This window comes from Neobacillus sp. NPDC097160 (genome assembly GCF_044762155.1).
Classification (GTDB): Bacteria; Bacillota; Bacilli; order Bacillales; family Cytobacillaceae; genus Neobacillus.
Window position 1 is genome coordinate 1 of sequence record NZ_JBIWDU010000029.1, and the last position, 51505, is coordinate 51505.

53 protein-coding genes and 2 rRNA genes are annotated in these 51505 nt (G+C 41.1%); 1 reads left to right on the plus strand and 54 read right to left on the minus strand.

What is annotated here, in order from left to right; translation table 11 throughout:
* The 43 genes from ACIQXV_RS27420 to metG form a co-directional block, all read right to left on the minus strand.
* Window positions 1–81 (minus strand): 16S ribosomal RNA (locus tag ACIQXV_RS27420); the annotation flags it as partial.
* 349 nt (window positions 82–430) lie between these two features.
* Window positions 431–1930, minus strand: a complete 1500-nt coding sequence (gene lysS / locus ACIQXV_RS27425; RefSeq protein WP_402964856.1) for a lysine--tRNA ligase — start codon at window positions 1928–1930, stop codon at window positions 431–433.
* A 182-nt stretch (window positions 1931–2112) separates the two neighbouring features.
* Window positions 2113–3114, minus strand: coding sequence for a tRNA dihydrouridine synthase DusB (dusB, locus tag ACIQXV_RS27430; protein WP_402964859.1), 1002 nt, complete (start codon window positions 3112–3114; stop codon window positions 2113–2115).
* Between the two features lie 67 nt (window positions 3115–3181).
* Window positions 3182–3388, minus strand: coding sequence for a helix-turn-helix domain-containing protein (locus tag ACIQXV_RS27435; protein ID WP_402964862.1), 207 nt, complete (start codon window positions 3386–3388; stop codon window positions 3182–3184).
* Window positions 3340–3867, minus strand: coding sequence for a 2-amino-4-hydroxy-6-hydroxymethyldihydropteridine diphosphokinase (gene folK / locus ACIQXV_RS27440; RefSeq protein ID WP_402964866.1), 528 nt, complete (start codon window positions 3865–3867; stop codon window positions 3340–3342). The genes ACIQXV_RS27435 and folK overlap by 49 nt, the downstream gene beginning before the upstream one ends.
* 2 nt (window positions 3868–3869) lie before the next feature.
* A complete protein-coding gene (gene folB / locus ACIQXV_RS27445; RefSeq protein ID WP_402964869.1) occupies window positions 3870–4229 on the minus strand; it encodes a dihydroneopterin aldolase in 360 nt (119 codons plus the stop codon).
* Window positions 4222–5064, minus strand: coding sequence for a dihydropteroate synthase (gene folP / locus ACIQXV_RS27450; RefSeq protein WP_402964872.1), 843 nt, complete (start codon window positions 5062–5064; stop codon window positions 4222–4224). Before folP ends, folB begins: the two co-directional genes overlap by 8 nt.
* Before the next feature lie 109 nt (window positions 5065–5173).
* A complete protein-coding gene (gene cysK, locus ACIQXV_RS27455) occupies window positions 5174–6103 on the minus strand; it encodes a cysteine synthase A (protein WP_402964875.1) in 930 nt (309 codons plus the stop codon).
* Window positions 6104–6271: 168 nt separating this feature from the next.
* Window positions 6272–7171, minus strand: coding sequence for a peptidyl-prolyl cis-trans isomerase (locus ACIQXV_RS27460; RefSeq protein ID WP_402964878.1), 900 nt, complete (start codon window positions 7169–7171; stop codon window positions 6272–6274).
* A 24-nt stretch (window positions 7172–7195) separates the two neighbouring features.
* Complete coding sequence (gene hslO, locus ACIQXV_RS27465) at window positions 7196–8074, minus strand: Hsp33 family molecular chaperone HslO (RefSeq protein ID WP_402964880.1); 879 nt, start codon at window positions 8072–8074, stop codon at window positions 7196–7198.
* 330 nt (window positions 8075–8404) lie between these two features.
* Complete coding sequence (locus ACIQXV_RS27470) at window positions 8405–9172, minus strand: type III pantothenate kinase (RefSeq protein WP_402964883.1); 768 nt, start codon at window positions 9170–9172, stop codon at window positions 8405–8407.
* Between the two features lie 108 nt (window positions 9173–9280).
* A complete protein-coding gene (gene ftsH, locus ACIQXV_RS27475) occupies window positions 9281–11239 on the minus strand; it encodes an ATP-dependent zinc metalloprotease FtsH (RefSeq protein WP_402964885.1) in 1959 nt (652 codons plus the stop codon).
* Between the two features lie 140 nt (window positions 11240–11379).
* Window positions 11380–11925 carry a hypoxanthine phosphoribosyltransferase gene (hpt, locus tag ACIQXV_RS27480; protein WP_402964977.1) on the minus strand — a complete coding sequence of 182 codons (546 nt, stop codon included), beginning with the start codon at window positions 11923–11925 and terminating at the stop codon, window positions 11380–11382.
* A gap of 31 nt (window positions 11926–11956) precedes the next feature.
* On the minus strand, window positions 11957–13342 hold the full coding sequence (gene tilS / locus ACIQXV_RS27485) for a tRNA lysidine(34) synthetase TilS (RefSeq protein WP_402964888.1): 1386 nt from the start codon (window positions 13340–13342) through the stop codon (window positions 11957–11959).
* 214 nt (window positions 13343–13556) lie between these two features.
* Window positions 13557–14573 (minus strand): protein kinase domain-containing protein, encoded by a 1017-nt coding sequence (locus tag ACIQXV_RS27490; protein ID WP_402964979.1) that lies wholly within the window; start codon window positions 14571–14573, stop codon window positions 13557–13559.
* Complete coding sequence (locus tag ACIQXV_RS27495) at window positions 14542–15279, minus strand: VWA domain-containing protein (protein ID WP_402964891.1); 738 nt, start codon at window positions 15277–15279, stop codon at window positions 14542–14544. The genes ACIQXV_RS27490 and ACIQXV_RS27495 overlap by 32 nt, the downstream gene beginning before the upstream one ends.
* A 94-nt stretch (window positions 15280–15373) precedes the next feature.
* Window positions 15374–17842: a stage II sporulation protein E gene (gene spoIIE / locus ACIQXV_RS27500; RefSeq protein ID WP_402964893.1), complete on the minus strand. Its 2469-nt coding sequence runs from the start codon at window positions 17840–17842 to the stop codon at window positions 15374–15376.
* A 292-nt stretch (window positions 17843–18134) separates the two neighbouring features.
* Window positions 18135–18572 carry a S1 domain-containing RNA-binding protein gene (locus tag ACIQXV_RS27505; protein WP_402964896.1) on the minus strand — a complete coding sequence of 146 codons (438 nt, stop codon included), beginning with the start codon at window positions 18570–18572 and terminating at the stop codon, window positions 18135–18137.
* Between the two features lie 95 nt (window positions 18573–18667).
* The gene (locus ACIQXV_RS27510) at window positions 18668–19051 is read right to left on the minus strand and encodes an FtsB family cell division protein (RefSeq protein WP_402964899.1); all 384 of its coding nucleotides are present in this window, start codon (window positions 19049–19051) and stop codon (window positions 18668–18670) included.
* A gap of 14 nt (window positions 19052–19065) precedes the next feature.
* Window positions 19066–19698: a spore cortex biosynthesis protein YabQ gene (yabQ, locus tag ACIQXV_RS27515; protein ID WP_402964902.1), complete on the minus strand. Its 633-nt coding sequence runs from the start codon at window positions 19696–19698 to the stop codon at window positions 19066–19068.
* The gene (yabP, locus tag ACIQXV_RS27520) at window positions 19695–19997 is read right to left on the minus strand and encodes a sporulation protein YabP (protein WP_402964904.1); all 303 of its coding nucleotides are present in this window, start codon (window positions 19995–19997) and stop codon (window positions 19695–19697) included. The genes yabQ and yabP overlap by 4 nt, the downstream gene beginning before the upstream one ends.
* Before the next feature lie 144 nt (window positions 19998–20141).
* Window positions 20142–20408, minus strand: a complete 267-nt coding sequence (locus ACIQXV_RS27525) for an RNA-binding S4 domain-containing protein (RefSeq protein WP_066094539.1) — start codon at window positions 20406–20408, stop codon at window positions 20142–20144.
* A 19-nt stretch (window positions 20409–20427) separates the two neighbouring features.
* Complete coding sequence (gene yabN / locus ACIQXV_RS27530; protein ID WP_402964907.1) at window positions 20428–21903, minus strand: bifunctional methyltransferase/pyrophosphohydrolase YabN; 1476 nt, start codon at window positions 21901–21903, stop codon at window positions 20428–20430.
* Window positions 21904–21907: 4 nt separating this feature from the next.
* Window positions 21908–23521: a putative polysaccharide biosynthesis protein gene (locus ACIQXV_RS27535; RefSeq protein WP_402964910.1), complete on the minus strand. Its 1614-nt coding sequence runs from the start codon at window positions 23519–23521 to the stop codon at window positions 21908–21910.
* Window positions 23522–23611: 90 nt separating this feature from the next.
* Window positions 23612–24148: a stage V sporulation protein T gene (spoVT, locus tag ACIQXV_RS27540; protein ID WP_402964982.1), complete on the minus strand. Its 537-nt coding sequence runs from the start codon at window positions 24146–24148 to the stop codon at window positions 23612–23614.
* Window positions 24149–24371: 223 nt separating this feature from the next.
* Window positions 24372–27908: a transcription-repair coupling factor gene (mfd, locus tag ACIQXV_RS27545; RefSeq protein ID WP_402964913.1), complete on the minus strand. Its 3537-nt coding sequence runs from the start codon at window positions 27906–27908 to the stop codon at window positions 24372–24374.
* 97 nt (window positions 27909–28005) lie between these two features.
* A complete protein-coding gene (gene fin / locus ACIQXV_RS27550) occupies window positions 28006–28236 on the minus strand; it encodes an anti-sigma-F factor Fin (protein WP_402964916.1) in 231 nt (76 codons plus the stop codon).
* Between the two features lie 157 nt (window positions 28237–28393).
* Window positions 28394–28954, minus strand: a complete 561-nt coding sequence (gene pth / locus ACIQXV_RS27555) for an aminoacyl-tRNA hydrolase (RefSeq protein ID WP_402964986.1) — start codon at window positions 28952–28954, stop codon at window positions 28394–28396.
* Between the two features lie 138 nt (window positions 28955–29092).
* Window positions 29093–29722 carry a 50S ribosomal protein L25/general stress protein Ctc gene (locus tag ACIQXV_RS27560; protein WP_402964918.1) on the minus strand — a complete coding sequence of 210 codons (630 nt, stop codon included), beginning with the start codon at window positions 29720–29722 and terminating at the stop codon, window positions 29093–29095.
* Window positions 29723–29792: 70 nt separating this feature from the next.
* Window positions 29793–30749 (minus strand): ribose-phosphate diphosphokinase, encoded by a 957-nt coding sequence (locus tag ACIQXV_RS27565; RefSeq protein WP_402964921.1) that lies wholly within the window; start codon window positions 30747–30749, stop codon window positions 29793–29795.
* Between the two features lie 23 nt (window positions 30750–30772).
* The gene (glmU, locus tag ACIQXV_RS27570) at window positions 30773–32146 is read right to left on the minus strand and encodes a bifunctional UDP-N-acetylglucosamine diphosphorylase/glucosamine-1-phosphate N-acetyltransferase GlmU (RefSeq protein ID WP_402964923.1); all 1374 of its coding nucleotides are present in this window, start codon (window positions 32144–32146) and stop codon (window positions 30773–30775) included.
* 240 nt (window positions 32147–32386) lie between these two features.
* Window positions 32387–32677, minus strand: a complete 291-nt coding sequence (gene spoVG / locus ACIQXV_RS27575; RefSeq protein WP_003347151.1) for a septation regulator SpoVG — start codon at window positions 32675–32677, stop codon at window positions 32387–32389.
* Between the two features lie 200 nt (window positions 32678–32877).
* A complete protein-coding gene (gene ridA, locus ACIQXV_RS27580; protein WP_402964926.1) occupies window positions 32878–33252 on the minus strand; it encodes a 2-iminobutanoate/2-iminopropanoate deaminase in 375 nt (124 codons plus the stop codon).
* A gap of 1 nt (window position 33253) precedes the next feature.
* On the minus strand, window positions 33254–34081 hold the full coding sequence (purR, locus tag ACIQXV_RS27585; protein ID WP_402964929.1) for a pur operon repressor: 828 nt from the start codon (window positions 34079–34081) through the stop codon (window positions 33254–33256).
* Between the two features lie 55 nt (window positions 34082–34136).
* Window positions 34137–35006, minus strand: coding sequence for a 4-(cytidine 5'-diphospho)-2-C-methyl-D-erythritol kinase (gene ispE / locus ACIQXV_RS27590; RefSeq protein ID WP_402964932.1), 870 nt, complete (start codon window positions 35004–35006; stop codon window positions 34137–34139).
* A gap of 233 nt (window positions 35007–35239) precedes the next feature.
* Window positions 35240–35425 carry a small, acid-soluble spore protein, alpha/beta type gene (locus ACIQXV_RS27595; protein WP_007084179.1) on the minus strand — a complete coding sequence of 62 codons (186 nt, stop codon included), beginning with the start codon at window positions 35423–35425 and terminating at the stop codon, window positions 35240–35242.
* 129 nt (window positions 35426–35554) lie between these two features.
* Window positions 35555–35818: a biofilm formation stimulator Veg gene (gene veg, locus ACIQXV_RS27600; RefSeq protein WP_007084178.1), complete on the minus strand. Its 264-nt coding sequence runs from the start codon at window positions 35816–35818 to the stop codon at window positions 35555–35557.
* A 202-nt stretch (window positions 35819–36020) separates the two neighbouring features.
* Entirely contained in the window at window positions 36021–36905 is an 885-nt protein-coding gene (gene yabG / locus ACIQXV_RS27605) for a sporulation peptidase YabG (protein WP_402964936.1), read from the minus strand.
* A 146-nt stretch (window positions 36906–37051) separates the two neighbouring features.
* Window positions 37052–37930 (minus strand): 16S rRNA (adenine(1518)-N(6)/adenine(1519)-N(6))-dimethyltransferase RsmA, encoded by an 879-nt coding sequence (gene rsmA / locus ACIQXV_RS27610; RefSeq protein ID WP_402964939.1) that lies wholly within the window; start codon window positions 37928–37930, stop codon window positions 37052–37054.
* A complete protein-coding gene (gene rnmV, locus ACIQXV_RS27615; RefSeq protein ID WP_402964941.1) occupies window positions 37923–38483 on the minus strand; it encodes a ribonuclease M5 in 561 nt (186 codons plus the stop codon). Before rnmV ends, rsmA begins: the two co-directional genes overlap by 8 nt.
* 206 nt (window positions 38484–38689) lie before the next feature.
* A complete protein-coding gene (locus ACIQXV_RS27620) occupies window positions 38690–39871 on the minus strand; it encodes a ubiquitin-like domain-containing protein (RefSeq protein WP_402964944.1) in 1182 nt (393 codons plus the stop codon).
* Between the two features lie 237 nt (window positions 39872–40108).
* Window positions 40109–40876 carry a TatD family hydrolase gene (locus tag ACIQXV_RS27625; protein ID WP_402964947.1) on the minus strand — a complete coding sequence of 256 codons (768 nt, stop codon included), beginning with the start codon at window positions 40874–40876 and terminating at the stop codon, window positions 40109–40111.
* Between the two features lie 342 nt (window positions 40877–41218).
* Entirely contained in the window at window positions 41219–43174 is a 1956-nt protein-coding gene (metG, locus tag ACIQXV_RS27630) for a methionine--tRNA ligase (RefSeq protein WP_402964949.1), read from the minus strand.
* Window positions 43175–43654: 480 nt separating this feature from the next.
* On the opposite strand from metG, the gene ACIQXV_RS27635 reads away from it, so the two are divergent.
* Window positions 43655–43939 (plus strand): transition state genes transcriptional regulator AbrB, encoded by a 285-nt coding sequence (locus tag ACIQXV_RS27635; RefSeq protein ID WP_402964952.1) that lies wholly within the window; start codon window positions 43655–43657, stop codon window positions 43937–43939.
* 37 nt (window positions 43940–43976) lie between these two features.
* Here the strand turns inward: ACIQXV_RS27635 and rsmI are convergent, their stop codons facing one another.
* The 11 genes from rsmI to rrf form a co-directional block, all read right to left on the minus strand.
* A complete protein-coding gene (gene rsmI / locus ACIQXV_RS27640; protein WP_402964989.1) occupies window positions 43977–44858 on the minus strand; it encodes a 16S rRNA (cytidine(1402)-2'-O)-methyltransferase in 882 nt (293 codons plus the stop codon).
* Window positions 44836–45123 carry a GIY-YIG nuclease family protein gene (locus ACIQXV_RS27645; RefSeq protein WP_402964955.1) on the minus strand — a complete coding sequence of 96 codons (288 nt, stop codon included), beginning with the start codon at window positions 45121–45123 and terminating at the stop codon, window positions 44836–44838. The genes rsmI and ACIQXV_RS27645 overlap by 23 nt, the downstream gene beginning before the upstream one ends.
* The gene (locus ACIQXV_RS27650; RefSeq protein WP_402964991.1) at window positions 45113–45850 is read right to left on the minus strand and encodes a tRNA1(Val) (adenine(37)-N6)-methyltransferase; all 738 of its coding nucleotides are present in this window, start codon (window positions 45848–45850) and stop codon (window positions 45113–45115) included. Before ACIQXV_RS27650 ends, ACIQXV_RS27645 begins: the two co-directional genes overlap by 11 nt.
* Window positions 45851–45913: 63 nt before the next feature.
* Window positions 45914–46297, minus strand: coding sequence for a DNA replication initiation control protein YabA (gene yabA / locus ACIQXV_RS27655; protein WP_402964957.1), 384 nt, complete (start codon window positions 46295–46297; stop codon window positions 45914–45916).
* Window positions 46298–46310: 13 nt separating this feature from the next.
* Window positions 46311–47138 (minus strand): PSP1 domain-containing protein, encoded by an 828-nt coding sequence (locus ACIQXV_RS27660; protein WP_402964960.1) that lies wholly within the window; start codon window positions 47136–47138, stop codon window positions 46311–46313.
* Window positions 47131–48138 carry a DNA polymerase III subunit delta' gene (gene holB / locus ACIQXV_RS27665; protein ID WP_402964963.1) on the minus strand — a complete coding sequence of 336 codons (1008 nt, stop codon included), beginning with the start codon at window positions 48136–48138 and terminating at the stop codon, window positions 47131–47133. Before holB ends, ACIQXV_RS27660 begins: the two co-directional genes overlap by 8 nt.
* Before the next feature lie 38 nt (window positions 48139–48176).
* Window positions 48177–48506, minus strand: coding sequence for a cyclic-di-AMP receptor (locus tag ACIQXV_RS27670; RefSeq protein ID WP_402964966.1), 330 nt, complete (start codon window positions 48504–48506; stop codon window positions 48177–48179).
* Window positions 48507–48635: 129 nt separating this feature from the next.
* On the minus strand, window positions 48636–49268 hold the full coding sequence (gene tmk, locus ACIQXV_RS27675) for a dTMP kinase (protein ID WP_402964969.1): 633 nt from the start codon (window positions 49266–49268) through the stop codon (window positions 48636–48638).
* 30 nt (window positions 49269–49298) lie between these two features.
* Window positions 49299–50738, minus strand: a complete 1440-nt coding sequence (locus ACIQXV_RS27680; protein ID WP_402964971.1) for an aminotransferase class I/II-fold pyridoxal phosphate-dependent enzyme — start codon at window positions 50736–50738, stop codon at window positions 49299–49301.
* 92 nt (window positions 50739–50830) lie between these two features.
* Window positions 50831–51034, minus strand: a complete 204-nt coding sequence (locus tag ACIQXV_RS27685; RefSeq protein WP_402964974.1) for a sigma factor G inhibitor Gin — start codon at window positions 51032–51034, stop codon at window positions 50831–50833.
* A 377-nt stretch (window positions 51035–51411) separates the two neighbouring features.
* Window positions 51412–51505: ribosomal RNA gene (rrf, locus tag ACIQXV_RS27690) — 5S ribosomal RNA — on the minus strand; the annotation flags it as partial.

Genomic DNA, 51505 nt, shown 5'->3' on the forward strand with positions numbered 1-51505 from the left:
GCTCCCAAAGATTCGCTCGACTTGCATGTATTAGGCACGCCGCCAGCGTTCGTCCTGAGCCAGGATCAAACTCTCCAAGAAAGTTGATTAGCTCAAAAAAGTTACGTTGGCTTAGCTTCATAAGAAGCTAATAATTTATTGTTTGTTGACGTTTTTGTTTGTTTAGTTTTCAAAGAACAATTTCTCAATCGCTCAAAAGCGACTTTTACATCTTACCAAGTTATCAACTAAAAGTCAACAACTTTTTTTATTTCTTTTTTTCAACTAAGCTACTGTCTCGCAGCAACAGATATTAATATACCACCATTAAAGACTACATGCAATAGCTTTTTATTCTTTTTTTGCAAAGTGTTCAAAATACAAATATTCGAAAATTTCTTTTATGAATATACGAAAAAAGTGCCGGCAGTCCCGGCACTTTTTTCATCTATTAACGATGGCGCATTAACGGGAATAATAGTACGTCTCTAATTGATGGGGAATTCGTTAACAACATAACTAAACGGTCAATTCCGATTCCCAATCCCCCTGTAGGAGGCATACCATACTCTAATGCTTCAACGAAGTCCTCGTCCATCATATGGGCTTCATCATTACCTTGTTCACGTTCCTTTAACTGTGCTTCGAAGCGTTCTCTTTGATCAATTGGATCATTAAGTTCTGTAAATGCGTTAGCATGCTCACGAGCCACGATGAACAGCTCAAAGCGGTCGGTGAAACGTGGATCCTCATTATTTTTCTTTGCAAGCGGCGAAATCTCCACTGGATGTCCATAAATAAAGGTTGGCTGAATTAACTTTTCCTCAATCTTTTGCTCGAAGAACTCATTAACGATATGGCCATAAAGCATATTATTATTAACTTCTACCCCGTGCTCTTTTGCAAGTGCGCGAGCTTCCTCTACGCTCATCTCTTTCCAGAAATCTACGCCAGTGTATTCTTTAATGGCGTCAACCATATGAAGTCTTTTCCATTCTGGTTTAAGGTCTACTTCATATTCACCATACTGGATCGTTGTAGTTCCCACTACTTCTTCCGCAATGTGCGCAATTAAGTTTTCTGTAAGGCTCATGATGTCACGATAATCTGCATATGCTTCGTATAGTTCGATCATGGTAAACTCAGGGTTGTGACGTGTAGAAACACCCTCGTTTCTGAATACCCGGCCAATTTCATATACTTTTTCGAGCCCGCCGACAATCAGGCGTTTTAGGTGAAGCTCAATTGCAATTCGCATATATAATTGCATATCGAGCGCGTTATGATGTGTAATAAATGGTCTTGCTGACGCACCGCCGGCAATGGAATGCATCATCGGTGTTTCAACCTCTAAATAACCATGATCATCTAAATAGCGGCGCATGGCCTGAATAATCCGGCTGCGGGCAATAAAGGTTTCCTTACTCTCTTGGCTCATGATTAAATCTAGGTAACGTTGGCGGTACCGCTGTTCAACATCCTTTAAACCGTGGAATTTATCCGGAAGCGGACGTAGTGCCTTCGTTAAAAATTCAAAGTTTTCAACCTTTACGGATAACTCGCCTACTTTTGTTTTAAATAAAGTTCCAGATACCCCAATGATGTCTCCTAAATCAGCAGAATCAAATACTTTATACTGTTCATCGCCAATTGCATCCTGGCGGACATACACTTGGATTTGACCTTGCAGGTCTTGAATGTGAGCAAACCCAGCCTTACCTTTTCCGCGCTTGGTCATAATTCGTCCGGCTAGAGTCACCGAAACATTTTTTCCCTCGATCTCTTCCTTTTCTAACTCTCCATATTTTTCGACTAATTCCATTGTGCTGTGTGAACGCTCAAACCGTTTACCAAATGGATCGAGGCCATTCTCGCGCATTGTGTTCATTTTATCGCGTCTGACCCTTATTTGATCATTTAATTCTTCCTGACTCAACACTATCAACTCCATTAATTTCTTAATTATGTAAACTCGCGCATAATTATTTTTTTACATACTATATTATTTTACACAAACTTGACAGTTCAGACATCAAAAAAGTATTTATATAGAATAAAAACTGCCAGTTATCCCACTGGCAGCTCTTTTAGTAAACATCGTTAGTATAGAAAAGGAAGCTGCGAAAGTCAAACTTAGCCAACAATTGCCTGGTCTTGTTCCTTTTCTTCTACCTCAATGACCAAATCTTTTAACAGTGTAACCAGTTGTTCTCTTGTATCGCATTCGTTGATGGCATTTCGCACTATTGCGTTACCGGGTACCCCTTTTAAATACCAAGCAGCATGTTTGCGCATTTCGCGGACTGCGATGTCTTCATTTTTCAATGCAATCAAACGATCAAGGTGAAGGATGCAGACATCCATTTTTTCACGAACAGATGGCTCTGCCATTAATTTACCTGTTTCTAAATATTGCACCGTACGGTAAATCATCCACGGGTTCCCTAAAGCAGCTCTCCCAATCATGACACCATCAACACCGGTTTCATCAAGCATCCTTTTGGCATCCTGTGGTGTTTGGACGTCACCATTACCAATAACCGGAATGGTAACGGATTGCTTTACCTCACGGATAATATCCCAGTTTGCTTTTCCTTCATACATTTGCACACGGGTACGTCCGTGAAGAGCAACGGCTTTTCCACCTGCGCGCTCAACAGCCTGGGCATTTTTCACAGCAAAAATATGCTCTTCATCCCAGCCCATCCGCATTTTTACAGTTACCGGCTTTTCCACCTCAGCCACAACCGCGGAAACCATTTCATAGATCTTATTAGGATCTAGAAGCCATTTGGCACCGGCATCACATTTTGTGATTTTCGGCACGGGGCAGCCCATATTGATATCAATAATATCGGCATTGGTATTTTGATCAACGAATTTCGCAGCTTCCACTAGTGTTTCTTTTTCACCGCCGAAAATTTGCAGGCTTAACGGTTTTTCACGCTCATCAATATAGAGCATATTCATGGTTTTTTCATTCTTAAAAACGATTCCCTTGTCACTTACCATTTCTGCACAAACTAAACCTGCGCCAAACTCTTTTACCGTAAGACGGAATGCAGAGTTACAGACACCAGCCATCGGTGCCAAAACAACGGGATTCTTTATTTCAATATCGCCAATTTTCAACATACAGCGTATACCTCCAATTCCTGCACCCAGACTTGTGTATAGCAGTAAACCGGGTCCTTCACTCTTCTTATTCTTTTGGTGCTAAATCATCTATACTTATTCTCAAGGAATGAGCAATTCTCTCAAGTAAATCCCCTGCAGGCAGACGATTCCCTCTTTCAATCTCTCCTAAAATTGATACCGATACACCTAATTCCCTCGAAAAGCCCTCCTGTGTGTAACCCTTTAGCTTTCGATAGGCGCGAATACGTCTTCCCCATTTTTCCGCTTCCATATTCGGACTCCTTCTCTATCTGGTAGTTCGTTCAACAATATGTTAAGAGGTTTTTCCAACCCATGGATCTTATGATTAGGATCGATCTCTACTAACGGCACCATGACAAACGCCCGCTCTGCCATCCTTGGATGTGGAACGGTAAGCTTCTCCGTTTCAATATTTTCTTGGTTAAATGTGAGAATGTCAAGGTCTATCGTCCTTGGTCCCCACCTTATTTCCCTTTTCCTCCCAAGCTCCAGCTCCGTTTCAAGGCATAGTTCTAACAGCTCCGTTGCACTTAACGCCGTCTGGATCTCGATTACCATATTCAAAAATAAATCCTGATCTTCATAGCCAACCGGATCTGTTTCATAAACGGAGGAGTAATTTACCAATTTTATTTCTGGATTTCCTGTTAATAGTTTTATCGCACTCGTTATATTATCATAACGGTTTCCGATATTTGAGCCAAGGGCAATAAATGCACTGTTTTCCACTATTATCTACTCCTTGTAATTTCTACAGCAACTGACTGGTAATGGCCGGGAATCGGCGGGTCTGGCTTAATGACCTTTACCGTAACATCAAATATGAGAGAGAATTCGCTCAGAATGGCTGCAGCAATTTTTTCCGCAACAGCTTCCACAAGCTTATACGGCTTCCCTTCAACAATTTCTTTGCATACACCGTACAGCTCTCCATAATTGACTGAGTGTTCTAGTTCATCGGTTTCACCGGCTTTTCTCAAATCGATGGAAACAGATAAATCCACAGCAAACCGCTGACCTAGCCGTGTTTCTTCCTGAAAAACACCATGGTATCCATAAAACTCCATCCGATTGACATATATTCTATCCAATCATGACACCCTTTCCCATCATTGCATCCATCATTTTCGCCATCCTGCTCATTTCCTTAACATCGTGAATCCGGACGATTTGGCAGCCCTTTTGAACGCCATAGCAAACAGTTGCTCCTGTCCCTTCCATTCTTTCATCAACTGGGAGATTTAATGCTTGTCCGATCATTGTTTTTCGGGATGTCCCTAAGAGGACAGGATACCCGAGCATGACCAGCTTATCTAAGTTTTGCATCATGAGCAGATTTTCGTGATAGTCCTTGGCAAAGCCGATGCCCGGATCTAGAATGATATTCTCCTCCTTCACACCTGCCTTTTTCACAATGGCGATGCTTTCAAAAAGATCATTCATCACGTCCCGGATGAATACCTGATAATTTCGGTCGGGACGGTTATGCATCAAGACAATTGGTACATTGTACTCCGCTGCGACTCGTCCCATCTGTTCATCCGCTTTTGCTCCCCATATATCATTGATAATATGAGCCCCGGCTTCGATCGCCTGCTTTGCCACCTCAGCTTTATATGTATCAATCGAAATTGGTAATGGAACATGTTCGGAAATGGCCTTTATCACAGGGATTACCCGCTCAAGTTCTTCCTCAAGCGAAACTGCGGCAAAGCCAGGGCGTGTTGATTCGCCGCCGACATCAATGATATCCGCACCGTTTGCCGCCATTTCCTTTGCATGTTCAATCGCACGTTCGATTCGATTAAATTTGCCGCCATCCGAAAAGGAATCTGGCGTAGCATTTAAAATTCCCATTACAATTGTTTTTTTCGTAAAGTCCAAGGTATATGGGCCGCACTGAATTTGTTCTTGAGCTGATCTCATTCCATATTCCCCCCCATGGTTGTTTTCACTTATTTTATCATATATGAAACAAAGAAGTGTTTACAAAAAAAAGAAGCCCGGCAACTAATGCCAAAGCCTCAATTTATTTTTATTCCACATCATATTGGTATAGTGGTGTACTTAAATAACGTTCGCCGTTATCAGGAATAATTGCAAGCACCTTTTTACCTTTTCCTAATTCCTTTGCCACCTTTAAGGCTGCAGAAATAGCTGCCCCTGAGGAAATTCCGCCAAGGATTCCCTCTTCTCTTGCAGCACGGCGAGATGCTTCAAATGCTTCTTCCGCACCAATTTGAATCACTTCATCATAAATGCTTGTATTCAAGGTATCAGGGATAAATCCTGCACCAAGTCCTTGAAGTTTATGTGGGCCAGGTTTGCCGCCTGACAGTACGGCTGAATCCTTTGGTTCAACAGCATAAATCTTCACTTCAGGGAACGTTTCACGGAGGACACTTCCTGCACCGGAAATGGTACCACCCGTTCCAATTCCTGATACAAATGCGTCCAACTGGTCCATTTGCTCAACGATTTCCTTACCTGTTGTTCTTCTATGCACCTCTGGGTTAGCTTCGTTCTTGAATTGCTGTGGTAAGAAATAACCATGTTCCTTAACAAGCTCTTCTGCTTTCGCAATTGCACCCTTCATTCCTTCTGGCCCTGGTGTTAACACAAGCTCAGCTCCGTAAGCACGAAGCAGGTTTCTTCTTTCCAAGCTCATTGTCTCCGGCATAACAAAGACTGCGTTGTATCCTTTTGCAGCGGCAATCATCGCTAGTCCGATGCCTGTATTTCCACTTGTCGGCTCAATAATAGTATCTACACCTGGTTTGATGAGACCTTGTTCCTCAGCGGCTTCAATCATCGCTAATGCGATACGATCCTTCACACTGCTTCCAGGATTAAAATATTCAAGCTTCAAATAAACCTCTGCACTGTTTTCATCTACTAATCGGTTTAACTTCACAATCGGTGTTTGACCGACTAATTCAGCAACTGAATTTGCTACACGAACCATAAGGGCACCCCTATTCCGAGTATTTTTATTGGATATATCGAATTTACCAGTTTTATACTTGTTTTGTCAATCCCTTTGCATTAGGAATTTTGTGAAATTTTTGTAAATAAAAATGTGGAAGCACTGTAGCTGGACAATAAGAAAAGCACAGAAACATTTTCTGTACTTCTAGTTTGCCTTTTTATTGTCACCGTAAAACCATTCTACCTTTGTCTCATCCCAAAAGGTTGCAGCAGAAGCTGGCGTTTTCATCTGCTCAAGAGCAATTTGCCGGCGAATTTCCTCTTTCACATCATCATAAGAATAACTTTTCCCGCTTACTTTCCCTTCGAGTTTTAAGAGAGCATACCCTTGCTTAACCTTAAAGGGTTTACTAAAGGCTCCCTTTTTTAATTTTTTAGCCGTTTCAATATATTGCGTAGGATACCGCTCATCCTCTTCGCTAATATAGCCAATATCGCCGCCCTCGTTAGCTGAAAACTCCTCGATGGAACGTTCCATTGCGAGTGTGGAAAAACTTGAACCATGGGCTAGCTCCTTAGAAGCCTTACTTGCCTCTTCCTTTGTTTTTACAATGATATGCGATAAATGATAGGCAGCAGGCACATTGAAAAGATGTTTATTTTTATCATAATAGCTTTTCAATTCTTTATTCGAAACCACTACGTCTTTTGTCAAAAGCTCTTCCAACAGAAGACTGTTCCGAATTTGTTCCTTCCACTTCTTCTCATTTTGAATTTTTTTTGAACTAAAGGAATTATAGGTGGTTTGGAGCATTCTATATTCACGCTCAACATCTTGATCGGAAATTTTTATCTTATATTTTGCCGCCATTTCCACTATGACCTTTTGATCAATCATTTCCTTTAAGACGTCTTTTCCATATCTGGTTTCTAATTCATTAAGCCATTCCTGCCGTGTGATTGCCTTTTCCCCCACTGTCGCAACGGCCTCTTCATTCACCGCCGCACCGCCTGCCTCGTCAGTTCTTGAAAGGAAAAAGGCCACAGTTAAGCAATTAAGCATAATAAGGGCCGCAATAACCATCCAAAGTTGCTTCTTCCCCAACCTTTTCTCCCCCGACAAAGACATTTATTTTGCTTCCCTTTTTAGCTCTTCTAATTCTTCCTTGGAAAATAGATACTTTTCATTGCAGAAGTGACAGTGTGCCTCGGCCTGTCCATCTTCTTCAATCATAGCGGTTATTTCAGCCGCACCTAATCCGGCAATCGCATTGGCAAATCGTTCTTTAGAGCAGTTACACTGGAAGCTTACCGGCATTGTTTCTAGTACCTTAACTTGCTCTTTCCCAAACAGCACTTCAAGGATTTGCTCAGGTGTTAGACCGCGTTCGATTAACGTAGAAATAGGCTCAATTGTTTTTAACCGTTCCTCCAGTTTTGAAATGATTAAATCAGGTGTGCCAGGCATTAATTGAAAAATAAACCCGCCTGCAGCCAAAATGGTATCATCCGGATTCACCAAAACACCAACACCCACAGAAGAAGGTACCTGCTCAGATGTAGCGAAATAATAGGTAAAGTCTTCTCCTAATTCACCAGATACGAGTGGAACTTGGCCGGAAAAAAAGTCACGCAGCCCGATATCCTTAACGACAGCTAACAGACCATCTGTTCCAACCGCTCGGCGGACATCAAGCTTCCCATTTTCTGTTGATTCGAAATCAACCTCCGGGTTGGTCACATAACCGCGGACCTCGCCTTTGGCGTTACTATCCACAACAATAGGGCCAATTGGGCCGCCGCCGTTAATTTTAATCGTAAGTTTATCTTCACCCTTAAGCATCGCCCCCATCATGACCCCTGCGGTCATCGTGCGGCCTAGTGCCGCTGAAGCGGTCCGCCATGTTTGATGACGGCGCTGTGCTTCGCTAATCGTTTCTGTCGTGCGAACTGCATAAGCACGAATATTTCCATCATAGGCAAGTGCCTTAACTAAATAATCCTTCATCGTAAAACTCCCTTCTAGCTGTATCCGAATTGTCTAACTGCAGCCCCTGGACATGGCGCTTCTGCTTTTCTTATTGTCCAGCTACAGCGCCTAGGGGCTCGGGGTCATAAGCCAATCCGTCAAGAAGGTTAAAGAACAACCTTCTCGCCTGCTCGTCTTATGCCTGTCGCCCCTGGACAAGGCGCTTCCGCTTTTCTTATTGTCCAGCTACAGCGCCTAGGGGCTCGGGGTCATAAGCCAATCCGTCAAGAAGGTTAAAGAACAACCTTCTCGCCGGCTCGTCTTATGCCTGTCGCCCCTGGACAAGGCGCTTCTGCTTTTCTAATTAGCTTATCCCATATTTCGTTTATAGATAAGCTGCAGACCTTTTAAAGTTAAAAATGGGTCGACTACATCAATGACTGTTGATTCTTGAGCAATTAATGGCGCAAGCCCGCCTGTAGCAATAACAGTTGGCTTCTTCCCACCTTGGTCCATCATTCTTTTGACAATGCCCTCTACTTGTCCAACATACCCATAGACAATACCCGCCTGCATCGCAGCGACTGTATTTTTGCCAATAACCCCTTCAGGGCGGGCAATCTCGATCCGCGGCAGTTTGGCGGCTCTGGAATATAGGGCCTCAGTTGAAATCCCGATTCCAGGGGCAATCGCACCACCCATATATTGGCGCTCCTCATTCACATAACAATAAGTTGTGGCCGTTCCGAAATCGACAATAATTAGCGGACTTCCATATTCGTGAATGGCCGCAACAGCGTTGACAATTCGGTCAGCACCCACTTCTCTTGGGTTTTCATATTTAATATTAAGTCCCGTTTTTATGCCTGGTCCGACCACGAGAGGCTTAATATGGAAGTACTTTTGACACATTCTTTCCAAGGCAAACATTATTGGCGGCACAACGGAAGAAATAATAATCCCGTCAATATCTGAAAAAGTAAGACCAGAATGATCAAACAATGCTTTTATGCTCATGCCAAACTCATCTTCTGTGCGGTTTCGGCTCGTTTCTACCCGCCAATGGTATTTCAGTTCATCACCTTTATAAACACCTAAAACAATATTGGTATTTCCCACATCGAATACGAAAATCAAATCTATCACTCGCTTTATCGATTTTTCTTTTTTAACATGGCAACATCATACCATAAATCGTATATGTGTGAAAAAAAGAGCGCTTCACAGGAAGCACTCTTTCATCATTTACTTATAATCAATTTCATCAGAAGGTTTATCTAAAAAGGATTTCTCTTCTTTTTCGCCCTCATCCTTTTTTGTGTTGATGTTTACCTTCACATCATCTTTTTTCTTTGGTCCAATCTTCACAGCATCTAAGTGGAGAGATGGGTCTGGCATATGGCCATGTTCAACCAAGTATTTGATCTGTTCCGCAACGAGCGTTTCTACCTCAAGAAGAGTGGTTGCAATTAGATTCAGCTTATCGCGATTTTCAGTAAGAATCTTTCTAGCTCTTTCGTAACATTCTTTAATAATGGTTTGAATTTCCAAGTCGATTTCATAAGCAATCGCATCGGAATAATTTTGCTCATTATGCAGGTCACGGCCTAAGAAAACCTGACCGCCTTGCGGCTGACCGAACTGTAATGGTCCTAGTTTATCACTCATCCCGTATTCAGTTACCATTTTACGGGCAATGCCTGTAGCACGTTGGAAGTCATTATGAGCGCCCGTACTTACTTCACCAAAGACAATCTCTTCAGCAACACGGCCGCCTAACAAACCAACAATTTTATCAAGCAATTCAGGCTTCGTCATAAAGTAACGGTCTTCCCTAGGAAGCATAACAGCATATCCGCCTGCTTGACCGCGTGGAACGATGGTAACTTTGTGAACCATATCAGCTTCATCAAGTACTAAACCAATCACCGTATGGCCGCCCTCATGGAAAGCAACAATATTCCGTTCTTTTTCCGAAATAACCCTGCTCTTCTTAGCTGGACCTGCAATAACGCGATCAGTTGCTTCATCAATATCTTCCATATCGATTTTCTTTTTACTGCTTCGGGCTGCAACGAGCGCCGCCTCATTCAATAAATTCTCTAAATCGGCACCTGAAAATCCAGGTGTACGCATGGCGATATTCTTTAAATTAACCGTCTCATCTAATGGTTTATTGCGTGCATGAACTTTTAGTACTGCCTCACGTCCTACCACATCCGGACGGTCAACGGTAATTTGGCGGTCAAAACGTCCTGGACGTAATAACGCTGGGTCTAGAATATCTGCACGGTTTGTTGCAGCAATGATGATAATTCCTTCATTTGCTCCGAATCCATCCATTTCAACTAACAATTGATTCAAGGTTTGTTCACGCTCATCGTGACCTCCGCCGAGTCCGGCACCACGCTGACGGCCAACTGCATCAATTTCGTCAATAAAAATGATACATGGAGCATTTTTCTTGGCATTTTCAAATAAATCACGTACACGAGATGCACCCACCCCGACAAACATTTCAACGAAATCTGAACCACTAATAGAGAAGAACGGTACGCCGGCTTCACCAGCAGTAGCCCGTGCCAGCAATGTTTTACCAGTCCCTGGAGGCCCTACTAAGAGGACACCTTTTGGAATCCGGGCTCCAAGTTCAGCAAACTTGCGCGGGTCTTTTAAAAATTCAACTACTTCAACTAATTCTGCCTTTTCCTCGTCAGCTCCAGCTACATCTCTAAAACGAACCTTTTTCTTATCATCGTTATAAAGCTTCGCCTTCGATTTACCAAAGTTCATCACTCGGCTGCCGCCGCCTTGAGCTTGGTTTAATAAGAAGAAAAATAATATAAAGATAATCACGAACGGAATAATCGAAGTAAAGAAGGTAACCCAGCCACTTGTTTCTTTAGCCGGCATCACGTCTACTTTCGAGTCTGCCTTATCAATCCGATCAAGGATCTTTTCGCTGTTTGGAATATAGGTTATGAATTTTTTACTTTTTGCCTCGAGCTCCCCGCGAACCTCATACACCCCACGTTCAGGCTGCATTGAAAATGATTTGACTTCACCATTTTCTAATTGGGAAACGAACTTATCATATGAAATATGATCTGTAGGCTCATTACTTCCATTAAAGAAACTAACAACACCTATAATGACTAAAAATATCAATAAATAAAAGATGGTATTACGGAAAATCCGATTCATCTCTTACCTCCTCCCGCGGATAAAAACTATAATAAATAGTATCATAGAAAAACTTGCTAATTCAAGGAATTACTCTCAATTGTTAGGGTCCGGCACAATCAGAGCCTATTGAAGGAAAAATCACTTCAAACAGGACTTTCTTATTGATTATCGCTATAAACTGCCGGCTTTAGCACACCAATATATGGAAGGTTGCGGTATTTTTCAATATAATCCAAACCGTAACCGACAACAAACTCATCTGGAACAATAAATCCTACATAATCAGCTTTTATCGCACTTTTTCTTCCTGTTGGTTTATCAAGCAAGGTGACAATCTTGATTGATTTTGCTTTTCGATAACGGAATAAATCAACTAAATAACTGAGTGTTAAACCACTATCGATAATATCTTCAATAATTAATATGTCCCTTCCTTCAACAGAAGTATCTAAATCCTTTAAGATTTTTACTTCACCGGATGAAACAAAACCAGTACCATAGCTTGAAACATCCATAAAATCCATTTCAAGATAGCAGTCCATTCGTTTTAATAAATCGGCCATAAAAGGCATTGCTCCTTTTAACACGCCAATTGCCAGCGGGAAACGATCCTTATACTCCTCCGTTAAATCGGCCGCTAACACCTTTATCTTCTCTTGAATTTCTTCTTCTGAAACTAATACCTTTTCAATATCCTGATTCATCATAATAATTGTGCCCCCTAGAAGATCATTACTAATGATATGTGAGTTGTATATATTGTTTTGCTGTGTAATCTATACCTTCTAAAGAAGATTTTTTTAAATCTGGAAGCCAAATAATTAAACCCTCTTTGTCCGTAATCACAGGCCAATTGTCGCGATCCTGCACCGGAACCTTTTGATCAATAAAAATATCCTTTAATTTCTTCGATCCTTGCATTCCCTTCAATGTCATTCGATCGCCTTTTTTCCTTGTACGGATGATGATCGGCCATTTAATACTTTCTGCATTAAAAAAGACTGTATTATGCTGTGGATCAGCAATTTCTCTCTCTACATAATCTATCCTAATACTCCGGCCAGTTGGCAGCATAATCGTCCCTGGCTCACTTATTTCATAAGCATATGGTTCAGTTGTTATTTCCTGAAACTGAAATGCTAACTGAAAATAGGAGCGAATAACCTTCAATCCATTTGGGAAATCCAGTTTACCAGAAGGCTCGTGATGATGTATTAAGGAAAAAACTTGATCGATATGTATGGCAGAAAGAGAAGCTGGCTTTTCCTTGTAAAGATAGTTTAATATTAGTTGAATCCCTCTCCTTTGTAAAGGTAAAGGCATTTCAAGAAGTCTTTTAATGTCAATAGTAATTTTGTCCTCTTCTCTTTTTGTCACCACTGCATGGAGCCGTTCGACCGTTAATTCCTGTAGAAATGCATCATCACTCTGCAGCTCTTCACTAAACCGCTGAAAATGTTCATGAACATGGCTATTTTCTGATTTTAAAAAAGGAAGTACCTGTTTACGAAATCGATTCCTGCTATAAATGCCTTTCTCGTTACTTGGGTCTAACCTTGGTGTAAGGTTATGCTCTTTACAATAACGTTGAATCTCATCCTTCGTTAAACATAAGAAAGGGCGAAAAATAGTACCATCATGAAATGGGCGGGTAAATGGAATGCCTGCTCTTGCCTTTCCACTGCTTCCTCTTGTCAGCCTCATGAGCATGGTCTCCATCTGATCATCTCCATGATGACCAAGAGCTAAATAAGGGAATTGATACTTCTCCATCACTTTTAAATAAAAGTCATATCTTACTTCTCTAGCTGCAATTTGTGAACTCTTCCCAGTAGCTTCCATGATTTCCGGCACATTGATTCGCACCATTTCAAACGGAACCCCTCCATGCTGTTCACAAAAGCTTTTTACAAACATGGCATCGAGAAAGGATTCCTCTCCGCGAAACATATGGTCAACATGTGCAGCAACAATTGCTAAGTTCCTTTTTTCCTTTTCCTTAAGCAAGTAATGAAGCAGTGCTAAAGAATCCGGGCCCCCTGATACGCCAACAATGATTTTTTTGTTTTCAAGGTTGAATGTATGGCGATTTAGAAAAGACTCGACCTTTGATTCCAACATATGATTGCACTCTCTCTAAAAGTAATTTGAAAATTGTCTAGCAGAAGTGCCCTTGGTACTTCCGCTTTTCTTATTAGCTTACCACTTTTAAGAATAAACTATCAAAGCATAGGTAATAGAAATCAGGTAGAAATTTTTCCATTTCATTTCTAAACACATCACTAATGCATTTACCTTCTTTATATACGAGCAAACACTGAATTGGTTTCATTTATTAAGGTAAATTATTAAAAGTATACCAAGCATATAAAATTCCTAGAACGACCGCAATAAACAAAAATTCCATCCAGCCGCTTTTTTTCTTCTTTCGTCGATAGGACTGCCTTGAGATGGGCTGAGTGTCCTTCGTATTCTTCCGCTGTGGTTGAATAGAGACATGACTGGTTGTTCCACTAGTTCGCATAGGGGGATCGGGATTGGGAATCTTTTTCTCAACCATAGTATCGAACAGGTCAGCCCGCATTTGCTTAGCATCACTGTACTTTCCCTGTAGTGCCTTTAAGATCACTTTTTCAAATTTTAGCAGTTCCGGCTTTTGTCGAACGGCCTCTCTTAGCTGGGAAATCCCTCCCGTGGTTTTAGAAAACCGTTTCGGATAGGCTGTGTTAATCATGATCATTGCCACTGCAAACAAATCATAGGATGGATCTGCCTTTCGTGAGCCCAATCCCCAATATCCTCGGTCATAAAACTCGGTGAATTCCTTGATTGCTCTGCCTTGAATAGTAGTGCCGCCAACATCGATACACCTTATTTTCGCCGGCGGTCCAGTAACAATTAAATTCTCCGGCTTTAAATCCCCAAATACCCAACCATTTTCATGAAGCTGGCCCAAATCATTCAGCAACTGCAAAAATAAAACACTTGTCCATGACTTCCCTTTTTCCTGTATAAATGAAAGGAAATCCGGGCCTTGAATATATTCCATCACATAAAATGATATTCGGCCTTGCGGGCCTTGCCAGTCGTCAACATCAAGCAAAGAAGGCCCGAGGGTTGACCCCTGGACCTTTGCGAAGGATTTCAACACATTTACCTCAGAGGTAATCGACATGCCGTTATCACTCATTTTTAATGCAGCAAGAGTGTTATTGTGCTTTGCAAGGTAGACCACCCCGTTTGCGCCAAATCCTAGTTCCTTTATGATTGTATAGTTTTGTGAATGCCATTTTCCAGAAATGATTGTCCCCGGGCTTACCTTACATTGATTCTTCAAAGAATGATTCATCATCACGTGAAAGCAGGCTCCTTAATGATTGTTTTTGATTAAAAGCCGATAAGGCAGTCCGTAAGGCCGGACCGGTCGGTGTAATTCCACCCGTAGACAGCTGAGAAAAAACACTTGTCAAAGTTTGCAGCTTTGGAGTCCAATCCAGCAATTTTTCGACATCATTCTTTTTCCCGGGAAATACATAAACAGAAAATTGATTATCTCCTGTGCGGGCGTTCAAGCTTAGAGAGAGGTCAAGAAGCGCCTCTTTAACCGTTGGAAGCTTGTGCTTCATGCTTGCACTTGTATCGACAAGAATCAACACTTCTAATTCGACAGTTTCTCCTAATTCATCGACAACCTCCATGACCTCCCCGCGTTTGTCCGGCGGCAGGTCCTCCATTGTTTGGGAACGGCCTAATATTTGCTGTAATTGGCTGTTCACCACACCTTGAATCGTTTGGTTCATCGCTTTACGGGTAACCATTTGCACGGTTTGTGAAAGTGCCTCCGCATAAACAATCTGGCTGACTCCGCCGCCTGACATCGCAATACCATCGATTTCAGTCATACCTTTTTCATCAATAACGTCCTTTTCTATCACACCAATAACATTCACTGTTATTCCTTGTTCTTTCGCGAGTGCAGCCATGGCAATTGGATCATCACCTTGGTTCGAGCAGCCATCTGTAATTAATAATATTTGCCGGATCTTCCCTGTATACATAACCTTCTCCCTCCACGAAACGTATTGATACCATTTTCGACGGGATTAGGGTGATTTATACATATTTTAGCTGAGGTCTGCGCAAAATAATCAATTAGGCTCGTTTTTTATAAACCGGTATCGACGCCCACTTTGGTGTGTTATGTTTTATTTTTGCCACCGTAACGGTCATATCATCATCAATTAATCCCGATCTAGATCTGATCACGTCCTCCATAATTAAATCCGCTACCTCCTGCGGGTCATCTGTCTCTAATTCCTGCACCTTTCGTTTCATCCATAAATCATAGTTTTCAACATGCTTTGGTCCCTCAAACACGCCATCGCTCATCATAATTAATAAATCTCCGGCTTTTAATTGTTCGCTGACAACATCCACTTCAAATTCCTGAAGGATCCCTATCGGCAAATTGCTTGCCTGAATTTTAATGACTTTATTTCCCCTTTTGATAAAACTCGGTGTTGAGCCGATTTTCAAAAATTTCGCTGAGGCATTTTTCAAATCAATCATGGCCAAATCTAATGTAGAGAAAATTTCATCGGTCGTCCGTAGTGAAAGGATGGAATTAATGGATTTGATTGCTGTTTTTTCCTCAATCCCCGATTGTAAAATTTTTTGCAAAAGCTGTAGTGTTTCATTACTTTCATAATGGGCTCTCTCTCCATTTCCCATGCCATCACTAATGGCAATCGCATACTTTCCCAAACCAAGTTCAATGGTGGAGTAACTGTCACCCGATACTAAGCCTCCATCCTTGGCCGCATGGGCTACTCCTGTTTCCACCGTAAAGGCCTTTGATGATCTGAAGGTCACATGACAGAAACCATTTGGATAGGTGGCACATTCCTCCTTGTTCACAATAACCGTTTCCCCAAGAATATCGGATAACATCGGTGCGATGAGTTTTTCACACTCACCACGGCCATTGCAAAAAGGAATAGCCATCTCAATATCAACATTCCCTTGTTCAAGGCTGTAGATTTCTACCTGTTCAATATGGATCCCAAATTCCTGAATCGCTTCCATAATTTGTTCTTCCTGCTTATGATGATTTTCCCTTTCCCGTTGAATTTCTTTCGCAAAATTATCCATGACTTCAGAAACACCTAATAATTGGTCGGCCACCAGTTTACGGCTTTCCCGAACCTGCTTCTTTAATTTCAAATTGGCTTGAAAAAAGGTTAATTCTTGACCAATCGTTTCATATACCTTTTTTGAACGAGAACAATGCTTTTCCCAATCCCTTGACAGCCGTGGTGAAACATTTCCATCATTTTGATCCATTTCGTGAATAATTTCCTCCATGAAGGCATAGGTTGTATTAAAATTCTTTGCCCAGCATTGTTCCTTTTTAAAGCATGTTTGACATGTCCTTTCCGTGACATTGCTCATGAAGTAATCCATTTCCCGATCATGTTCATCGTCATCCGGCAGTACTTCCATTTGTGAAAAACTTTTTGATAAGGCATGGAACACACCTGAAAATTGCGAAACCCGTTGTGCTGTCACGTCTCGCATTTTGCGCATATATTTTTGCTGCTCGGCCGTGTATTCTGGTGTCCCAGGAATATATTTTGCTAATCTTGAAGTAAACGCTTGTGGTGTTAAGAGGAATAAGAGCACTGCAGCACTTGTTTCCAGAACAGTTTGCAGAATGGAGCCGCCGCCCTCGCCATACATGCCGATGAGCAGGGTGGCAATAAATAAGCCAATGGAAACTCCTATTTTTTTCCCTTCCTTTAACAGGCCGCCGAGCACACCTGAAAAGGCAAGGAGACTCATATGATAGAAGCTTGAAACACTTGCCAGGCTAAAAATTAATCCAGTCACTACCCCAACTGTGGAGCCAACCGTTGCCCCGGCAATGAAAGAAAACACTAAAACCAAATATCTCGACATAATATGTTCAATTGACATATCATAAACCTTCCAGCCAATTGTTCCAGACAAAATGGAAGCGAGCATGATGATCAGACACACAATTTCTTCTGTTTTTAACAATTGCCTTCGTTTATTAAATGTTAACAATGGAATACTTTGCAAAAAGATGAGTGTCAAAATAAACGCGAGGCTTGCTTGGACACCGACCATCATTAGATCATATACCGTTACTTGCCTTGAGAGGATGAAGGTTTCAGCTAATTTCCCCACCCCAAGGATAATACCGGTAAAAAAGGGCAGTGATCGCATCTCATTTGTCAGCCATTTTTGACTGATTCGAAAAATAACTAAAAAGATAATGGTGACGATAAAGGTAAAGGCGGCATTGGATAATGAAATCGTCGCTGCCCCAACAATCAGTCCAATCAGGGCAAGCGGTGCCCGATCCCTTTTTATTAAATAAACAGATGCAAAAAAAGGAAGACAAAAGGGGGTCAGCTTCGCCAAAATTAAGGCTCGTCCAAGTAAAAATCCCACTATTAATAAGATATAACCCTTTTTGATAAAAAAGGACTCCAGCATTAATTGAATTTTTCTTAAAGGCCTGCTCAAATCCCATTTAGATGAATGAAGGCTGACTTCTCCGACAGGTTCTATGAAACTCACGTTTGTCTTTTCCACTAAATCACTCTCCCTATTCTTTCATCGTTGCCCACTATTATAAAATGTATAGGATTAAAAGTTTGTCAAAATAATGAACAAGCTAAAAAAATCGTTCGACCGTTTTCACTATTTTCATCCAAATAACATAATCATGTCGTATAAAGGAGAAAGGGTGTCAGGCACCCTTTCCAAGTCGTAGTAAGTGGAAAAGGTTTTTTCTTCACAACAAAGAAGACAAGCCGCTTGGACTTGTCTTGTCTATTTGATATTAAAGTGAAACCTCTGCCTTATCCAATTAATTAGAAGCAAGTTAACCCCGTCTAGCTCCTCTTCCTCCACGCTTGGATTCCGTGTTTCGCTTTAAGGAAGTTAAACGATCCTCACTATCTTTTAGGAACTTTGCCACTTTTGACTCGAAGGTTTCCCCTCTATTGTTATTACGATCGTTTGATCTGCCTTGACGAGGACGTTGCGAATGTGAGTGCGAATGTTGTTTTCTTTCCGGCTCTGGTCTATCCTTGGCCTTTTTAATCGATAGGCCAATTTTCCCGTCTTTCTCAACATTGATGACTTTTACCTCAATTTGGTCTCCAACCTTAAGGTGGTCATTGATATCTTTCACATAGTTATCAGCAACCTCACTAATGTGTACGAGTCCGGTTGAGCCACCCGGCAGCTCCACAAACGCTCCGAAATTGGTTATCCCTGTTACCTTTCCTTGTAACTTGCTGCCTACTTCAATTGACATAAAAAGAATGTTCCTCCTTAAAAGTATAAAAAATCAATCTTACTATATATTATACAGAATGGAAAAATTCAGTGTCAATAACTCGCGACATTCGTTCATTTTTCCTTCTTTCCTTCAGGAATATTAAAGATAATTTCGTTCTTTTCTGAGAAAAAGTATTCTTTTCTAGCCAGCTTTCCAACGTAGTCATCATCATTTAATTTAATGATATCCTCTTTCAGGATATCTTGCTGCTTTTTTAATTCTGAAAGCTGGTGATCCAGCTTCTTTTTTTGAGCAACCTTTGCCTCGAGCTTAGTGGTCTGGGAAATATAGCTGGATATCATCAGATACGATAGGAAGCTCGCAAAAACGAGAAATAACGATAATCGTCTTAGTAACAATTTTCTTTTTCTGGCAGAGGCAATTTCCGCATATTCCTGCTGCTCGACATAGGTTGTCTGGATCTTTGACACATTTTTTTTTCGTTCCGCGCCCATTTCCCTTCCCCTCCTTACTCTTTTCTACTTTTCCATTTATTTATCCACTTACTAATATAATTCCTTATTTTCTTAAAATTTCCTGCCGTTATATTATATAACTTCTCGACGGTTTTTTTAATACCTTTCGGCAAAAGTTTCCAAAATAATAACAATATTTTTTGCACTGGTACAAAAATAATCTTTACTATCAATAATAAAACCTTAAAAACAAATTTGACAAGGGTTAATAGTCCCCTGCCAATTGCGAGAATGATGGTCAAAACAACCTGAATAAGACCAACGACAGGCTTATAAATCAGGAGCTGGAAGGTCTTTTTCAGAAACATTGCTATGGCAATGACCGAACGAATCAACATTTCCAAGAAACGCAGATACATCCCTTTAAGCAAGCTCTGGTAGGCTGCAAACCCACAAACAAGTGCGATAAAGATATAAAATCTCAATTCTCCATTATTCACCAAAAATAACGTATAAAAGATAATCAAAGCTTGAATGATCCAAAATAATACATCATTTATGAAAACAATCCAAGCTTTTTTCTTCGGCCGTTTTAAAAACCGTTGATACGTATCAAACATGGCACCAAATAATGACCCCATGCCAATCATGGAAAGCATGGTAAGAAATTGCGTCGAAAGGGTCATCGGAATAACTTGCTAAAGAAGCCCTTAGCTTTCTCCCCATGCTGTTCATCAAGATAGACTAAATCAAAAATCTTTCCCTTTATTGAAACTATCCCTTTTTCGACATCAAGATTTTTCATTGACAGGTTTTGTCCTTTAATTGCTAAAAACCCCATAGACGTTTCCAATAAGAATTCCTCATTATCAAAGCTTTCTACCTGTTTCACCCCGGTAATATCAAGAAGCTTTCTTCCTCTCATGATGACATCATGATCCGGAACACTACTCTTCGTCGGCTGGTTATCATAATATTGGCTCATACTCATCCCTCACAATCATTTGTACAACCTTCTGCTAAAATGTATGTGAAAGACGGCTAAAATAGAACAACGAAAAGCGCAAGCTCCATGCTCCGGAGCTTGCGGATTCGTGCCACTGGAATCTTTTAGCTAGGGCAACACGCTTTAGTCGATTGAGCCAAGTCTCTCTTCATTTAAGATCGTATACATCTCCGCCGCCTCATCCTTGCGGGATGTTTCTTGGATCCGGTCAATTCTTGCCGTTACTTTCCGTTGACCAAGACGAATCGTTAGTTCATCCCCCACTTTTACGGTTGAGCTGGCCTTTGCCTCTTTTCCGTTAATTTCAATTCTACCTTGATCGGATACTTCTTTTGCCAATGTTCTTCTTTTAATTAATCTGGATACTTTTAAAAACTTATCTAGACGCATATGCCGATTCCTCCCACGGTTATAAACCCTTTAATTTTGCCTCATCCCAATATTGATCGAGCTCCTCAAGCGTATGGTCTTCAAATGACCTGCCACTCGTTCTTACCCTTTCCTCCACGTATTGAAACCGGCGCGTAAACTTTTCGTTTGTTTCAAATAATGCTTCCTCCGGATGGATCTTTAAAAACCGTGCCACATTAACAAACGCAAATACCAAGTCGCCAAATTCCTGTTTAGCGCGTAAAAGGCCATCTTCTGTTCCATCCAGCTCAGCCGTAAATTCATCAAGTTCTTCTTTCACTTTCGCCAAAGCAGGGGTAATTTCCTGCCAATCAAAGCCAACCTTTGCGGCTAATTTTTGCAGTTCATACGCCCGCAGCAAATTCGGCTGTGCTTTTGAGACACCCTCAAGCAAGGAAGACGGTGCAGCTAAGCCTCCCTTTTCCTGTTGCTTAATTTCCTGCCAGTTTTGAACTACTTCTTCCGCATTGGCTGCTTTCCCCGTGCCGAAAACATGTGGATGCCTACGAATCATTTTCGCCGACAGCACTTCAATAATGTCATCAATCGAAAAATACCCATCATCCTCGCCAATTTGCGCATGGAGCATCACCTGCAGCAGCACATCCCCAAGTTCTTCTATTAAATGGTCAATATCATCTTGATTAATCGCCTCGATAACCTCATAAGTTTCTTCTATTAAATATTTCTTTAATGATTCATGTGTTTGTTCTTTATCCCATGGACAGCCATTTGGCCCTCTAAGTTTGGCAATAATGTCCCTCAGTTTAGAGAAATTCTTCAACAGAATTTGTTCTTCCTTTACCGGCGGAATATAGACCGACGTCAGGTTATTAATCGTGACATTTCGATCCAACTCATACAAAAGCACCTTTTCGATGACTTCTTGACTGCTTCCGGCTGCCGTTACAATATATACCTCATAATCATCAGGTAATTTTTCCATTAAAGTTAGCTTTACATTCGACGCCACAAATTGATCGTACACCTGGCTAATAAAGATATGCTGCTCCATCTGCAGCTGGGAGGATAGTAGTGCCGTCCCATCCAGCAGCTGGAATCCTTCAATCGGATCAATTTTTAACGCGGCAAATATAGGATCAATAAAGCTTTGCCCGCCGCCGATGATGATTTCAACCGCTTCCTCTTGAGCATAGTCGATTAGCAGTTGAACTGTACGCTCAGCCACAAGCGGATGTCCCGGAACGGCATAAACAATTGGACCATTCTCCGCTTGCAGCAATAATGTCCTTGCTATTTCCTCGTATACTGCTTCAAACTGTTCGTGTTTTTCGTAAACATCATCAAAGGATGTATAGGTCAGTCCTTCTTTTTCTAAATCTCCCACAACCGGATGCTCTTTTGTCCGTAAAAATATGGACCCGCCGGCATGAAGTAATTTTTTATATACGCCAAAAGGCAGCTGCTCTAAGTCTCCTGCCCCTAAGCCAAGTATTTCAATTTTTTTACCCATTTGATTACCTCCTATCCTTTCGCGCTAAAAAATGTCTTAGTTTACTTCCAAGTGGGAATAATACCAATTCTTCCTCACGAAACACTTTTCCGCGAATAATCACCAATATAAAGAGCAGACCGCCAAGTGCCACAGCACTTAAAGATTGCATCGCCGCCCCTAGCCGCTCCAATCTAATCAAGTCCATAACATGATCTGTTATATATATATAGCCTTTTAAAAAGAGAACCAGCAATGCGGCTGCCAGTAGAATGATTCCTATAAAGCGCCATGTAAATAGCGGACGTGCAGTCATTTTTCTAAATTTAAGGAATAGCAGGCCGCAGACCAATCCTAATGAAAGTAGGGATGAAATAGCGGCACCCATGGTTCCATACAACGGAATGAACACAACATTTAAACTATATTTTACTGGAAAACAGACTACTACAGCAAAAGCAGGGAATAGCAGACTGCCCAATCCCTGCATGATCGCAATAACCGTTGAGATGATCGATGTAAAAAGAATGACAAAGCCGAGCACTCCTAGCACCGATGATCCCAATTCGTTTTCAAACAGCATCGTATTCGTTTGTTCTATAATCGCCCATAGACCGGCAGATGCACCCAACCCGATGACAAGACTAACCTTTAGCGCTAATTGGATCTTTTCATGCAGTTCATCCGACTTCTCCGCTACGCGCGCCCTGCTGATGAGCGGGACAAGGGTTAACGCCATTGAGGTTGCAACAACCGTTCCTAACTGAATCAATGGCTGGCCGCGGTCAAAAATCCCCTTCACACTTTTCGCGATATCTTCTTCCATACCATTTGCAACAAGTAACGAATAGAGCGTTAAGGAATCTGCTAATTGAATAAAAATCATAAGCATCCCACTTAAACAAATCATCAGTCCTTGGAAGATCAGCGCCTTTACAATTCCCTTGACTTCCGTCCGGTAATGTTGATACATCCCCTGCTTCGGCTTGATCCCTTTCCATTCTTTACGAATCGATAAAAACATAAACAAAATAACACCTGCGACAATACTCCCCGTAATCGAGCCAAACATGGCCCCGCCGCCAACTAAATAGAGGGAATAGCCTTTTTGCATAAACAGATACGATAAGAACAGAATCGTCAGCACCCGAATTGTTTGTTCCCCAACTTGGGATAAGGCCGTCGGAACCATATTTCCAATCCCTTGATAATATCCCCTTAAGACCGAAACAAGCGGGAAGGTTAAAAACACAATCGAAACAACCCTTAATAATATGGCTAGATGAGGGTCATTCATCCAGTTTGCAATACCATCGGCTCCAACATAGAGAATGGAAAAACAAATAATGCCAAATACCTGTAAAAAAATAAATGATACCAGTAGAAGAAGACGGGAATTTCCATCGTCGCCTTTTGCCTTTTGTTCCGCATAAAGTTTGGAAATAACAACAGGAAATCCCGTTGTCGCCAAAACGATCGCTATTCCGTAAAATGGGTACACTTGTTGATAAATGTAAAAGCCAATATCACCGACAATATTTTGAAAAGGAATCCTGTAAAAGGCGCTTAAAATTTTGGTCAAAATAGCCGCAATCGTTAAAATAAACGCCCCTTTATACAGGGATTTTGATTGATTCATCGAATTCATTGCTTCACCTACTAATTAAACTCGAAGGTAATTATAGCACATAAAAAAGACAGCATTCGCTGTCTTTTTTGCTTTTATCAATTATGACTCCATCTGTCTTGCCAAGAATCCTGCAGCTGTTTCAACTGCCTTTTGCTCCACTTCTCCAAGTGTTCCTTCTCTAGAAAAAATAATAACTGCACCAATTGGATCACCATTTGCAATAATCGGCCCTATGGTATAAGAAGATACAGTCTCATCATTTCCATCAGCCAACGCGATATCGCCTTGCTCAGTATGGAGCACCGAGTTCCGTTCTTCCATTGTTTTTTCCACTAAATCACTGATATTCTTATTTAAATAATCTTTTTTAGAACCGCCGGCAAGGGCAATATACGTATCTCTATCACAAATTAAAACAGGATTACCGAGGCTGTCAAATAGGGCTTCTGCATATTCTTTGGCAAAATCGCTTAATTCGCTGATTGGTGAATACTTCTTTAATATGACTTCCCCGTCACGATCCACAAAAATCTCTAACGGGTCCCCTTCGCGGATACGCAGGGTTCTGCGTATTTCTTTGGGAATGACAACGCGACCCAAATCATCAATTCGACGAACTATTCCAGTTGCTTTCATCCAATGTTGCCTCACTTTCATCTGATGATTTTTCAACTTGGTAATGACAATCTTTCCTTTTATAGTAATCATCACCAACTTTGAACTTAGTATCTTTCATCTGGAAAGTTCTATACACAATCGTATTATTTTTTCAAAAATGCATCGAATTTTCCAAACATACTTGCGATACTCATCAGGAATAGCCGCAAACAATTGCAGAATCAACAGGGCTCAGGTCGAATTAATTAACAGGGTTTTCCTGTCCCCTTTTAGCTAATGGAATTCCTTTAACCATTTCGCTAACAATATGAAGCCATTGTGCTGTTTCATACTCTTTTGTCCTAATGACGACTTTTAATCTTGAGCCTTCCATACCAGGACTTACATTTCGTCCAAACTGATTACCGATCGCAAATAGTTTACTTCCATCAATTGTGTTGGTAACCTGCTCATTCACTAAAATGGTAACCTCTTGTTTGGCCTGTTTAATTTGTTCCACCCCATTTAAAAGGGCATACACCTTCATTTCAGCAATTTGGAACAGGTAGGAAACCTCATTTGGATATTCACCAAAACGGTCCTGCATCTCTGCCTGAAGCTCTTCTATATCCTCGTGTGACTGCAAACCCCTAAACCGTTTATACATCTCAATCTTTTGATGTCCATCCTTAATGTACGAGTCAGGAATGTAAGCATCAATTTCCAGATCAATCTCAACCGATTTCTTAACTTCTGCTCCGAGGTCTCCTCTTCTCTCTTCAATTGCCTCTTTCAGCATTTGCGAATAAAGGTCAAACCCGACGGAGTCAATAAAGCCATGCTGCTGGGCACCTAATAAATTCCCTGCCCCACGGATGGATAAATCACGCATGGCAATTTTAAAACCGGACCCTAATTCTGTAAACTCTTTAATGGCTTGCAGACGTTTTTCCGCCACTTCCGTAAGCACTTTATCCTTACGGTAGGTAAAATAGGCGTAGGCGACCCGGTTGGATCTTCCAACACGCCCGCGCAGCTGGTAAAGCTGCGAAAGCCCCATGCGATCGGCATCAAAGACGATCAAGGTATTCACATTCGGAATATCAACCCCGGTTTCAATAATGGTCGTGCTGACAAGAACATCAAACTCTCCTGCCAGGAAGCTGATCATCACCGATTCCAATTCATTTTCCGACATCTGTCCATGTGCACAGATAACCCGTGCATCAGGGACAAGCATAGAAATTTCCTCTGCTTTTCGCTCAATATCTTCTACTCTGTTATATAAAAAGTAGACTTGTCCGTCGCGCGCAAGTTCTCGCTCAATCGCTTCCCGCACCAATGATCCGTTATACTCCATTACGTAGGTTTGCACAGGGAAACGATTTTCCGGCGGTGTTTCGATAACCGATAAATCCCGGACACCAAGCATTGACATATGAAGAGTCCTCGGGATCGGTGTTGCCGTCAAGGTCAGAACGTCCACATTCGTTTTTAATTTCTTAATCTTTTCTTTATGGGTAACCCCAAATCTTTGCTCTTCATCGATAATTAACAGTCCTAAATCACGATAGACGATATCCTTTGAAAGCAGGCGGTGGGTCCCGACAACAATGTCAACTGTTCCAGCTTTTAAGCCTTTGATCGTTTCCGTCTGCTGCTTTTTCGAACGAAAACGGCTTAACAAACCAATATTAATCGGATAGTCCTGGAAGCGCTCCCTTAACGTTTCATGATGCTGCTGCGCTAAAATCGTTGTTGGCACAAGAAAGGCTACCTGTTTCCCATCAGCAATCGCTTTAAAGGCAGCACGGATTGCGACCTCAGTTTTACCATAGCCCACATCACCGCACAAGAGGCGATCCATTGGGCGCGATTTTTCCATATCCTTTTTAATTTCATGGATGGAGCGCAGCTGGTCGTCTGTTTCTTGGTAAGCAAACGATGTTTCAAATTCCCGCTGCATATCCCCATCCGGCGAAAACCCGTAACCTACAGCCGCTTCACGTTCAGCGTATAACTTGATGAGATCGTCGGCAATATCCTGAACGGATGATTCGACTTTCTTCTTGACTTTTTTCCAATCGCTGCCGCCAAGCTTATATACCTTAGGCTCTTTCCCCTCAGAACCCACATATTTCTGAACAAGGTCAATTTGTTCAACAGGTACATACAACTTATCTGTCCCTTGGTAGCGGATGTTTAGGTAATCTTTATGGACCCCGTTAATCATAAGGGTTTCAATGCCTAAGTATTTTCCAATCCCATGGTTCACATGAACAACATAATCACCAATTTTAAGCTCAGAGTAGCTCTTAATCCGTTCTGCATTGGAAAGCTTTTGCCGGCTTTTAGACTTTTTCACGCGTTTATTAAATAATTCTTCCTCGGTGATGACGGCTATTTTCTGAATTGAAAGTTCAAACCCTGTATGCAGGTTCCCTTTCATAATTTGAACTCTACCAGGTAAAAGCTGTTGGTCTCCCTTTACGATGCTGCTGTCAATTTCATAGTCCTCCAGCACACGCTCTAATTTCTTTACCCGTTCTTCATCCTGCCCTATAAATAAAATAGAATAATTTCCTTTTTTCCATCTGTCAATTTCCGCTTTTAATACATGCATTTGCCCATGGAAATTTTGCATTTGCTTGCAGGAAATATTAATAATATTCTGCGGGCTTGTGTTGGCTACATGTCTTAAAAATAAAGACATATATAGAACCGGGAATTCCCTTTTCTGCAGCAAGGCTTGCAAGTCATGAGAGATATGTAAGTCATGGATAATTTGGCCTTCGCCAAGCAAACTTGTATACCACTCAGCTTCCTCTTTTTCCAGGGAATCGTTCATCTCTTGAGCCCTGCTGATTTCATCAATAAACACGAGACCATTGCTTGGAAGATAGTCTAGTAAACTAGCAGGCCGCTCGTAGGCAAGTGATAAGTATTTATAGACTTGGTCAGGCTTTTGACGATTTTTTAACTGCTCAAGCTCATGGCTGATGTTTTGACTCAGCTGCATTTTTGCCTTATCATCTTTTAGTTTTCTTAGACTATATGCTAATCCTTCTTCAAGCTTGCTAATCATCCTGCTGTAATCCTCATCTTCCAGCAGGATTTCTGTTGCCGGCCCAATCAAAATCTTTTTGACTTTTTCTTTGGAGCGTTGATCATCAAGAGAGAAATAGCGGATGGAGTCAATTTCTGTGTCAAATAATTCAATTCTCAGCGGATCGGCCTCTGTAAGGGGATAAATGTCGATGATTCCTCCCCTTACACTAAATTCCCCTGGGGTGGTAACCATTTCAGCACGGACATAACCCATTTTGACAAAAGTAAGTAATAATTTATCTATGTTTATATCTTCCCCTATTGTTAACGACAGCTGATATTGTTTCCATAGGGACTTTGGAGGAATAATTTTCTTTAAACCGGCAATTGGGGCAATTAATATCCCCTGATGCGACTTGCTCCAGTGATTTAAGGCCTCTATTCTTTGTGCTTTTAATTCCGGACTCGCAATGCCGAGCTCAGCGGCAATTAACTCATTGGCTGGAAAAAGGAAAACTTCCTTGTCACTTAATAGATTGACAATATCATCATAGAGTTTCTGTGCCTGTAATAGATTATGGGTGACAAGTATGATTGGCCTTTTCATCTGTTCGTAAATGGATGCCGTTAGTACCGTTCTTGACGAGCCTGATAAACCGGCAATCAACTGTTCCTTTAATCCTTCCTCCACGCCGGCAATCACCGAGTGGACATCTTCCTGCTGAAGGAATAATGACTTTAAACCGTTCAAGGGTTTCTCCTCCCTTCCTACAAATTTAATATTAATAAGATTTTTATAGTCGAAATTAGTAAATAGAAAAACGCTTTGGATGAATGTCCAAAGCTAATTAATGGATAAGGAAATCGTATTGGTGGTAATCTGGATTCCGCTCTAAAGCTTCTTGGCAGTCCTCACAAATGGCAGTTATATGAATCTCACCTTCTGCGTCATACGCAACCATTTCTTGTCTTTCCTGGTCCGTTAATTTATGAAGACCAAGTGTTTCTGAGTGTATCGATGCTTTATCAATAGAACCAAGTTTGGTACCACAATGACGACAATGGTAATGGATGGCCACGCCTGTCCCTCCTTAATCTACGATTCCTTATTAGTATTAACCTTAGCGGAGGAACTTATTCAATTAGATTAAAGTGTGCCATCTTTTTATATTCTATTCATTTTTTCTGTTTCACCTTAATGTATGAATATGAAAGAATGGCCTGTATCATGAACAATTACTGATTATATTCATTCATGACTTGTAAAAATGGCTTCTCAAGCCACGCAGCACAGGCATCTGCGCTTCTTTTCACAGCTTCCCCTGTAAAGGTCTTTTCTTCAGGCCGGAACCGTCCAAGGACGTAATCAGGCACATTCATTCCTGCTTGGGGCCGGTCAATCCCAATCCGAATACGGTTAAACTCTTGCGTGCCAAGATGGGCAACTGTCGACTTAATTCCATTATGTCCACCAGGGCTTCCTTTTTGACGAAGTCTAATTTTGCCGACCGGCAGATCGAGATCATCATAAATCACTACTAAATCCTCTAACACTATTTGATAGTAGTCCATGACTGCCCTGATCGATTCCCCTGATAAATTCATATAGGTTAATGGTTTTAATAGTAATACCTTTTCCCCGTTATAAAAACCAATTCCGTACAAGCCTTTAAATTTAGACTGATTTAGCGGTATGGAAAATTGATTGGATAAAGCATCGATGACTTCAAAACCGATATTATGTCTTGTCTGTTCATATTGCTTCCCAGGATTACCTAAACCAACGATACATTTCATGGGTCCCACCTCTTTCGGTTCAGCCAGCCTGTTAAATATTTTTCGAAACATCATCGTTCTCCCTACTATCTTAATCCCTTTTATCATGCGTTAAAAGACGTAACCCTTATAAGGTTACGTCTTTCATTCTATTCACCCTCAGGCAGGAGTTGTTTCTCTTCCCTCTTCATTATCCGGGTGGCCTTCTTCTTGCTGTTCACCTGAATTAATTTCCTCTTCCTGCCTTGGCGGCAGGATGGAAGCGATCACTTCATCGTCCTCATGGTTAATGGTAAATGCACCCGCAGATGGAATGTCACCAGCCAATACGGTTTCTCCTACCTGAAGGTTTGTAATATCCACTTCAATTTGCGTCGGAATATTGTCCGGGGTAGAAGTAATCGATAATTGGTGAACCGGCTGCTGCAGAACGCCGCCGTCTTTTACTCCGGCTGCTTCTCCAACAAGGACAAGCCTCACATCGACATTGATTTTAGAGGATTTATCCACGGCTAAAAAATCAACATGGAGAATTTCCTTTTTAAATGCATCCTCCTGATAATCGGTTAACACAACATCATGCTTGCTGCCATCTACATCGAGAGAAATGACACCATTCCGACCAACAGTACGAATGGTTTTTGTTAAATCTGCTGAACTTACAAACACCGGTTTACTCTCGAGCCTGGCACCATAAATAATAGCTGGAATGTTTCCAGTTTCTCTGATTTTCCTTAAGGCAGAATAGGTGAGTTCCTTCCGCTCCTTTGCTTGTAAAACAGTACTCATGTGTGTAGTCACCTTCCTATTTTAGTATCTATATAAAAATGCCCTAAAACAGGAAGGTCTAAACATTTTTTTAATCAAACAGTGTGCTTACTGACTGCTCTTCGTGGACACGAATGATGGCTTCACCTATTAATGGTGCAACAGATAGGTTGATAATTTTGCCGCTCTTTTTCTCTTCCGGAAGGGCAATGGAATTCGTTACGACTAGTTCTTTTATTTTTGAGTTTTCAATTCTTTCAATTGCAGGGCCTGACAAGACTGGATGTGTACAGCAAGCATACACTTCCGCAGCGCCATTCTCGACTAATGCATTGGCAGCAAGTGTAATCGTCCCTGCTGTATCAATAATATCATCAATCAAAATCGCTACTTTTCCTTCAATGTTACCAACAATATTCATGACTTCCGCTATATTCGGTCTTGGACGGCGCTTGTCGATAATCGCAATTGGTGCTTTTAAACGTTCAGCCATTTTTCTCGCTCTTGTTACACCGCCATGGTCCGGAGACACAATGACAATATCACCATTCAATTCCTTGTTTTTAAAGTACTCTGATAAAATCGGAACACCCATAAGATGATCAATTGGAATATCAAAGAATCCTTGTATTTGCGGTGCATGCAAATCTAAACAAATCACGCGGGTTGCGCCGGCGGTTTCAAGTAGGTTTGCCACTAATTTCGCAGTGATCGGCTCGCGGGCACGCGCTTTTCGGTCCTGGCGGGCATAGCCATAATAAGGCATAACAATATTGATTGTTTTCGCCGAAGCTCTTTTTAACGCGTCAATCATGATTAATAATTCCATGATATTATCATTTACAGGTAAGCTTGTTGATTGAATGACATACACATCACAGCCGCGGATACTTTCTTCAATATTAATTTGGATTTCTCCGTCACTGAACCTTGAAACAGAGCATTTTCCAAGTTCCACTCCGATTACTTTAGCAATTTCATTTGCCAGCGGCAAATTTGAGTTTAAACTAAATACCTTTAAATTCGGATCTAAATATTGATTTGACATGAGGGCCCTCCAATTATCATTGCTTATTTCTTAAGATTAAGCTTTTGAACGTAATTTTCCTTATTCACTTGCTTTGCACGTGCAATCGACAACGCTTCACCCGGTACATCCATTGTAATCGTAGAACCGGCAGCCACGTAAGCACCTTTTCTAATTGTGACTGGGGCAACAAGATTGGAGTTGCAGCCAATAAAGACTCCATCTTCAATTTTAGTTAAATATTTATTTTTACCGTCGTAATTCACTGTAATCGAACCGCAGCCGATGTTTACATCACTACCAACCTCGGCATCACCAATATAGCTTAGATGTGATGCCTTGCTTCCTTTGCCGAAAACAGCCTTCTTGATTTCGACGAAATTTCCGATTTTCACCTCGTCGCTTATAGTGGAATCAGGACGAATATGGGCAAATGGACCAATGTTAACATGAGAACCAATCAAGCTTTTATGTGCGGCCGATTGACGAATAACGGTTCCATTACCAATTTTACAAGCATCAATTTCTGAGTTTGGACCAATGAGACATTCCGTACCAATCGTGGTCTTACTTTTTATTACAGTTCCTGGATAGATAACAGTATCCTGTCCAATCTCGACATCTGTTTCTATGTAAGTATTTGCAGGATCAATAATTGTTACCCCGTTACGCATATGGGCTTCATTCGTCCGTTTCCGCATGATTCGCTCTGCTTCTGCCAATGCAACACGGTCATTCACACCCAATGTTTCTTCAAATTCATTTGTTTGGAAGGCTGTGACCACTTCACCCTGTTTTTTCAGGATTTCAATGACATCTGGTAAATAGTATTCCCCTTGAACATTGTCATTAGAAACCTGCCGCAACGCCTCAAATAATGCACGGTTATCAAAACAATACGTACCTGTATTGATTTCATTAATTTCCCGTTCAGATTCTGAGGCATCCTTGTGCTCAACGATTTTTTCGACAAAACCATTTTCATTACGAACGATTCGGCCGTATCCTGTTGGGTCATCGATTCTTGCTGTGAGGATTGTGGCTTTTGCGGCTAGTTCCTCATGGTGTTTAAAAAGGGACTCCATCGTTTCAGCTTTAATTAATGGGGTATCACCGCAAACAACAATGGTTACGCCTTCTTTACCTTCGAGTAAAGCCTGCGCCTGCATCACTGCATGGGCTGTACCGAGCTGCTGATCCTGCAAGCAATAGTGACTGCTGTCACCTAATTGTGCCTGCACCATTTCGGCTCCATGACCAATTATTGTCACCATGTCTTGAATGTCCAGCTTGGTTATTTGATCAACTACATGTTGTACCATCGGCTTACCGCATACTGGGTGTAATACTTTATAAAGCTTTGACTTCATCCGCGTCCCCTGCCCTGCGGCCAAAATCACAGCATATCGATTATGCATGAACAGTCCTCCAATTTAACCTTTTTATCCATTAAAAATATTAACGTAAATGGGCTCGCTTTTCAAGGAATGAACAGGAAGTGTCTAATTTTGCAATATTAAGTATATTAGAGGAAAAATAAAAAGGGGGTTTGTGGGATTCGTAACCTGGTCAGGAATTTTATCTTTTTTTCAATAGGATGGTTTCCAAAACAATAAAAAGAGCCTTACTCAGAAGAAAGGCCCTAGTTGCTAAAATCCTTAGGAAGCTCCGGCTTCTTCAAATTCTACTTCCAATTCACCTAAACGGTGGTACTCAGCCAATACAGCTTCTTGGATTTTACCGCGTGTTCCTGAATTGATTGGATGCGCAATGTCACGAAATTCTCCATCTGGAGTACGTTTACTTGGCATAGCTACAAATAAACCGTTATTTCCGTCGATCACACGGATGTCATGAACAACAAATTCATTATCCAATGTGATTGATGCAATCGCTCTCATTCGGCCATCCGTATTAACCCGGCGTAATCTTACGTCAGTTACTTCCATGTGCTCACACCCTTTTTTGTTATATAAAAAGCTAATTAAACAAATTCAACAATTAATTCAATAATCCTGCTTAAATTTTAAAATATTTTTGAAAAATTAGGGCAAATTAGTGAACTTTTGTAAAAATTAGATAACTTTATGCAATAAATGATGTAAGGTTAGGGGAATTCATACAAATTTGGTCAAAAAAAAGCGCTCGATTACTTCACGAGCGCTACTACTTCGATTTCAACTAAGGCATCTTTTGGCAAACGGGCAACTTCAACACAGGAACGGGCTGGTTTATGAGTAGAGAAATACTCGCCATATACTTCATTTACATCAGCAAATTCATCCATATTTTTAATAAAGACTGTTGCCTTTACAACTGTTTCAAGCGATGCACCCGCTTCACTTAAAACAGCCTGTAAATTACGAAAAACTTGATGGGTTTGCTCTTTAATATCACCCGTCACCATGTTTCCTTCAGCGGTTAATGGAATTTGTCCAGAACTATAAAACAAATTATTCACAATGATTCCTTGTGAGTACGGGCCAATGGCAGCAGGGGCAAGATGAGTCTGAACTGCTTTCATGCTATCTCCTCCAAATGTTAAAATAGTTTCCCTCGTGAACACTAATCTCTTTTTCTTTTACATCGACATCAGATAATTGGACGAGCGATAAATATTCATCCACTAATCGTTCTTGTATTTTTTCATCCTCGACCAAAACAGCAATTCCCGCCAAATGGGAATTAAATTCCTCCAGCATGCTGATCATTCCCATTACGGTTCCGCCAGCCTTCATAAAGTCATCCACAATAAGGACACGTGAATCCTGCTTCATGCTCCTTTTTGAAAGCACCATGGTTTGGATTCTTTTAGCAGAACCTGAAACGTAATTAATGCTTACTGTTGGTCCCTCCGTTACCTTACTGTCTCTGCGGACAATCACTACCGGGACATTCAACTGACTTGCGACCGCATAGGCAAGGGGTATCCCTTTTGTCGCTACAGTCATGACCACATCAATTTGCGTATCAGCATAGGCAGAAGCAATAATGCGTCCTGCCTTTTGCACAACCTGCGGATCCCCCAAAATGTCCGTTAAATATAAATAGCCGCCGGGTAATAGCCGTTCAGGATCCCCAATTAATTGACATAGTTCAATAATAAAGGGTTCCACTTCTTCCCGGCTTACTTTTACAAAGAATTTAACGCCGCCGGCAGCACCCGGCACTGTTTGTAACGTACCGATTCCTCTTTGTTCAAAAGTCTCTTTTACGATCGCTAAATCCTCACTGATGGAAGACTTGGCGGACGAATAACGCTCAGCGAAAAAGGTGAGCGGTACAAGCTGGCGAGGATGATCCAGCAAATAATTCGTCATATCTATTAAACGTTCACTGCGGCGAAATTTCATAATTAACCCCCAGAAGCCGAATATTCTATATTAAGAATATCATTATTGTACGTCTTTAATCAAGCGAGTGTCGTTCTCCAAGCATCCTGACTGCGAAAACCTGATCACAGAATCCCCTAAGTCCATTGTAGATGCGATGCATTCTCGAGTCATGCTGGACAATGCCAAACACGGTTGGTCCGCTTCCGCTCATCAAAACAGCATCTGCACCAAAACGCTTCATTTGCTCCTTTATTTGAGCAACCTCAGGGTGCAGGGTTAAGGTCACATCCTCTAGGACGTTCCCCACATTGCTGCATACCTTTTGATAGTCATGATGGTAGATCGCGTCAATCATGGCGCCAATATCAGGATGGTTCGTTCGATTCACATCAAGCCGGCGATAAACCTCGGCTGTCGATACCCCAATAAAAGGCTTTGCAAGGATCACCCAGCATGTCGGCGGAGCGGGCAGCTCCGTGATGACCTCGCCTCTTCCCTTTGCTAAAGCTGTGCCGCCATAAACACAAAAAGAAACATCCGAGCCAATTTCACTCCCAAGCTCTGCTAACTCATCAAGGGATAATCCAAGATTCCAAAGCTTATTTAACCCTCTCAAGGCCGCAGCAGCATCACTGCTCCCACCGGCTAACCCGGCAGCAACTGGAATCGTTTTTTCAATAGAAATCAGCACACCTTTCTTTACACCAAATCGCTCCTTTAGCAGCTGGGCCGCTTGATAGGCCAAGTTACGTTGATCATCCGGAACGTATCGATTATGGGAAAGAATATGTATTTTATCTTGATTTAATAAGGTTAGTTCAATCCGATCAGCCAAATCAATCGTGGTCATAATCATTTCAACCTCATGATAGCCATCGGTCCGTTTATGTAATACATCTAATGCTAAGTTTATTTTGGCCGGTGCTTTGACTAAAAGCTTCACTACGTCCACCTACTTCTGTATAATCCATTCCGAAATCCACATTTTGTCCTATTTTACCACAAAATGATAAATGTAAGACGTGAGATATGATAAATCCTGTCAAATAATATATTTTATCATGATTTTTTTATAGAAAACAGTCAAATGTTAGGCACAAAATAAAGAAAAAGACCGGTACGGGGAACTTTCGGTTCCTTGTGCCGGCCTTGCTGTGGTTAAGATTATTTATAGGTTTAAGATTTCGGACCCCGATGGATCAGCTGTTCTTGCGCAAGTTCAACGGCGCGCTTCACCATATTTCCCGCATCTCTTGCTTTGATGCCGCCCCATCCCTCTTTTTGAACGACATCATAAAACCCAAGCTCTTTTGCAAGTTCCTCTTTAAAGCCTTCGGACATAATCCCTCTTCTTCTGCCCATCTAAACAACCCCTTTCATACCACAGCATTCTTAGTATGAGATAAACAAGGATTTTCATGTTAGCCAAATAATCCTTTAAAAAGCAAAAAGCAGTAAACCCTTTGTTTACTGCCACCCATTGCTTATATACTAGCTTAAAGCTACATGTCCTGCTGCATCATCGTAGAAGGTAATTTGAACTGTTTCTGTTAATACATCCGCATAGCTGTAAGATACACGCTCGAATGAATTTTCGTCCTGATCTAATTCAATAACAAAAACAGATGGGTAAGTTTCAGCTAACACACCGGAACGTTCAATTGTTTTCCTGCGTCCGCCGTTTGCTTTTAGCAGCAACCTTTTCCCTAAATTCGTGTCAAGAGCCTTTTTGATATCGGCTAAGGTTTTTGGCATTCGATCCACCTCACTGTGTAAAGTATAACACACTGACATAGTTCTGTCAAACAAAAATATAAATTATATCAGTCCGACAAAAAGTTTGTCAATATTTTTTATTCTACTTTTTCTTCTAATTTTCAACATTTCTTAGCCTTGCCTTATTATCAATGGAATATGTACCGCTTCAAAAAAAATAAGCCAACCGAAACGCGAAGGCTTATTCCTCTTCGTTTTTTACTGGTCGATATGGCATCCCAGTTCGTAACACCCCTTTTGTTTCAATGCCACCCAGCCCCTTATCTCCGGTTAATGTATTCCGCAACACATCCCATACGTTAATTCTTTCCATAAACGGGGTAAAGCTTATTTTTGCGACAATATAGACTGGGTCCAGTGCGTGAATATTGATCCTTGATGGGGAACTGGCAAAGTTTGCCCCTGCATGGATGAGCGATTCAAAATGAGATTGGCATGCACCTGCAAAGATGACCAGCTGATCTAGGTGAGGGATTTTTTTCCGTGCCTCCCTGACAGTTTGGACGAAATGTTTGGAATGACGATATGCATTAATATCCGTCATCTTCCCCTTTGCCTTTGAATAGGCATCATGCCCAGTGATGACCAGAATATCGGGACGATAGTGGTCAATCAGACCAGCAATTTTGTCTGGCATTTCCTTCTCATTACAGTGTATTCCTAAAACCGGTATCCCGATTTTTTCATATAAGGTCATACATTTTTTCAAATAAGTTGGGTCCCCATCCAAATGAAGCACCTTCCCCGGGATTTGAAAGTAATTGCTCGACTTTGCATAGCCGCCTGTCGCTTCATATTCCTGCCTGGATTTTAACAAATCTACATCTTGTGTAAAAAGTCGTAATGACTGTTCTTCAAGGGTCCTGTATTCCTGTCTTAGTTTCACCCTTTCATGTTGGTTAACAACCACCAGATCAGTATAAGGTGCATCTGCAGCAAGACGAAAATCCTCACCATAAAGGATTGCGAATTTCTGGTCATTTATTATTCGCATATCAATTACGCGAAATAGAAGATCACAGTTGTATGATTTTCTACCGACAATATCATTTATTTTTATATCCACTGCCGTCACTCCAATAAGACCAGCAAAAAGGCCTTTTGTTTAGGGTTTCTCTCATAGGCTATGCAAACAGTGATGTCCGCGTGAAAAAAAAGTACACCAACTCACCAGACACTGCAGCTGGATAAAAAAAAGACCCTAAAAAAGGTCTAATGGAAGTTTGGATATAGTGCATCGGCTAACAGGCCAAATTCTTCTAAGGAAAGGGTTTCGCCTCTTCTGGAAGGGTCAATTCCGCTTGCATTTAGTGCTGCAAGGATTTCTTCCTTCTTTTGTTTCCCGTCAGGAAGCTGACTTGTTAAGTTATTGAGCAAGGTTTTTCTTCTTTGAGCAAAACATGACCTTGTCACTTGAAAAAAGAACGCTTCGTCCTTTACGATAACGGCTGGCTGCTCCCGTCTTGTTAATCTAATGACAGCTGAATCGACATTCGGCTGCGGGACAAAGACGGTCTTCGGGACAATCATCACCGTCTCAGCTTCTGTGTAATATTGAATCGCAATTGAAAGTGAGCCATAGTCCTTTGTACCAGGCTTAGCTGAAATGCGGTCAGCAACCTCTTTTTGGAGCATACAAACGATGCCGCGAATGGACAGATGGTCCTCAAGCAGTTTCATGATGATAGGGGTTGTCACATAATAGGGTAAATTCGCCACGACCATTACATCGTCAATGCCTTTAAACTCTTCCTCCATTACCATTTGAACGTCTGCCTCTAACACATCCTTGTGAATAATATTCACATTTTCATATGGTGACAATGTGTCCTGCAAAATTGGTAATAATCGTTGATCAATCTCAAAAGCCACGACCTTTTTACTCGTGCGGGCCAGCTGCTCGGTAAGGGCGCCAATCCCCGGGCCAATTTCAATTGCCCCGGAATTCTCATTCAGATTGGCGAAGCTAACGATTTTTTTTAATATATTTGTATCAATTAAGAAGTTTTGACCAAGGCTTTTCTTAAAAGAAAACCCATATTTTTCGAGAATGGCCCTTGTTCTCACAGGGGTAGCGATATCTTTATTCATTTGGTTCCTCCTGACGGACTACGCTTAGTGCTTCGGCAAATTCCTGCCTGCTGATCTGGAACATCATTAAGCGCTTGTGCAATTGTTTTCCATTTGTATAGCCAATTTTTAAAAGCTTGCCGAGGATCATTCTTCGTTCCTTCGCACCCTCGCCGCCAATAAGACCGGCTGTAAGTAAGTCTTCTTGCGTTATTTTTTCCGAAATCGATTCATGCATGTGTTGAGCATCCTTTAATGCTTCTCTAATTGCCTCAGGGCTGGCATGTTCTACACCAAGGCCCTTGCCGCTTTTAGCAATCGCCGCTTCCTTCGTCAAAAAGGCGTGCTTACAGCCAGGAACAGCTGCTGCAATCGTCTTCCTGATTTTTTCACCGGGAAAGTCAGGGTCTGTAAAAATGATCACGCCTCGTGTCTCCTGCGCGCGTAATACTTTTTCAATGGTTGTTTGATTTACTGCAGAGCCATTCGTTTCAATGGTATCTGCATCGACTGCCCGCTTAATCGCTGTCGTATCATCTTTTCCCTCAACTACAATAATTTCTCTTATCTTCATATTAAAAATGAAATCCTCCGTAATATATTAATAAAAAATGAAAAAATATTGAAACATTTTTGTAATGTCCATCGTCTATATTATTAAACACATTCATATAATGACAGTAAGAAACCAAGAAAAATATTACTTGTATCGTTAGTAAGTATAAAGAAAATCTCAGAAAAAGCAAAATGCAGAGGGATATCCCTCTGCACGAAAATGGCTTACTGCAAAATCTTAATTTTTACCTTCTTACGTCCCCAACGGTAGGCGTCCGCTTTCGATGGCATAAATAAATCAATGATATACCCTTTAATTGCTCCGCCTGTATCAGCAGCAACAGCATAGCCGTAGCCTTCCACATATACCTTTGTTCCAAGCGGAATCACTCTTGGGTCAACCGCAATGACTTTCATGTTCGGATCAGCACGGAGATTAAGCCCTGTTGCTGTACGGCCTGAACAGCCATTACAATACGCAGTATACGCGGTTGCCGTAACGTAAAACTCTGTTCCCGTTTCAGCTGCACCACGGGAAACTTGCATGGCTAATTCCTTCGTTCCGACAGCCACTACTTTATCCTGTTTCTCTGTAATCCTTTGCTCATTGAGCAATTTCCTGGAAACTTCCTTGCCGTTTTCAAGCACGACTTCATATTGCTTAGACACACGGCCATGCTTCCCTGGAGTTAAGATTTTTTCTTTTCCTTTTTCTAAACTTTCATCCTTTTTTGTTACCACGGCAAATTCAACGGGTTCTTCCACTACATCGGTGACTTTTTCTACGCGAATGACGTTAACAACACCATTCTCTGAGATGGCTTCTGTTAATGACGGTTCAACTCGGTCTAATTCATTTAGCTTGATGCCCTGTTGTGTTAAAAAGTCAGCGACCGTAGCCGAAGTAGCCCAAACTTCCTGCTCCTTACCGCCGTCCACATATGTAAGATGAAACGCGATGTTTAGCTCAATATTCATCTTATCTGTTATTGCCGTTTGTGGATTTGGTGAAAGTTTATCCTGTTCTTTCAATACAATTTTCTGCTCTTTTAGGAACTCAGCAACCGTTCCGGCTGTAGTCCAGACCGTTTTCTTCTCGCTGTCTTTAACAATGTGAACCTTGTTTGCCTGCTTCCAAACGACTTTAAGGTGATCCTTCACCTTCATATTTGCCTTTGGAGATACGTAGTCTTGTGAGCGAAGAGGTACATCCAGTTCATCTAATAAATCCTTGATGGTCTCTGCATGCGTTTTTACGACCTCTGGCTTGCCATTAAGTGTTAGTGCCACTGTATTCTTCGAACCTTCGGAAAAAAGAATTCCAAGAGTAGTTAGCAAAACTACGAAAATAGCAAAAACAATGATCAATGACCTCCTGCTCAAAGACTGGGGAAACAGGTTTTTCATGTGTTTAAATACGATGAAAAACGCCTCCTTTTCTCGGGAGAGATAATTAATACCATGCTGCCGGCTGTCAATCCTTGCATATCCTGTGAACGTATTTCTAATTATGCACAAACCTGGAAATATTGCAAAGAAAAACTTATCGACACGGTTATCCTATGTTGAAAAGGAGACGTGTAGAACTTTTTGTTATTAGAAAAAATTAGGACAAGCTTCTAGGGCTTTCGACAATTTCCCTTATCAGTTTATGGCGAATAATTTTTTAGCATTTTGTGTCGTTGCCTCCGCTACTTCCGCAAATGTCAACCCTTTTATTTCGGCAATTTCTTCAGCTACCAGCCTAACATAACTTGGTTCATTCCGTTTTCCACGATAGGGATGCGGGGCCAAATAGGGGCAGTCTGTTTCAATTAACAGTTTTTCCAAAGGTATTTCAGCTGCCACTTCTTTTGGTTTTTTTGCATTTTTGAAGGTAACAGGACCGCCAAGTGAAATATAAAAATTCATTTTTACACATTCCTTGGCAACTTCAGGGCTGCCGCTAAAGCAGTGCATAATCCCCCCTACTTCCTCTGCACCTTCTTCCTTCAATATTTCCACGATATCGGCTGTTGCCTCACGATTGTGAATAACGATTGGGAGCTTTACCTTTTTCGCGAGCTTGATTTGTTTACGAAAAACCTCCTTTTGGATCCCCTTTGGTGACTTGTCCCAATGATAATCCAAGCCCATTTCACCGATTGCGACTACCTTTGGATGGGAGGCTAATTGCTCAATCCACGCTAAATCCTCATCCGTCAAGTCGATGGCATCGACGGGATGCCAGCCAATGCAGGCATAAATAAATTCATAGCTTTCAGCTAGTTCCATTGCCCTTTGAATGGTCGGGCGATCAAACCCGACGACGACCATATTGGTGACTCCCTCATTTTGAGCCCTATTAATGACTTCCTGCAAATCCTCGTCATATTGGGTGTCATTTAAATGTGCATGTGTGTCGAATAGCATAATTAAGACCCTTCCTTTTTTGTCAAACCCATAATTATTACAATATTTCCTTTTTATTTTGCACAGTTAGCTAAATCTTTTTTCTGATAGTAAAAAAATCCCCTTTTTCAACAAAACTCTTCATTTACAACATAAAAAATAGAAATGTCCCGAAAATTGTTTCACGTGGAACATCGAAAAGCGGAAGCGCCTTGCCCAGGGGCGACAGGCATAAGACGAGCAGGCGAGAAGGCTGTTCTTTAGCCTTCTTGACTGATTGGCTTATGACCCCGAGCCACTAGGCGCTGAAGCTAGACATATCTCAAAGTAAAAAGCGTCTTATTCAGACGCTTTTTTAGCACTTTACTTTACCTTTGAGCCATTCGGCAACGTTTGATCTACTGTTGCAAGGGAGAGCTGGCCGTCCTTCGATCCGGCTAAGATCATTCCTTGTGATAATTCACCACGTAATTTAACTGGTTTTAAATTTGTAATACAAATAACTTTCTGACCGACTAATTCTTCCGGCTTATAGTACTGGGCAATTCCTGATACGACTTGGCGCTTTTCATAGCCAAGATCGAGCTGAAGCTTTAACAGCTTATCTGTTTTCTTAACAGGCTCTGCTTGAATCACCTCAGCCACTCGTAAGTCAATTTTCATAAACTCATCAATGGCAATTTCGTCGATCACCTCTGGCTTTTCTTCACTCTTTTCTTCGACAACAGGTGCAGTACCTTGCATTTTTTCTTTAATGAATGCTACCTCGTCGGCAATTTCAAGTCTTGGGAATAGCGGAGCATCTTTTTCCACTTTTGTTCCACTTGGAATGACACCAAAACGTTCAAGGCTTTCCCATGTTTTAAGACTGTCATCCTGTATGCCGAGCTGTTTAAAAACTCCAATTGGCGTTCGTGTTAAAAATGGCTGAAGTAGAATGGCAATTTGGCGCAATGATTCTGCCAAGTGTGTCATAACACTTGCAAGCTCACCTTTCCTATCCTCGTTTTTAGCCAATGTCCATGGTTGTGTCTCATCAATATATTTATTCGTCCGGCTGACAAGCTGCCAAATGGAAGTTAATGCAACAGAGAACTCCATTTTCTCCATCGCTTCCTCGTATTTTGTAATGGTTTCACGATTTACTTGATGTAATAACCCGTCAAATTCCCCTACAGAACCTGCATAGTCCGGAATTACACCATTAAAATACTTTTCAATCATTGCAACAGTACGGTTTAATAGGTTTCCAAGGTCGTTAGCCAAGTCAAAATTAATTCTTTCGACAAATCCTTCTGGCGTAAACACGCCATCTGCCCCAAATGGTACTTCTCTCAATAAATAATAACGGAGTGCATCAAGGCCATAACGGTCAATTAATGTGACCGGATCGACGACATTCCCTTTTGACTTGGACATTTTACCGTCCTTCATCAACAGCCATCCGTGGGCAAAGACCTTTTTAGGCAGCGGTACATCCAAGGCCATTAACATAATTGGCCAATAAATGGTGTGGAAACGGACAATTTCCTTTCCAACAAGGTGAACATCTGCCGGCCAGTAATTTAAATATTTGGAGTCATTTTCAGTTCCATAACCTAAAGCTGTTATATAGTTGGAAAGTGCATCAATCCAGACATAGATGACATGCTTTGGATCCCCCGGCACCTTAATTCCCCAATCAAACGTAGTCCTCGAAACCGCTAAGTCCTCAAGGCCCGGTTTGATGAAATTATTAATCATTTCATTCTTGCGGGATTCAGGCTGGATGAAATCAGGATTCTCCTCGTAATATTGCAAAAGACGGTCAACATACTTACTCATTTTAAAAAAGTAGGATTCTTCTTTTACTTTTTCAACTGGCCTGCCACAATCCGGACATTTTCCATCCACTAACTGGCGATCCGTAAAAAACGATTCACAAGGGGTGCAATACCAGCCTTCATATTGATCGAGATAAATATCCCCTTGCTCAAGAAGCCTTGCAAAAATCTTTTCGACAACTTTCTTATGTCTTTCATCTGTTGTCCGGATAAAATCATCATAAGAGATATCAAGTTTTTCCCAGAGATCTTTAATTCCGTTGACAATTCCATCTACATACTGCTGCGGTGTAATCCCCGCCTCTTCTGCTTTACGCTGGATTTTTTGGCCGTGCTCATCTGTTCCGGTTAAATACATGACATCAAACCCTCGCATACGCTTGTAACGGGCCATTGCATCACCGGCAACAGTGGTATACGCATGACCAATATGTAAATTTCCACTTGGATAGTAAATCGGTGTTGTCAGATAAAATGTCTTTAATTTTTCCGCCATTATTGTATCCCTCCTATAGGCAGGCAATCGTAAATCCCATTAAACTATTATTGCCTCTTTTTGCCGCTTCTATCATCAAAATATACCGAAAAATGAACTTTTGTGCAAGAAACCCCTATAAGCCGGCTTCCAATTTTTTAAAATTTATTCCTAATACACCCATAAACAAAGAATAATCATCGAAACATATGAGCGATAAGATTGGAGAATGTAGAATTATGTCGAATTGTAGTCTATCTAATTACTATTCGAATTACACTACGATAATACTAAAAGCCTAGTTTAACTGCATGAATGTTGTGGAAAACCCTATTAAATCAACAAACAAATTGTTGGAAAAAATTTCTTTTATTTTTTAAAATAAAATAATTGACGAATATGGGAAGTACTGGTATTATGGGTTTATAAGAAATTTGTCGAATAATGACGAATGAAAAAATAGATTAATAATATGTGTAAATACGAGAGGAGAACAAAATAATGAAATCTACAGGTATTGTCCGTAAAGTTGATGAATTGGGTCGTGTCGTTATTCCGATTGAATTAAGACGTACACTTGGTATTGCTGAAAAGGATGCACTTGAAATCTACGTTGACGATGAGCGCATCATCTTAAAAAAATATAAGCCAAATATGACTTGCCAAGTAACTGGTGAAGTTTCTGATGATAATATGGCTCTTGCCGGCGGTAAATTAATTCTAAGCCGTGAAGGTGCAGAGCAATTAATTCAGGAAATTCAAAACAACCTTGAATTAGCAAAATAATAAAATGCTCCAGCACTAAAAAAGTGCTGGAGCATTTTTAATTACCATCTACATGATAGACCTGATAAACTTCCCGCTTGTTTAGGCTGCGGTCTTTTGCTGTTTGTTTAATCGCTTCCTTTGAAGGCATACTTTTAACTGATATGTAATGATTCACATGTTCCTCCAGCGATAAATGCTGCCACCAGCTGGGCTCCTCTTCTTCTTGCCGCAAGTCCGAGCCTTCAACAATGATACAAAATTCGCCGCGAATCTCATCTTGATGTGCCCATTCAATCACTTCTTCAAGAGGACCGCGAATAAATTCCTCATACCTTTTTGTTAATTCCCTGCATATGGCTATATTCCTGTTGCCGAGGACTTCGAGCATGATTGATAATGTTTCTTTTAAACGATGTGGAGATTCATAAAAGATCAGCGTCGCCGATTGCTTTTTCAAACTATCTAATTCAGCCCGCTTGTCTTTCTTACTTCGATTTAAAAATCCATAAAAATAAAAAGGCTGGCAGGAGATCCCCGAGGCAATTAAAGCTGTGAGTGCCGCATTTGCACCTGGTAATGGAACAACCGTCACCTTTTCACTAATTGCTTCCATCACAAGCTCATATCCTGGGTCAGAAATGGCAGGCATGCCGGCGTCGCTTACAAGGGCAACCTTTAAGCCCTGCTTGACCTTATGAATCAGTTTCTCCCCACTTGTTTCTTTATTGTGCTCGTGATAGCTGACAATAGGGGTTTCTATTTCAAAGTAGTTACATAACTTTTTTGTATTTCTTGTATCTTCAGCTGCAATTAAATCTGCCTCTTTTAAGATTCTAATCGCTCGATAGCTCATATCCTCCAGATTTCCGATTGGAGTAGGAACAAGGTAAAGAATTCCTTTATGCTCTTCGTTTTCAAAGCTTTTCTGCTGCCACAACATAACCACCCATTTCTTCCATTAAAAACTCTACTTTTTTCTTTCGTGATAACTTTTTAAAATAATATTCTGCTCTTAAGGCCTCACTTTTATTATCGTAGCCTTTATAAAAGGTCAACTCGACAGGGCCTCTGCCCCGAGTGTATTTTGCCCCTTTTCCATCGTTATGAAGCTTAAGGCGGCGCTCAAGATTATTTGTATAACCGCCGTAAAAGCTCCCGTCCCGGCATGTTAACACATAAAAGTAATGTTCGTTATTCTCCATATAAAATCTCTCTGATTTCCGGAGTGTATTCGTCTGCTTCATTATAAACGATGAGCGGAGGCAGGATTTTTAAATCAGGACTGCCGTCTTTTATCGCTTCAACTAACAGAGTATTAGCTTCCTTTCCAAGCTTTGGGTAAACAAGTTGAATTCGCTTTGGCTCAAGCCGGTACTTGCGCATCATTGTAATCAGATCAATGAGGCGACCTGGACGATGGACAAAAGCCACTTTCCCCCCCTGCCGCACTAATTGACTCGAGGCCTTTACGGCATCTTCCAGTGTGCAGAGAATCTCGTGGCGGGCAATGGCCAGATATTCATTCGGATTTATTTCTTCCTTCGATGGAGTTGTAAAATAAGGCGGATTGCAGGTAACCACGTCAAACTTTCCAAATCCTAGTTGTTGGGGCATATCCTTGATATCACCGCAAATCATATTTAGCCGGTTCTGAAGCCCATTATATTCGATGCTTCGAACCGCCATATCATATAACCGCTCCTGGATTTCAACACCCGTTATATTCCCTTTTGTGCGGGCACTTAAAAACAAGGGAATCACCCCATTCCCGCTGCAGAGATCAAGTAAATTTCCTCTTTGAATCGGTACATAAACAAAACGTGCCAGTAATACGGCATCGAGCGAAAAGGCAAAAACAGATGGGCTTTGAATAATCCTTAAATTCTCAGCAAGTAAATAATCGAGCCGCTCATCTTCTTTTAGGTTCACCACAAATATCCATCCTATCTAAAAAGTATAAAAATAGAGGCTGATTTTGTCAGCCTCATTAGGTTATTTCTTATTAAGAAAAGAAAGACAAAATAAGCAATCGCCTTCCTTCCGCAAGCTGCCAAAGTGAAGGTTGCAAATATGAAAGCCTTCTTGATAAAGGCGGGCGAGGTTATCGTATCCTTCCCCAACATCAAAAGGTTTTCTCCCTGGAGCTTGAGCTTGGGTTTCTGTTCCTGCTGTTCCCTTTTTATTCTCTGTTTCATTCTTTTCTTCTTCCATCGTTACATCCAAACGGCGTCTCAGATGTTCATTTTCAAGCTTTAAATAATGATTCTCTTCTAGTATTTCAGCCAAATGCTGCTTCAATTCTCCCAGCTGCTGGTAAAGATGGCCAATTTGTGTTTCCATATTACTTACTGATTCAAAAATTTCCTTTTTATCCACGGCTTCCACCTCATTAATCTGTGGATTGTATAGAAAAGGCACCTTCTTTAATAATTTCTTCCAAAGTATACTCCAGAACCCGTTCTTGTTCCTTTAGTTCCACTTGAAGTACCCGCTCTAATATATTGAGTCCTACTACTTTTCCGGCACCCTCCGGTGTTTCAATGATTTCCCCTAAATCGGGCAGAGCCTCTTTTGCAGATTCATATTCATCATTTTCATATTTTAAACAGCACATAAGCCTGCCGCATAAACCGGATATTTTCGTTGGATTTAATGATAGATTTTGATCCTTCGCCATTTTGATGGAAACGGGATCGAAATCACCTAAAAACGTGGAACAGCATAGCATCCTTCCGCATGGTCCAATACCGCCAAGCATCTTTGCTTCATCTCGGACGCCAATCTGGCGTAATTCAATGCGTGTCCGAAAAATGGCTGCTAAATCTTTTACTAACTCACGGAAATCAACTCTTCCATCCGCGGTAAAATAGAAGATTACCTTGTTTCGATCAAATGTATATTCAACATCGACTAGCTTCATATCCAGTTGATGCTCACTCACTTTTTCATTACAAACCTCATAAGCCTCATGGGCTGCCTGCTTATTCTCCTCCACAATCATGCGGTCCTTTGGATCGGCAATTCTGACTACCTTTTTTAATGGAAGGACGACATCATGTTCCTCTACCTGTTTACGGGCAATAACTGCCCTGCCGTATTCAACGCCGCGGACTGTTTCGACAATGACAAAGTCATCCTTTACGATTGAGAGGTCTCCAGGATCAAAATAATAGATTTTCCCCGCTTTTTTAAAGCGTACTCCTACAACATCATACAAATGAAGATCCCTCCTGCAATTTTAACACAAGCTGTTCCATCATCAGCTGAGGATTCATATTTTTCTCGAGCTTCCTTTTTGCTTCAAGAATAGCTGACATTTGATCCGAAATGCGCCGTCCAGATGTTTGCAAGGCAAATTGCTTTAACCGTTCACTTTCCCCTATAAAAACAATTTGGTCCTGCCTATCTAATTGTATATAAAGTAAATCCTTAAAAATAAGAAGTAATAGATCTAAACCACGTTGAATCTGTTCTTTCTCTTTAAAGTGTAAAAACCAATCTCCCTGGAGCGTGACCATCGCCTCCAGTGGATTTTTTTTCAGCACCTCATATAATTTTACCACTATTTTTTGGGCTTGTGCAAACCATTCATCGACATTTAATTTGAGTGCTTCCTCCAGATTATTGGTTAACTGGGCCAGCAGCGGTGCTTTTTCTGGCTTTACCCCATTTTCAACCAGCTGTTTCATCATCACTTGAGGCGCTAACGGATGAAATGCCAATACTTGGCACCTGGAAAGAATGGTCGGTAATATTTGCTGTTGTTGTTCAGTCAGGAGGAAGGCAACTGTCCCCGGGTTTGGCTCCTCAAGGAACTTAAGTAAACTATTCGAAGCACTCACACTCATTTTGTCTGCATGAGAAATCAGGTACACCTTTTTCAAGGATTCAACGCCTTTTTTCGAAAACTCTGCTTGCAGGTTTCTAATCTGGTCAACCTTAATCGATAACCCATCCGGCTCGACGATATGAACATCAGGATGATTTCCATGATTAATCCGCCGGCAATTGTTACATGCCTCGCATGGTTTATAACCATCCATTAACGAATTGCAAAAAAGAGCCTTTGTGAGTAATAAACCTATTTCCCTTTTTCCTGTCCCTCTCATGCCTTCAAAAAGGTACGCATGGGCCACTCGATTTTTCACCAAGCTGTTTCTTAACATTTTCAACACCGTTGGTTGAACCTCTTCTAGTTGATCCCATGTTTTTCCCAAGTTCATCACTCACTTATCTATAAATTCACATGTAAAGCTTAAAAATGCATGTACTGCTCAATAGGTAAGACAAATACCGTCGCCCCGCCTACCTCGACCTCTACTGGATACGGGACATATGCATCGGCATTCCCGCCCATTGGTGAAACAGGTGCTACCAGCTGATCCCTTGACCTGCAGTTGTCTTTAATAATTTGGAGAGCCCGATCAACCCGAATATCCTCGGTACCTATCATAAAAGTGGTGTTCCCCGACTTCAAAAATCCACCTGTACTAGCTAATTTGGTTGCTCTAAAATTATTATCGATTAATGCCTTAGATAAACGATTGCTATCCTGGTCTTGAATAACGGCTATGATAAGTTTCATTTGAACACCCTCTCCTTCAATTAATAACTATAGTTTCCTCTATCTATATTATAACAGGTAATTGTCCCGCTTACATTTACAAGCAGAAGAACATATAAAAAGATTTTTTTACATTAAAAAGGGCCCTTTCTAAAAAGGCCATTTTTCTGCTAGTTTTGCTTCAACAAGCTTGATGGTTTTTCTAAAAACCTCATCAACCGTACCCGAAGCATCAATCCTTACTATTCTATTTGGAAAACGTTCTACTAATAGATGGTATCCCTCTCTAACCCTTTGGTGGAATTCAAGATCCTCTAAATCGAGACGGTTTATTTCTCTCCCTTTGTTTTTATTAATCCTCTTTAGCCCTAACTCCGGTTCAATATCAAAGTAGATGGTCAGCTCAGGCATGAAGTCCTCGATGGCAAATTGATTAATCGTATACACCTCGTCCATTCCTAAACCTCGTGCATACCCCTGATATGCCAATGAACTATCAACAAACCTATCACATAGGACAACCCTTCCATTGTCTAATGCCGGCTTTACCTTTTCGATTAAATGCTGTCTCCGTGCTGCTGCATAAAGTAGGGCTTCTGTTCGGGAATCCATTGCCGTGTTTCCTTTATCTAAAATAACGCTGCGAATTTGCTCAGCAATATCAATACCACCGGGTTCCCTTGTTAATAATGCGTCAGCAAACTGCTTTGCCACCATATTAATGATCGTCGTCTTTCCCGCACCATCCGGGCCCTCAAACGTAATAAATGTCCCACTGCTCATTTACATAAAACCTCCAGAACTGTATATATCTTATGTTGTACGAAATATCTTTATCAAACCTCTTTTAATTGTGGTGCCTCCTTGAAACCTTGCCCCTGATTGTAACAGTCGATTAAGCCGGCTGAGCCTTTCCTCTGTTATTCTCTCACCCCTAACTAACAATGGCACCCCTGGGGGATAGGGGATTATCGTTTCCGCACAGATAGATCCCGATGACCCTCCAATTGGAATCTCTTCCACAGCTAAAGCTGTCATTTCCTCAAAGGGGTTAGCAAGCTCCGAAATCTTATGACCATCCATGGGGAAATCTTTATCCATTCTGTAAAAAGGCAAACCTTCGAGAGCTTTTTTTATTTTCGCTGCTGCCTCTTTTAATGGATAGCATTGCCCTTCCTTTACTAATGGCAGAATGAATAATACATTATATGGATCGGCTAATTCTGTATATACCCCTGACAATTCCAATCTCTTTTGGATCTCAAATCCATTTAACTTGCATCTTGACTGGATGGTGATTTTTAGAAAATCACCTTGGTTATTTGGAAACTCCAACACTTGAATAGTTGGGATCTTGGCTAACTCCTCTTTAAAATGCTTTATTTCAGTCAGCAGGAATGAAAGATCCCTTTGTTCATATGTACCGAGGTAATGCCTCGCTAAATCCAGTGATGCCATAATGGGGTACGATGGGCTGCTAGACTGGAATATTCCAAGGTATTCCTTCACCTTTTCCATGTTTACACGGCCACTATTAATATGTAAAAATGAACCCATTGTCATCGCGGGGAGTGTCTTATGCGCAGACTGCACGACCATGTCGGCACCCAATTGAACAGCAGATGCCGGAAAAGGCCCACCGATAATTAAATGTGGCCCGTGTGCCTCATCAACCAATACTGGAATCTGATGAAGATGACACAAATCAATAATTTCCTGCAAATTATAAGTCATTCCATAATAGTTCGGATAGGTTAGAATAATGGCCTTTGTGTCTGGATAAAGATTAATAGCCTGTTTAACGGTTTCGACGCTGACGTCTGCAGCTATTTTCCAGTCCTGATTAAGCTCCGGCTCAAGAAAAACCGGCCTTGCCTTGGCTAAACTAAGCGCATTTAACACAGACTTATGACAATTTCTTTGAACAAGGACATGCGAACCTTCAGTGCAGACTGCCATGATCATCGCAAGATTACCTACGGTTGAACCATTCACAAGAAAAAAACTTTTTGTCGTGTGATAAAGCTCCGTTAAAAGCGTTTCCGCCTCCAATATTGCCCCTTCAGGCGAATGCAGGTCATCCAACCCTGATAACTCTGTTGCATCAATTTTTAAGAGCTGCTTAAAAAAATGATTCTCATCCGATTGATCAATCCAACCATATTTATGTCCAGGAACATGGAAAGAAATAGGATTCCTGTTTACATGTTCCGTTAAGGCTTCGTATAAAGGTTTTCTTAATTGAGTATTCATGTTATTTCTTCCTTCTAAGAGTTACATATATTTTAACAAAAAATGAGGGGTCTTCCTAATTTGAGCAAAAAAATAAGCCCAATTAGGACTTGTTATGAAAAAATTTCCGGGTTTGTTATTTTTCTAAGCTGTTTTAAAAAATATTTATATTTAGGATCATTTGTATCTGTTTGAATTAAATCATTTTCGCATTCTGTACAAATAAAAGAAGTGTATAGATGTATGCCTTTTGGTTTTAGATTCTCACAAATAACGCATGTTTCCACATAATGTTTATGTGCTAAAAATGAACTCAATCCCTCCACCTCCATACACCCATTCTGTCCTTAATTCTCAATTTGTATACAATTTTTCGAATTCTCTTTCCCATGACATCCATTAATATAGTATGTCGTAATCACCCATTAGGTGTATGTCTATAATTGATTTCTTTAAAAACACTTCGTACTTTTTTCGTTTTCGATGATTGGGCTCCTAATGAGATTTATTGGATACCCTTTTTTATGATTTTTTTGACGGAATGGGTTCCAATAACCTTTATTGGGCGATCTTTTGGACAGATTCCCAATTGTCCCCCTCTCTTATATTGGTTACTTTTCGGTTTTTGCTATTTACTGTCCTCTTTCACTTATTGGACACAAAAAAGACAACCAATACAGGTTGTCTTTCATTTGCCTGGCAACGTCCTACTCTCACAGGGACGCATGTCCCAACTACCATCGGCGCTGAGAAGCTTAACTTCCGTGTTCGGTATGGGAACGGGTGTG

What these genes read in the sequence shown, in the direction of transcription:
- lysS (WP_402964856.1), bottom strand. Translation starts at nt 1,930, where the DNA reads ATGGAGTTGATAGTGTTGAGTCAGGAAGAATTAAATGATCAAATAAGG.
- dusB (WP_402964859.1), bottom strand. Translation starts at nt 3,114, where the DNA reads ATGTTGAAAATTGGCGATATTGAAATAAAGAATCCCGTTGTTTTGGCA.
- ACIQXV_RS27435 (WP_402964862.1), bottom strand. Translation starts at nt 3,388, where the DNA reads ATGGAAGCGGAAAAATGGGGAAGACGTATTCGCGCCTATCGAAAGCTA.
- folP (WP_402964872.1), bottom strand. Translation starts at nt 5,064, where the DNA reads ATGAGATCAGCTCAAGAACAAATTCAGTGCGGCCCATATACCTTGGAC.
- cysK (WP_402964875.1), bottom strand. Translation starts at nt 6,103, where the DNA reads ATGGTTCGTGTAGCAAATTCAGTTGCTGAATTAGTCGGTCAAACACCG.
- hslO (WP_402964880.1), bottom strand. Translation starts at nt 8,074, where the DNA reads ATGAAGGATTATTTAGTTAAGGCACTTGCCTATGATGGAAATATTCGT.
- ftsH (WP_402964885.1), bottom strand. Translation starts at nt 11,239, where the DNA reads ATGAATCGGATTTTCCGTAATACCATCTTTTATTTATTGATATTTTTA.
- hpt (WP_402964977.1), bottom strand. Translation starts at nt 11,925, where the DNA reads ATGAATCAGGATATTGAAAAGGTATTAGTTTCAGAAGAAGAAATTCAA.
- tilS (WP_402964888.1), bottom strand. Translation starts at nt 13,342, where the DNA reads ATGTTGGAATCAAAGGTCGAGTCTTTTCTAAATCGCCATACATTCAAC.
- ACIQXV_RS27490 (WP_402964979.1), bottom strand. Translation starts at nt 14,573, where the DNA reads ATGATGAATCATTCTTTGAAGAATCAATGTAAGGTAAGCCCGGGGACA.
- ACIQXV_RS27495 (WP_402964891.1), bottom strand. Translation starts at nt 15,279, where the DNA reads ATGTATACAGGGAAGATCCGGCAAATATTATTAATTACAGATGGCTGC.
- ACIQXV_RS27505 (WP_402964896.1), bottom strand. Translation starts at nt 18,572, where the DNA reads ATGTCAATTGAAGTAGGCAGCAAGTTACAAGGAAAGGTAACAGGGATA.
- ACIQXV_RS27510 (WP_402964899.1), bottom strand. Translation starts at nt 19,051, where the DNA reads ATGGGCGCGGAACGAAAAAAAAATGTGTCAAAGATCCAGACAACCTAT.
- yabQ (WP_402964902.1), bottom strand. Translation starts at nt 19,698, where the DNA reads ATGACCCTTTCGACGCAATTTCTTACCATGCTTTCCATGATTGGCATG.
- yabP (WP_402964904.1), bottom strand. Translation starts at nt 19,997, where the DNA reads ATGAGCCAATATTATGATAACCAGCCGACGAAGAGTAGTGTTCCGGAT.
- ACIQXV_RS27525 (WP_066094539.1), bottom strand. Translation starts at nt 20,408, where the DNA reads ATGCGTCTAGATAAGTTTTTAAAAGTATCCAGATTAATTAAAAGAAGA.
- yabN (WP_402964907.1), bottom strand. Translation starts at nt 21,903, where the DNA reads ATGGGTAAAAAAATTGAAATACTTGGCTTAGGGGCAGGAGACTTAGAG.
- ACIQXV_RS27535 (WP_402964910.1), bottom strand. Translation starts at nt 23,521, where the DNA reads ATGAATCAATCAAAATCCCTGTATAAAGGGGCGTTTATTTTAACGATT.
- spoVT (WP_402964982.1), bottom strand. Translation starts at nt 24,148, where the DNA reads ATGAAAGCAACTGGAATAGTTCGTCGAATTGATGATTTGGGTCGCGTT.
- pth (WP_402964986.1), bottom strand. Translation starts at nt 28,954, where the DNA reads ATGAAATGTATCGTTGGTTTAGGTAATCCTGGGAAGCAATATGAACAG.
- ACIQXV_RS27560 (WP_402964918.1), bottom strand. Translation starts at nt 29,722, where the DNA reads ATGAGTACTGTTTTACAAGCAAAGGAGCGGAAGGAACTCACCTATTCT.
- ACIQXV_RS27565 (WP_402964921.1), bottom strand. Translation starts at nt 30,749, where the DNA reads ATGTCAAATCAATATTTAGATCCGAATTTAAAGGTATTTAGTTTAAAC.
- glmU (WP_402964923.1), bottom strand. Translation starts at nt 32,146, where the DNA reads ATGCATAATCGATATGCTGTGATTTTGGCCGCAGGGCAGGGGACGCGG.
- spoVG (WP_003347151.1), bottom strand. Translation starts at nt 32,677, where the DNA reads ATGGAAGTAACTGACGTAAGATTACGCCGGGTTAATACGGATGGCCGA.
- ridA (WP_402964926.1), bottom strand. Translation starts at nt 33,252, where the DNA reads ATGAAAGCAGTTCAGACTCATCTTGCCCCTGCTGCCATTGGCCCGTAC.
- purR (WP_402964929.1), bottom strand. Translation starts at nt 34,081, where the DNA reads ATGAAATTTCGCCGCAGTGAACGTTTAATAGATATGACGAATTATTTG.
- ACIQXV_RS27595 (WP_007084179.1), bottom strand. Translation starts at nt 35,425, where the DNA reads ATGGGCAGAAGAAGAGGGATTATGTCCGAAGGCTTTAAAGAGGAACTT.
- veg (WP_007084178.1), bottom strand. Translation starts at nt 35,818, where the DNA reads ATGCCAAAAACCTTAGCCGATATCAAAAAGGCTCTTGACACGAATTTA.
- rsmA (WP_402964939.1), bottom strand. Translation starts at nt 37,930, where the DNA reads ATGAATAAAGATATCGCTACCCCTGTGAGAACAAGGGCCATTCTCGAA.
- rnmV (WP_402964941.1), bottom strand. Translation starts at nt 38,483, where the DNA reads ATGAAGATAAGAGAAATTATTGTAGTTGAGGGAAAAGATGATACGACA.
- ACIQXV_RS27620 (WP_402964944.1), bottom strand. Translation starts at nt 39,871, where the DNA reads ATGAAAAACCTGTTTCCCCAGTCTTTGAGCAGGAGGTCATTGATCATT.
- ACIQXV_RS27625 (WP_402964947.1), bottom strand. Translation starts at nt 40,876, where the DNA reads ATGCTATTCGACACACATGCACATTTAAATGACACCCAATATGACGAG.
- metG (WP_402964949.1), bottom strand. Translation starts at nt 43,174, where the DNA reads ATGGCGGAAAAATTAAAGACATTTTATCTGACAACACCGATTTACTAT.
- ACIQXV_RS27635 (WP_402964952.1), top strand. Translation starts at nt 43,655, where the DNA reads ATGAAATCTACAGGTATTGTCCGTAAAGTTGATGAATTGGGTCGTGTC.
- ACIQXV_RS27645 (WP_402964955.1), bottom strand. Translation starts at nt 45,123, where the DNA reads ATGGAGAATAACGAACATTACTTTTATGTGTTAACATGCCGGGACGGG.
- ACIQXV_RS27670 (WP_402964966.1), bottom strand. Translation starts at nt 48,506, where the DNA reads ATGAAACTTATCATAGCCGTTATTCAAGACCAGGATAGCAATCGTTTA.
- tmk (WP_402964969.1), bottom strand. Translation starts at nt 49,268, where the DNA reads ATGAGCAGTGGGACATTTATTACGTTTGAGGGCCCGGATGGTGCGGGA.
- ACIQXV_RS27680 (WP_402964971.1), bottom strand. Translation starts at nt 50,738, where the DNA reads ATGAATACTCAATTAAGAAAACCTTTATACGAAGCCTTAACGGAACAT.